The sequence below is a fragment of the Stenotrophomonas indicatrix genome (assembly GCF_050573115.1).
In the GTDB taxonomy this organism is placed as follows: Bacteria; Pseudomonadota; Gammaproteobacteria; order Xanthomonadales; family Xanthomonadaceae; genus Stenotrophomonas; species Stenotrophomonas lactitubi_A.
This window is the reverse complement of the sequence record NZ_JBNYZT010000001.1, coordinates 1-55,795: the sequence shown is the minus strand read 5'-3', so window position 1 is coordinate 55,795 and position 55,795 is coordinate 1. Positions and strand designations below refer to the sequence as shown.

The following is a 55,795-nucleotide window of genomic DNA, read 5'->3' as shown; positions in this document are numbered from 1 at the left end:
CGCATTGGTCGACCAAGGTCGACGCCTACCAACGCCACCCCGCTCCCGGCTCCGATGGTTGCCAACCTTGCCTGGCAGCCTTGCATTGGCCGGACCATGGGATTGCCGGGGCAGAGGCACTATCATGTAGAAACTGCCACGGAGGACTCGATGAGCGTGCCACCCCGACAGAGCAACGCCCTGGCCGTGGTCAGCCTGATCGCGGGCATCTGCAGCTGGACCGTGCTGCCGGGTGTCGCCGCCGTCGTCGCCATCATCACCGGGCACCTGGCCCGCGCCGAGATCCGCCGCCGCGCTGGCGAACAGGACGGCGATGGCATGGCCCTGACCGGACTGATCATGGGCTGGCTCAACATCCTCGCTGCGGTGGGCCTGGTGGCCATCCTGATCTTCGCGATGGTGGCTGCCGGTGCCGATGCCAAACCTGGACTGCGCTGGTGAAAGCACGATGACCTCCCCGGACAGCACTGAACGCTTCAGCAGCCGCGTCGCGGACTATGTCCGCTACCGCCCGGACTATCCGGCCGCGCTGATGGACTGGCTGCATGGCCCGATGGCGGTGGCAACCAGCGCGCTGGTCGCCGACATCGGCGCAGGCACCGGCATCTCCAGCCGACAGTTCCTGGCCGCCGGCCATCCATTGATCGCCGTCGAACCCAACGCGGCGATGCGCGCTGCCGCCGAACACTGGCTGGCGCCGCAGTATCCGCAGTTTTCCGCCGTCGATGGCCGCGCCGAGGCCACCGGCCTGCCCGATGCCAGCGTTGATCTGGTCAGCGCCGCGCAGGCCTTCCACTGGTTCGACACCGTGGCCGTGCGCGCCGAGTGGCAGCGCATCCTGCGCCCGGGCGGGCTGGCACTGATCTACTGGAATTCGCGCCTGCTCGATGCCAGTCCGTTCCTGGTCGGCTACGAACAACTGCTGCTGGACTACGGCACCGACTACACCGCCGTGGCCGAACGCTATCAGGACGACGCCACCATGCAGACCTGGTTCGGTTCCGGCCTGCGCGGCATGGTGCAGCTGCCGAATGTGCAGCACCTGGACCTGGACGCCCTGAGTGGTCGCCTGCTGTCTTCTTCCTACGCGCCGCAGCCCGGCCATCCGCGCCACGCGCCGATGCTGGCTGCGCTGCAGGACCTGTTCGCCGCCCACGCGGTCGACGGCCAGGTCGCTTTTGAATATCGAACCCGAGCCTTCCTCGGCACGCTGGACTGAAACCTACGCATGTATTCGCTTGCCCGCCCCTTCCTGTTCTCGCTCGACGCCGAACGCGCCCACGGTCTCGGCCTGTCCGCTCTGGACCTGGCCTATCGCACCGGCACCACGCCGCTGGTGGCCGCACGCATCGCGCCGATGCCCAGCACGGTGTTCGGGCTGACGTTCCCCAATCCGGTCGGCCTTGCTGCCGGCCTGGACAAGAATGGCGAGCACATCGATGCACTGTTCGCGCTGGGCTTCGGCTTCGTGGAGATCGGCACGATCACGCCGCGACCGCAGGCCGGCAACCCGAAGCCGCGCCTGTTCCGGCTGCCGGCGCACAACGCGATCATCAACCGCATGGGCTTCAACAACGCGGGCGTGGATGCGCTGGTGCGCAACGTCGAACGCGCGCGCAACCGGCGCGGCCTGCTCGGCATCAACATCGGCAAGAACAAGGACACCCCCAACGAACAGGCCGCCGATGACTACATCGCCTGCATGGACAAGGTGTACCCGCTGGCCGACTACATCACCGTCAACATTTCCTCGCCCAATACCGCCGGCCTGCGCGAACTGCAGGAAGAGACCGCGCTGCGGCAGCTGGTCAGCCAGCTGCGTGATCGCCAGGAATCGCTGGCCGCGCAGCATGGTCGACGTGTGCCGATGCTGGTCAAGGTCGCCCCGGACCTCAACGAGCGCGACATCGATGCCGCCGCGCGCGTGCTGGGCGAACTGCAGGTGGACGGCGTGATCGCCACCAACACCACCATCGACCACAGCCGGGTTGCCGGCGATCCGCTGGCCAATGAAGCCGGCGGCCTTTCCGGTGCACCGGTGCTGGAGCAATCCACCCTGGTGCTGCGCCGCCTGCGCGCGCGCCTGCCCGAATCGGTGCCGCTGATCGGTGTCGGCGGCATCCTGTCCGGTGCCGACGCCGTGGCCAAGATGGCCGCCGGTGCGGCGCTGGTGCAGTGCTACAGCGGCCTGATCTTCAAGGGCCCGGCGCTGGTCGCCGATTGTGTGGAGGCGATCCGGCGCCGACGCGAAGCGCCCAGCCGTGGCGCGGTGGCACCGCTATGAGTACCCCCATGGACGACACCAACAACACTGCAGCACCGCTGCGCTGGACCCTGACCCGCAACGCGCCGCTGCAGGCACTGAACACCTTCCACGTACAGGCCAGCGCCGCGCAGTTGCTGGAACTGCACGATGCCGCGCTGCTGCCGGAGGTCCTGGCCTTGCCGGACGTGGCCGATGGCCCACTGCTGGTGCTCGGCAGCGGCAGCAACGTGCTGATCGCCGACGACCTGCCCGGCACTGTGCTGGTGTTCGGCAACCGCGAAATCACTTTCCTTGAACACCGTGCGGACCATGCGGTGATCCGCGCCGGAGCGGGCGTGTCCTGGCACGGGCTGGTGATGTGGTCGCTGCAGGAAGGCCTGTCCGGGTTGGAAAACCTGGCCCTGATTCCCGGCACGGCCGGTGCATCGCCGATCCAGAACATCGGTGCCTATGGCGCACAGGTCGGCGAGTTCATCCAGACCGTGGAGGCCTGGGACTGTCAGGAAAAGACCTGGGTACGGCTGGACAACGAACAATGCGGCTTCGCCTACCGCGACAGCGTATTCAAGCAGCAGCCGGACCGCTACCTGATCACCGCCATCGAACTGAAGCTGCCACTGTTGCATGACCTGCGCATGGGCTACGCCGGCATCCGCGAAGAACTGCAGGCACAGGGCGTGGAACTGCCGAGCGCGGTGGATGTCGCCAATGCGGTGATCGCGATCCGTCGCCGCAAGCTGCCCGACCCCGACGTGCTGGGCAACGCAGGCAGCTTCTTCAAGAACCCGGTGCTGCCGCTGGAACAGGTGGAGGTGCTGCTGCAGCACTTCCCCGAGCTGCCGGTGTTCCCGGCAGACCGTGATGATCGCCGCAAGGTCTCGGCCGCATGGATGATCGAATCCTGTGGCTGGAAGGGCTTCCGCGAGGGTGATGCCGGTGTTGCGCCCAGTCACGCGCTGGTGCTGGTCAACCACGGCAACGCCAGCGGCACTGAACTGCTGGCGCTGGCGCGGCGGATCTCCGCCTCGGTGCTGGAGAAATTCGGCGTACCGATCGAACCGGAGCCCCGCCTGCTCGGCGCACAGTGGTGAGCACACCGGCCCTACCCGCCAGCGCCACCCCATTGCGGGCGGCGCTGCTGATGCTCGGCAGTACGATGGCCTTCGGCCTGATGGCGGTGGCGATCCGCTATGCCACCCGCTACGTGCCGACCCAGGAAGTGGCGTTCTTCCGCAATGCCTTCGGCCTGCTTGCGCTGCTGCCGATGCTGCTGCGGCCGGGCCACGCGCCGTTGAAGACCCAGCAGCTGCCGCGCTATTTCGTGCGCAGCGCGATCGGCCTGGGGTCGATGCTGTGCGCGTTCTGGGCGCTGGGCCACCTGCCGCTGGCGCAGGCCGTTTCGCTGTCCTACTCCACCCCGTTGTTCGTCACCATCGCTGCGGTGCTGTGGCTGGGCGAGAAGGTACGCGTGCGGCGCTGGGCGGCGGTGCTGGTGGGCTTCATCGGCGTGCTGGTGATCGTGCGGCCGGGCACCGCCGGTTTCACTTCCGGCAGCCTGATTGCCGTGGCAGCCGCCGTGCTCAGCTCGCTGGTGGCGATCCAGATCAAGCAGCTCACCCGCATCGACAGCGCCGACACCGTGGTGCTTTACACCTACGTGTTCTGGGTGCCGCTGTCACTGATTCCGGCGTTGTTCGTCTGGGTCTGGCCTGCCGGCATCGCCTGGGTCTGGCTGCTGGCCACCGGCGTGCTGGGCACCATCGGCCAGTTGCTGTGGACGCGCGCATTGCGGCTGGGCGAGGTTTCCGCGCTGACCCCGATCAGCTTCCTGCAGTTGCCGCTGGTGACCTTGTGCGGCTGGCTGCTGTTCGCCGAGACGGTTGATCGCTGGACGATCATTGGCGCCGGCATCATCCTCGCCGCCAACGCGTATATCGCCCATCGCGAAGCGGTGCTGTCACGGCGTGCAGCGAGCGTCGCCGCGAGCGCGGCTGCCAAGCCGGCAGAGTAAGGGTTCTGGCCGGGCTGCGCCCGGCACCTGCGGTAGTGCCGGCCGCTGGCCGGCAACCGAAGCAACAGCCGAAGCAACAGCAACAGCGGGCATTCCGTGAGATGGCGGAGTGGTGTCGGATTGCGGGGACGCCGTAAATACGTCCTTGTAGGCTTGGCAGCCGCATCCATGCGGCTGACACCCCGCAATCCGACACCACCCCACCTCTGACAGATCTCCGCGATCGGGTAGATCCACGCCATGCGTGGATGAATCTCCATCGAAATCGAACATTCCGACAATTGATTGAAGAGCATCCACGCATGGCGTGGATCTACGTGTCGACCAAGGTCGACACCCACCAAGAGCAAGTCATGCCATCCCAACAGATTGCGGAGATCTGTCGAAGGCGGGGTGGGTCCGGTTGCGGGGGTGTCCGCGGCATGGATGCCGCGGCCAAGCCTACAGGGACGTATTTACGGCGTCCCCCGCAACCGGACCCACCCCGCCCTCCCACGGAATGCCCGCGGTTGCTGTTGCTTCGGCGGTTGCTGTTGCTTCGGCAGTTGCTGTTGCTTCGGCTTCGGCCTCTGCAGGTGCCGGGCGCAGCCCGGCCGTAACCCCTACAGCACCCGATACGCGCGTTCGGCCGCATCGAATACATTCCCCGGCGCGAACTGCTCGCCCAGGTAATGCAGTGATTGCCGGTGCTGCTGCAGCGAGCGCTGCGCCGCGCCGGGGCCCAGCAGCATCTGCTCGAATTCGATCAGGTCCTGCAGGATGCGCCAGTGCCGATACCATGCGATCCAGCGCGGATCGCCGAGGTCGTCGCCATATCCCTCAGCGAAGCCCAGCGGATGCTCGCGCCCCCAACGCCCACCCACAGCGGCACCGACAAACATCAGGTCGCGCTCGCGCGGTGCCAGCGCCAGGCCGTCCCAGTCAATCAGGTGCAGCGCGTCGTCCTGCCCCATCAGCAGATTGCCAGCGTGCAGGTCGGTGTGGCACAGGCACAGCGCGGGCGCTTCGTCCTGCAATTCACGACGCAGCGCTTCGGCACGCTCGTGAAGTTCGGCGATGCGCGGCCGCTGCTGCTGCCACAGCGCCAGGAACGCGCTGCCGGATCGATCCTGCGCCTGCGCCAGCGTTGCGGGATCCTGCAACCACGTCCCCACCGTATCGACCGCCGCGGTCTCAAGCCGCAGCGTCGGCAAGGCCTGGCGCAGCGCTGGCGGAATCTCGGCCTCATGCAGGCGCCGCAGCACCTCGCCCAGGCGGCGCCATTGCGCACGGCTCAGCGGTGCCTCGAAGCCGGACTGCCCTTCGATATAGGGGAACAACGTGAACTGCAGGCCCCAGCGCTGCACCGAGGCACCGCCGGCCAATGCCGGCCAGGGCGCAACGATCTCTTCAATGCCCAGCGTGCCGCGCAGCCAATGCAGGCTGTCCCAGACCGCTGGCGCAACCTGGAAGTTGCGGCACTTCAACCACCAGTGGTCGTGGCGGGCATCGATGCGGAAGACGCACGCGTTGGCGTCGGCACCCACCGGACGCGGCACCACCGCTGTCGCGTTGATGTCGTAGGACTGCTGCAGGACCTCAACGATCTGCTGCGCCGAAGCGAAGGACATGGATGCAGGCGTGCTCTGGTGACGACACCTACTATCGCAGATGACCCTGCATCCGCACAGGCAAACGGGTCACAACATCGGTGTCCTGCGACAAAAGAACTAGCCGGCGACGCGCCGCATGACCGCTTCCAGCGGACCACGTGCGAACTGCCACGACCACAACCAGGCCGCTGCGGTAGCCAGCATCACGAACAGCAACGCGGACATCAACACCCACGACAGGCTGGCGCTTCCATCCAGCAGACCGAGCGATTCCAGCACGCCCATGCCAATCAGGATGTGCGCCACGTACAGGCTCAGCGTCATCCGTCCGGCCGCAGTGAACGGCTCCAGCCAATCGCCGGGATGCAGCCGCACCAGCCACAGACACGCGGCGATCAGTGCGCACGCCGCGCCTGCGCCGGTCAGCAGATAGGCCGGACCGGGCGGCATCGGCTGCGTCGCCAGCCACAGCTGCCACACAGTGCCGTCACCCCACTGCTGCAACGCCTGGCCGGCCCCCATCAGCAGCAGGCCCAGCAGCAGCAACGCACGCTGCACCCGTGGCTGCGACAGCGGCAGCCGCGCCAACAGCATGCCCAGCAGGAAGAAGCACAGCCACGGCAGGACGGGATGGAAGCCGTTGAACAGCAGGTTGCGCATCGCGCCCGGCCATTGCCATAGACCCTCGTAAGCCAGCGTCTGCCAGTTCCAGCCCTGGCTGTAGTCCCAGCGCAGCAGGGCCCAGAACGAGACCATCGCCAGAGCAACCATGCTGCCCAGCAGAACACGCGGCGAAGCGCGCAGCCACAGCACCGCCACCGCGAAGTACACCGCGTAGTAGTGCAGGATGTCGGCGGGAAACACGGTCAGGTTGAGCAGGCCGAGTACGGCCAGGAACACGGCCCGCCGCCAGGTCTGCACACTCGCCTGCCACCACGCTTGTCGCTGCATGGCCAGCATCAACCCCACCCCGGCCAGCGTCACGAAGGTGGCCGAGGCTTTGCCTTCCAGCACATGGAAAAATCCAGCAAGCAGCCCGCCACCGTCGGCCTCGACGGCCATCGCCAGACGGAAGTTGACCAGCACCATGCCGGCCAGCGCGAGGTAGCGCGCGAGGTCCAGCCCATGCAACCGTCGATCGTCACTGCTCACGAACGGCCTCCGAGCAGCGTTGTCAGCAGGCCAGGATCAAGCACGTCGGCATCCGCATCGCGCGCCTCGCCCAACCCCTGCCGCAGCGCATCGCTTTCAATCGCATCCAGCAATACCTGCGCCTGCAGCGCGGCCGTCAGTGCCGGGCGCCGGCGCTCGCGCCGAGTAACGGCTTGCAGGGCCTCGGCCAAACTTCGCTGCAACTGCGCGCGGTTGCCCGCAAATGCCGCTGCCACCGCCGGATTGCGTGCACTCTCGGCCAGCACTTCCACACTCAGCAGCGCCCATTCCGGCTGCCGGCACAAGGCGTGGAACGCCTGCAGGAACACCTGCACCTGCGCACGCTCGCCATCGCAGGCCTGCAGCCGCTGCAACAAGGGCTGCAGCTCATCCTGCTCGACCTCGGCGGTCGCCAGGATCAGCGCCTCCTTGCCGGGAAAGTGGTTGTAGAGATTACCCAGGCTGACCCCGGCCGCCTGCGCGATATCGCGCATGCTGGTCTGGTGGAAGCCTTTCACCAGGAAGCACTGCAGTGCAGCCTGCAGGATCTGCGCGGCGCGCTGCTCATTGCGGTCGGTTCGGTTCATGACGAAGACAATGAACGAACGTTCGTCCATTTTACAGACCCGCCAACGCCCTCGGCCAGTTGCCGTTCAGACCGCCGCGCTTGACCTCAACCGCAGTTGAGGGCCGATCCTGCCGCGCCGTGCAACGCCTGAAGACTTGACATGCTCCTAGAAGAATTCGTCCAGCAGGCGGTAGTAGGCCAGCCGATCTTCATCGGCACGGGTGCCATAACGGGCCAGCAGTGGAGCGACCCAACGGGTGTCGCCGTAATTGTGGACCAGGCTGCGCGCAGCCAACGCCAGGTCCTGGCAACGATCAGCCACGCCCAGCCGGCCGCAATCGATGAAGCCGCTGAAGCGGCCGTCGACCGCGATCAGATTCGGCAGGCACGCATCGCCGTGCGTTACCACCAGATCCTCATCCGCCGGACGGGTTGCCAGCAGTTCGGCATAGACCTGTTCCGCGCTCTGGCCCAGGCGCTCATCGTCGAAATCATCCGCATCGATCTGCCCCGCGGCAACGCGCGCGACTACCGCCGGCAAGCGCAATGCGAGTCGATGATCAAACGGGCAAGCGGCGACCGGCAGCGCATGCAGATCGCGCAGCGCGTCGGCCAGCAGCACGACCACCTCGGCGGGCTCCAGCGTCGGCGACGATGCCAGGTCATGGCCGGGCAACGCGCTCATCAGCAGCCAGCGCCGACCACCCTCCTCCGCCGTATCCAGCACCGTTGGCACCGGCTGTCCCTGTGCCCGCAGCCAGCGCAGACGCAGGATTTCGCCATCCAGCTCGCTGAAGGCATCGATCACTTCCGATTTCAGGAACGCGTCCGGCGACCCCTGACGTCGCACCCGCGCTACATCAGCGCGCGACACGCCGATGCCCTGCATCTCGATCTCCGCATCGCGCAAAGCGCTGCACCACTTCGACGGCAAGGGCATGACACCGCCACCGCTCGATCCTGCTTCCATCTCCATCGCTCCCGGCCAGGTCACAACCTGGATTCTCTCCGAAGCGCACACTTCACAGCAAAGGACATCGCATGAAACTCATGGTCATCGGCGCCAGCAAAGGCCTCGGCCGCGCCTTCGTGGAGGGCCTCTGCCAGCCCGGCGATACCGTCATCGGCGTGTCGCGTACACGTCCCACGCAGCTGGACTGCGGCGAGGGCGTCGACCTGCACTGGATAGAAGCAGACCTGAGCCAGCCGGCACGGGCGGCCGCCAGTATCGCAGCGCAGGCGCCGCCGGATCTCGATGTGCTCATCCACAATCTCGGCATCTGGGAGGAGACCGCATTCAGTGACCACTACGATTTCCTCCACGAAAGTGACGGCACGCTGGCGCAGCTGGTGGACGTCAACATCACCGCCACCCTGCTGCTGCTCAAGCAGCTGCTGCCGCGCGTGCTGGGCGGACGCCGCCCGCAGCTGGTGTTGACCGGCTCGACCTCGGCGCTACCGCGCAGTGGCCGCCCCGAGGTGGCCTTCGGCGCGTCCAAGTTCGCCCTCAACGGCATTGCCGATGCCCTGCGCGAAGGCTTCCGCCAGCAGCGGCTGGCCGTGACGACGCTGCAGCTGGGCTACCTCAATACCGATGATGCACTGTCGGTGCCCCTGCAGCAGGCGGCCGCACGCGGCAATGGCGAGTACGTGCCGGTGCACGACGTGGTGGCGATGGTGCGCGCCCTGCTGCAGCTGTCGCCTTCCAGTTTCGTCCGTGAGCTGGTGCTGCCTGCGATCGCCGATCCGCGTTACTGACGCTCAGCACTGGCTGGCAACCCCGGTTTGGCCGCACACGCGGCCGTGGTTTACCCTGCGGCTACTGGCAGTTGGCCGCACACAGGACCGGCTATGGCTATGGATGCGCTATCAAGGGTTTCGACCCGGATCCTGGACAGCGCCCTGCCCAGCCTGCCGCTGTACCTGCTGCAGGCCACCGCAGTGATCGGCATGATCGGCGTGTTCCTGATCGCTACCCGCCGCCAGGGTCAAGCCATCGAAGGGCGCCGCGTCTACATCGGTGCGATTCTCGGCCTGATCTATCTGTTCAATTCCTGGTTCGTGGCCGGCTACGCGCAAGGCGTGGTCAAGCTCAACCTGGGCATCGACATCCTGCTGATCAGCGGCCTGCTGGGCGGCTGGCGCGGCGGCGTGACCTGCCTGCTGGCCAGCCTGCTGGCGCGCTACCAGTTCTCCGGCGCCCAGTACTTCCTGCCCGTCAGCCTGGAATCCGCGCTGCAGATGCTTGCAGGCATCTGGCTGCGTGGGCGGATGTACCCGCGCATGCTCACCCACCTGTCGCTGCGGTTGATCCTGCAGGCCTGGGCGGTGCGCATCGCAGTGACCCTGCTTGGCCTGGCGCTCGGCGTGGCGATCATCGGCAGCGCACAGCTGCCCCTGCTGGAACTGGCCACCCAGCGGCTGCTTGCTCTGCCGGTGTCACTGCTGGTGCTGGCGGCGGTATTCGCGCTGGTCTACAACGACGCGCAGATCGATGCCCAGCGCCAACGCGAACATGCCTGGATGCGCATCGACCCGGTCAGTGGCCTGCCCAACCTGCGCGCCCTCGACGAGCGCCTGCAACGTCACTGGCGCAGCAGCGAAGACCGTGGCAATGCGTGCTTGATCGTGACCGAAATGAGCAACCTGCAGGACCTGCTGCTGCGCTATGGCCCGCTGAATGACAGTGGCCTGTGGAACCGGCACAACGCAGAAGCCGTGCATCGCACCCTGCTGCATGCACGGCCGACCGATACGATGGAGGTCTATCAGTTCGGTGACAGCGCGCTGGCGATCCTGCTGTTCGACGCCAGTCTTGCCGATCTCCGCGCGGATACCGAGCTGCCTGCGTTGGCCGACCGGTTGTCCACGGTAATCGGCGATGACTGGCCGGGCTTCCGCCCGGTGTTCCGCTGTGCAGTGGTCGAGCTGAACCCACCCACGCAGGACGACAGCTCCATCCCGTTCCGCGCGGTCACCCTGGCCTTGAACGCGATCGAGTCCGGCGTGGTGTTCTTCGACGATCCGATCCAGCGCGACAGCGAAGTGGACGCACTGATCGAGACCGCGCTGGACCATTGGCTGCGGCACGCCGATGCACCGCTGTACTACCAGCCCAAGTTCCGCCTGCATGACCGCCACCTGGTCGGTGCCGAAGCGCTGTTGCGGATGCGCGATGGCGACGGTCACCTGATTGCACCGATGCGGGTGGTTTCGCTGCTGCGCCGTCGTGGCCGCCTGGCCGAACTGGAATGGGCCACGCTGCAGGCGGCCACCGCTTTCCTTGGCCGCTGCAGGGACGATGGGCACATGCTGACGATTGCGGTGAACGTGTCCGCTGAATCGCTGCGCCAACCCGGCTTTGGCGCGCGCCTGTGCACCTTGCTGGAGCAGCAACGCATACCCGGCGCGATGCTGCGGCTGGAGATCGTCGAATGGACCGAGATCGTCGAGCGCGACGTCGTCGACGCCAACGTCGTGGTTCTGCTGGCCGCCGGCATGAGCCTGTCACTGGATGACTTCGGCGCCGGCTATTCAACCCTGATCCTGCTGTCGCAGCTGTCGGTGGCCGAGGTCAAGATCGAGCGGGCGTTGATCGCTACGCTGGCCGATGCCAAGTCGCAGTCCATCGTCCGCTTCATCGTGGAGGTGGCGCACCGCTGTGGTGCCATCGTCGTCGCCGAAGGCACCGAGACTCATGCGCAGGAGCAACTGCTGCGTGTGCTGGGGGTGGATGTCGGCCAGGGCTATCTGTATGCACACGCCCTGCCGCCGGAGCAGTTCCGGCAGCTGGCGTGAACACCTCTCAGGCAAGGCGCATCGACACTTCCACATCTTCGGCGAACGGCACCGACAGATAGCCGGCATTGCCCGAGCGCATGCGCTGCTGGTAGCGCGGGCTGTCGTCAGCATTGTCGGCCACCACCAGCGCGCCCGGACGAAGCCGCTCCTGCAGCAGGTCCAGCACATCTTCATACAGCACCTTGGCACCATCGAGCAGCACCAGATCGATCGTATCGGGCAGGTCCACTGCCAGCGTCTCCAGTGCATCGCCCACGCGGATCTCCACCAGGTCGTCCAAGCCTGCTTCACGCAGGTGGTCGGCGGCACGGCGCGCCTTCTCCGGCTCGAACTCGGTAGTGATCAGGCGGCCGCCGCCGTTGTCGCGCAATGCAGCAGCCAGATGGATGCTGGAGATGCCGAACGACGTACCGAACTCGACGATGCTACGGGCGCCACTGCTGCGTGCCAGCAGGTACAGCAGGTTGCCGGTTTCCGGCGACACCGGCAGCCACAGGTCCTTCAGCAGCTCGCCGTACAGCCGCCGGTACTCAGTGCGGCTGCCGAGCAGGCGCTGCCGCTCTTCGGCGGAAACGGCGGTCAGGGCCGGGCTGAGCGCGCTGTCGGCTTCAGTGAACAGGCGCGCCAGCAGGGGCGCGACCGGGGCGGAAATCAAGGTGGACATGGGCGGGGGTTCCTTTCGGTGGCAGGGTTAGAATGCGAATGATTCGTCGCAATCAAGAATACGGGCGATCCCCCGCTCCGCCTATTCGCATTGGAAAACCACCATGTCCGAACGTCGTCCGCCGCAGATTTCCTCGAGAAAACAGCCTCGCCAGTCACGATCGAACGATCTGGTCGCGGCCATCCTCGAAGCTGCTGCTCAGGTTTTGAAGCACGAAGGTGCCCCTCGGTTCACCACCGCGCGGGTGGCCGAACGCGCTGGCGTCAGCGTCGGTTCGCTGTACCAGTACTTTCCCAACAAGGCGGCGATCCTGTTCCGCCTGCAGCGCGACGAGTGGCAGCAGACCGGCGCGATGCTGCGCGACATCCTGCAGGACGCGCGGCAACCGCACCTGCAGCGCCTGCGCACGTTGGTGCATGCCTTCATCGTGTCGGAATGCGAGGAAGCGCAGACCCGCGGCGCGCTGAACGACGCAGCGCCGCTGTACCGCGATGCGCCGGAAGCACAAGAAGCACGCAGCGAGACCGACGATGCGATGCTCGCGTTCATGGCCGAGGTGCTGCCGCAGGCGTCGGTGGCCACGCGCCAGCTGGCGGTTGACCTGATCGACACCACGCTGGGTGCCACCGGCCGCGAATTTTCCAGCGAACCGCGCACCGCAGCGCAGATGCGCAGCTATGCCGATGCGGTGGCCGACATGTTCTGCGCTTACCTCAAGCATCTGGGCGCGAACTGATCGCGCAGCCCGAGGTCTACACCGCGTAGAAACCGAGGAACATCGCCACCGCCGACTCGGCCACGCGCTTGCGTTCGGCCGGTGCCAGCGGCGCCTGGCCCATCGTTACCTGCGGCCAGAACGCAAAGCTCTTCACCAGCCCCTGCAGCTGATGGCCGGCGAATTCCGGATCGACCTCGCGCAGCCGCCCATCGGCAATCGCCGCACGGATCCACGCGCTGACGCCACTCTCCTTCTCGCCCATGCGGCAGACGATCGCCTGCGCACGCTCGGGCGAATGGATGATCTCGGCCATCGCCACCCGCGCCAGATCGATGAAGTTGGCATCGCCCAGCAGGTCCAGCTTCTGCCGCAGCAGCTGCAGCAGCTGCATATCCAGCGGCTGGTCGGCGCGGTATGGCAGCTCGACGCTGGCCACGCTGCTGTGCCACAGCTCTTCCAGGATCAGCGCGAACAGTTCTTTCTTGCTCGGGAAGTGGTTGTAGACGGTGCGCTTGGAGACACCAGCCACCGCCGCGATGCGATCCATGCTGGTCGCCTCGTAACCGGCCGACCGGAACTCCTCCACCGCCGCGCGGACGATGGCCTCGCGTTTGCGGTCGGTAAGGCGTTGCGGGGCACGGGACATGGCGGGACCAGACAGCTGAACGGATGCCCCCATTTTACACCCGACAGTGTACTTTCCGAAAATCGGAAACTACACTGTGCAGTGTACCCTGCGGACGTCACCCATGAAGCGCCTGCTCCTTGTCCTCCTGCTCGGAATCCTCGCCGTGACCGCCTATACCTTCTGCAAATCCTGGTCCCTCCCCGACTTCCCCGATTCGCCGCAGTACCGCGAAGGCAAGTTCCGCAATGCCCTGCCGAAGCCGGCGATGGGCCTGCGCGATGGCCTGGAGATCTGGTGGACCTTCCTGTTCAACAAGCCCAAGGGCACCGTGCCCAATCACCCCATTCCGGTGCAGACGCTGGACCGCGCCACGCTGGACGCAGCGCCTGACCGCAGCCTGTTCCGGCTCGGCCATTCGACCATCCTGCTCAAGCTGCGCGGACAATACTGGCTGACCGATCCGGTGTTCTCCGAACGTGCATCGCCGGTGCAATGGATGGGCCCGGCGCGCTTCCATGCACCGCCGATCAGCATCGACGAACTGCCGCCGATTGCCGGCGTCATCCTCTCGCACAATCACTACGACCACCTCGACCACGCGGCCGTGATGAAGCTGGCCGGCAAGACCGCGCGCTTCATCGCGCCGCTGGGTGTGGGCGACCAGCTGATTGCCTGGGGCGTGGATGCGGCCAAGGTCGAACAACTGGACTGGTGGCAGTCCACCGAAGCTTCGGGCCTGCGCCTGACCGCCACGCCGGGCCAGCATTTCTCCGGCCGCGGCCTGGGTGACAGCGATCGCAGCCTGTGGGCCTCGTGGGTCATCCAGGACGGCGACTTCCGCATCTTCTTCAGCGGCGACACCGGCTACTTCGATGGCTTCAAGGCCATCGGCGATAAGTACGGTCCGTTCGACCTGACGATGATCGAAACCGGCGCCTACGATCAGCGCTGGGCGTTCGTGCACATGCAGCCCGAACAGACCCTGCAGGCGCACCTGGACCTGCGCGGCAAGTGGCTGCTGCCGATCCACAACGGCACCTTCGACCTGGCCCTGCACGAATGGCAGCAGCCGTTCGAACGCATCAGCGCATTGGCTGCGGCAAAGAACGTGCCGGTGGCCACGCCGATGATGGGCGAGGCACTGGACATGCAGGCACCGACCGCTGGAACGCGCTGGTGGGAGCGGGTGGAACTGTAACGGCCCGTCGCGCAGCGACCCTCAGCCGGGATGGCTAACCAGCCGTTCCTGCTCCTTCGCCACATTGATCTGAAGCGCCGCAGCAGCGAGCTCCGCCAGCTCGCTGCTGACCTTCTGGCTGCCGCGCGCCTGCATCCACGAAAGAATATCGGCCAGGTGCCAGATCGACGCGCTGCCTTCGTGCACCGGTGCCGGAAATGTCTGCGGGTGCGCGAGCAGCAACTTGCGCATGTTGTGCCGTGACATGCCCAGCAGATCAGCAACATCCGTCAGACCCACCAGATCGGGACTGACTTCGATCAGCTCTGCACCGGGTACGGCCCGTCGCACATCTGCCAGCGCGGAGTGAATCGCCTCGGCGGCACTGCTCGCTTCACGACAGAATTCCAGCGCCAGCCTTGCCGCGCTCCCTACGCCCAGCAATGCATCTCCACATCCAGCATCGAGCAGGCGCCGCTCGAGGGCACCTTGATCAATCGAGGTATCAGGCAAGTGGTATCTGAGGGTGAAGTTGAATTCCATCTTCAATGGACCTGCGTCTCCCTGAGTTCACTGAGGGCGGCTACAACGCGTGCCGCTGGACTGCCGAACCTACAGAATCTCCGTCGCGTTTCCAGAGGCGAATGCGCCATTCACGGTTCCAAGTGAACTCGCAACCCTGCCTCACCCTCGGCCAACTCCGGCCGCAGCTCCAGCGACGGAATCAGATAATCCCCAGCGTTCTGCCGCCGGTAAGCAATCACCGGATCGCTCGCCAGCCCATCCAGCCGCGCGCCCAATCCCTCCAGCACAGCAGGCAATGACGCCTCATTGATACGACTGCTGCGGTAGATCACATGCGCGGGCAGCACGTCAAAGCCGGGATAGAACAGGATGCCGTGCTGGATCGGGAACAGCACATCGTCGATCGGCCCATTGATACCGCGCGGACCGTAATGCGACTCCCAGCCGCCGGTGGTCACCACCAGCATCGCGCGCTTGCCAGACATCGCGCCCTCGCCATAGCGGTCGCCCCAGTGCCGATCGGAATGTTCGCCTACGCCGTACGCAAAACCATAGGCGTACACGCGGTCCACCCAACCTTTGAGGATGGCCGGCATCGAGAACCACCACAGCGGAAACTGCAGAATCACCGCGTCGGCCCAGCGCAGTTTTTCCTGCTCGGCGGCGATGTCGGCACTCTGGCGGCCGGTAGTGAACGCTTCGCGCGAATCCAGTGACGCGTGGAATGGAATCGAAGGGTCCCGCCCGACGTGATCATCGGCATCGATCTGTGCCTTCCATTGCATGGCATGCAGATCGGACACCTGCACGGTGTGGCCGGCGCGCTGCAGGCGCTCGACCGTGAAGGTCTTCAACGTGCCGTTGAGCGAGGTGGGTTCGGGGTGGGCGTAGACAAGCAGAACGTTCATGGTGGCACCAGGGAGGAGATGCCGGCCACGTTAGGCGACGCCGCGCTATAGTTGAAATGAATTCCTGCAATCCCCGGCATTGCCATGGACAATACCCTGCGTCGCATCGACCTCAACCTGCTGGTGACCCTGCAGGCGTTGCTGGAGGAGCAGAACGTCACCCGTGCGGCCGAGCGCCTGCATCTGGCCCAGCCCACCGTCAGCGTGCAGCTGGCGCGCCTGCGCCACCTGTTCGACGATCCACTGCTGCTGCCGGGGCCACGCGGCATGCGTGCCACCGCGCGGGCCGATGCGCTGCGCGAGCCGTTGGCCGAGGCACTGGCGGCACTGCAGCGCGCGGTCGCGCCGGTACAGGCGTTCGATCCCGCCCAGGCCACGCAGACCTGGCGGATCATGGCGTCGGACTTTGGCGAAACCACCATCGTCCTGCCGGCGTTGGCCGACCTGCGCCAGCGTGCACCCGGCACCCGCATTGCCGTGGTCAGCCTGGCACCGGCGCAGATGGTGGCGCAGAGTGAACGCGGCGAGATCGATCTCGCGCTCCACATCACCTCCGACGCACCTCCTTCGCTGCACCATCGCGCACTGTTCCAGGAGCGCTACGTACTGGCCGGGCGCCGCGATCATCCCCGACTCAAGCGGCGACCGACGCTGAAGCAGTTCTGCGCGCTGGACCATGTGATCGTGTCACCTGATGGCGGCGGCTTCCATGGCGGCACCGACAGTGCGTTGGCGCATGCCGGCGCGCGTCGCAACGTGGTGCTGTCGGTGCCGCACTTCCTGTTCCTGCGCAGCGTGCTGCTGCGCACGGATCTGGTGGCGATGATGCCGTCGCGCTTGGTCGCACAAGACCCGGCCTTGAAGGCCGTAGAAGCACCCCTTGATGTGCCGGGGTTCGAAATGGTGATGCTCTGGCACGAGCGAGTGCATCGCGATCCAGCGCATCGCTGGTTGCGCGAACGGATCTGTGCCCATTCATGAAACCTCGGGCTGAGGCGCGTCCGGGAAATATTGCGACGCGTCATGTAACCGGTTACATCCCTTGCTAGCGTAGGCGCGCCCGTTCCCGGGCCCTGCTGATGTGAGGCCTTCGCAATGACGTTGTGCGCCGACCGCTGGACCGCTCCCTGCCCGCCGAACCGGCGCCTTGCCCTGGCCCTGCTGCTGCCGACCCTCGCACTGGCTGCAGCCGCAAGCGCACAGAACCTGCCTCCTCGCGCGCAATGGCAGGCCAGCGCGTCATCGCAGCAGGTTCCGGCGATGGCGGTCAGCCACTTGATCGACAACGATCCGAAGACGGTGACCGGTGGCGCGTTCAGTCCCGGCCACTGGTTCCAGATCGATCTCGGCAAACCGGCGATGCTGGCCGGTACCCGCCTCACCTGGGATGTCTCCAATCCCGAGGGCTATTCACTGCAGACCTCCCTCGATGGCAAGCAGTGGCAGACGGCCTATGTCATGGGCGACTCGCTGGGCGGTATCGAGACCCTGTACTTCGCACCGCGCCAGGCCCGCTATCTGCGCCTGGCCAGCCCGCAGCGCACCTCCGACTGGGGCGTCTCCATCTTCGAAATGGAACCGCTCGACACCGCGCTCACTGCACGGGTGACCGGTCTGGATGCCGCCCAGTCCGCTGCGCTGTGGCAGGGCGGCGGCACGGTGGCCATTCCTGCGGGCAAAGCAGGCGTGCATACGCTCGACATCACCCTGCCCCGTGCGCAGCCGAGCACCGGGCTGGCGGTGGACTGGGCCAACGTGCACGGCGCTGCACGCCTGCAGGCACAGGACGCGCAAGGCCGCTGGCACGAACTGGCGCGCGATGCGCAGGCGGCCAGCCGGCAGCGGAGCTGGCTGGCGGCCGACGCACCGCTCGACCTGCAGGCACTGCGGCTGACCGTGGAAGGCGATGCACCGCAGATCAAGCGCCTCCGCCTGCTCGGCCCGAAGGCGGTGATGACGCCGATGAAGCGCTATCAGATCGCCGCCAGCGGCGCGCAGCGCGCCTTGTTCCCCGCCTCGCTGCACATGCAGCAGACCTACTGGACCGCGGTGGGTGTGCATGCCGGCCGGCAGAAATCGATCTTCGACGAATACGGCAACATCGAGGCCTACAAAGGCGCACCGCTGGTGCAGCCGATCTGGCGCAGTGCCGATGGCCGCGCGGCCGGTGCCGCCGAACAACCGGTGCAGCACGCCCTTCGCGATGGCTGGAAGCCGATGCCATCGGCCACCTGGTCACCGCAACCTGGGCTGGAACTGCGCAGCGAGGCCTTCGCCATCGAGCGCGACGGGCAACCGGTCACCTTCGTACGCCATCGCCTGCGCAACACCGGCAGCACGGCGATCGAAGGCACGCTGACCCTTGCGGTGCGACCGATGCAGATGAACCCGCCGTGGCAGAACGGCGGGCTGTCGCCGATCCGCGAAGTGGCCGTTGAGGGCAACGCCGTGCGCGTCAATGGCCGCACGCTGCTGCAGTCACTCACTGCGGTGGACGCCGCAGGCACCGCGCCCTTCGGCAACGAAGGCGACACCGAGATCACGTCGGCCATCGCCAGCGGGCAGCTGCCTGCCGCACAACAGGCACGCGACGCCGCAGGGCTGGCAGCGGCGGCGTTGAGCTATCGCGTCCGCCTGGCACCCGGTGCCAGCGATGCGGTGGTGGTGGCCTTCCCGCTCGGTATCGCCACCGCCGATGCCAATGGCGTGCTGCCGCAAGCACCGGAACTCGACCTCGCATCGCTGCCGCGCGATGGCGACAAGGCATTCGACACGTTGGCCAGCCGCGCCTCCGCCGATTGGCAGGCACGCCTGGGCCAGGTAGGCCTGCGCCTGCCCGATCCTTCGCTGGTGGACATGCTGCGCGCGCAGGCCGCGTACATGCTGATCAACCAGACCGGCCCGGCGATGCAGCCCGGCCCACGCAACTACAACCGCTCCTTCATCCGCGATGGCATGGCCACCTCGGCCGTGCTGCTGCGCATGGGCGAAGCCAAGGTCGCGCGTGACTACCTGGCCTGGTACAGCGAACATGGCGTGCACGGCAACGGCCTGGTGTCGCCCATCCTCAACGACGATGGCAGCGTCAATACCGGCTTCGGCTCTGACATCGAGTACGACAGCCAAGGCCAGTACGTCACCCTGGTGGCCGACGTCGCACGGCTGGATGGCGGCCCCGAAAGCGTGCGTGCCTATCTGCCCAAGGTGAAGGCCGCGCTGCGCTTCCTGCAGGAACTGCGCGAACGCACCCTGGTACCGGGCTATATGGCCGACCAGCCCGCACCGGAGCGCTTCGCCGGCATTCTTGCGCCGTCGATCAGCCACGAGGGCTACCCCTCACCTACCCACAGCTACTGGGACGACTACTGGGGTCTGAAGGGCTGGCATGACGGCGCGTGGCTGGCCGAATCACTGGGCGACCACGAAACCGCGAAGTGGGCGCGCGAACAGTACAAGGCGTTGTATGACGCCCTGCATGCCTCGATCCGCGCAACGATGGCATGGAAGGGCATCGACTTCATTCCGTCGTCGGCCGACCTGGGCGACGGCGACCCGACCGGTGTGTCGATCGCACTGGACCCGACCGGTGCACAGAGCGTGCTGCCCGCCGAGGCCCTGCGCACCACCTTCGCCCGTTACCTGGACGATGTGCGCAAGCGTAACCAGCCCGGTGCGCTGTATGCCTACACGCCGTATGAAATCCGCAACGTGCTGAGCTACGTGCATCTCGGCCAGCCTGAAGCGGCCGATGAGCTGCTGCAGGGCCTGCTGCACGATCGCAGGCCGCTGGAGTGGCAGGTGCTGGCCGAGGTCGTGCATTCGCGGCTGCGCTTCCCGCGCTACCTGGGCGACATGCCGCACACCTGGATCGGCGCCGAATACGGCCGCACCCTGTTCGGCATGCTGATGCGCGAGGACGATGATGCGCTGTCGCTGCTACCGGGCACGCCCCCGTCCTGGGTGGCCGGTGACGGTCTGGCCGTGGACCGCCTGCCCACTGCCTATGGCACCCTGCAGATGCAGGCGCGCCAGCGCGATGGAACGCTGCAGGTCTCGCTCGGCAAAGGACTGCGCAAGGGCACGCCGGTACGTGTGTGGTGGCCGAGCCGCACCCTGCCGAAGAACGTGCGTGTCGATGGGCGATCGGTACAGAATTTCGACAAGGACGGGGTGCTGCTCGATAGCCCGTTCCGTATGCTAGAAGCACGCTGGTAATGACGCCCCTGCGGGAACCGAAGTGATCGAACTTCTACTCAATGGCGGCCCCGTTGCCGCCACTACCGACGACCAGCTGGCCAGCGCACTGGCGCTGGCCGCATCCATGCCCCAGTTCGAGCTGTGGGCATCGGTGCCCGATGGGCCAACGCTGTGCATGCTGCGCAATGCGGAGCACGCGTGGCTGATGTACCTGCACGAGCCGGGCGACGGCGGCTTCCATTCCTGCGGAAACGAACATCGCGCCGGCAACGCCTATTTCCGGCTCGACAACGGCCAGGTGGATGGCTATCCACTGGCATGGTGCGTCGACATCGAGGCGTGCTTCGCTGCGATCCGTTTCTTTCACGGCAATGAAGGCGCCCGCCCGGACCACATCGATTGGCAGTGCTGACCCCGGTAGAGGCCGACCTTGGTCGGCATGCCCCGCCTCGCATTCCGGTGGGTGCCAACCGTTGGTTGGCACGCCCTCCGGTAGATGCCGACCTTGGTCGGCACGCCTTCCGTCGAGCAAGCTCGACGCCTTCCAAGCGGCATCGCTAGAACCCCGGCAACCCCGGCGGATTGGTCTGCGATTGCGGCACCGCTTCTTCGGCCACGTTCCAGCGCGCCAGCACCTTCGCGTAGGTACCGCTGCCGATCTGCGTGTTCAGTGCCTGGGTCACCGCATCGGCCAGCCCGCTGCCCTTGCGCGTGGTCACCGAGATCGCCGCCGCGTCCGGCCAGCCGCCCGGGAACAGGCCGACCCGGCGCACCTTGCCATCGCGTGCCGAATAGGCGCCGGTGGCATTCGGCTCGAACGACACATCGGCGCGCCCGGTGATCACCGCCAACCGCCCGATCACCGCGTCATCGAAGTACTGGTATTCCACCGGTTTCAGGCCAGCGGCGATGTTCTGCTTGTCCCATTGGCGCAGGATCTGGTCCTGGTTGGTGCTGGCGCCCACCACCACCTTCAGCCCGGCCACGTCGGCGGGCGTGGCGATCTTCTGGATCGGCCCATCGGTGCGGGTATAGATGCCCAGCAGGTCGAAACGGTAACTGGAGAAATCGAACTTCTTCTTGCGCTCTTCAGTGACCGTCACGTTCGACAGCACCGCATCGTACTTGCCCGATTCCAGCCCCAGCGGCCAATCGGCCCACGCCACCGGCACCACCACCAGCTTCAGGCCGAGGCCATCGGCGATCAATCGTGCGATATCGGGCTCCACGCCCACCACTTCCTTGCTGTCGGCACCGTAGTCGGCCAACGGCAGCTGGCCGGGATGGGTGGCGATGGTGAAGGCCCCCGGGGTGACGAAACGGTAGCCGGCCGGAATCAGCGCCTGCGCCTTCGGATCGGGCGTGCCCTTCAGTATCGCCGCGTTGCTGGCTGCAAGTGATGTCGCCGCAACGGGCACGCCATCGGGGCCCTGGCGTACGCGCGAGTAGACGATGCCGGCGATGCCGATGACCAGCACACCGACGATCAACAGGGTGCTGCGTGCGGGACGTCGCTGCGATGCTGGGCTCATGGGGTTTCTCGAAAGGGGTTACAGGGTCTTGGCCAGGAAATCGGCGGTGCGTTGCTGGCGCGGGTGTTCAAACAGCGCGTCCGGCGTGCCCTGCTCGATCACCCGGCCCTGGTCCATCATCGCCACGTGGTCGGCCACACGGCGGGCGAAGCCCAGTTCGTGGGTGACGATCACCAGCGTGGTGCCGGAACTGGCCAGCTCCTCGATCACGCTCAGCACCTCGGACACCAGCTCCGGGTCCAGCGCGGAGGTCGGCTCGTCGAACAGCAGCACTTTCGGCTGCAGCGCCAGCGCGCGGGCAATGGCCACGCGCTGCTGCTGGCCACCGGACAGCTGGCGCGGGAAGGCATCGGCCTTGTCGGCCAACCCCACCCGCTCCAGCAGCGTGCGCGCCTGCTGCTCGGCCTGGGCCCGCGAAATGCCGCGTACCGCAATGGGCGCTTCGATGATGTTCTCCAGCGCGGTCATGTGCGGGAACAGGTTGAAGCCCTGGAACACCATGCCGACTTCCGCGCGGCGACGGCGGATCTCGCCTTCCGGCAACTCGTACAGGGTGTCACCATCACGGCGATAGCCGATCAGCTGCCCGCCGACGGTGACGAAGCCACTGTCGGCACGCTCGAGATGATTGATCAGACGCAGCAGCGTCGACTTGCCAGCCCCGGACGGGCCGATCAATACGGTCACGCTGCCCGCCTTCAGTTCCAGGTGCACGTCATCCAGCACCGTCTGCTCGCCGAAGGCCTTGCCCACACCCTGCAGTGAAACGGCAGCGCCCGTGCCCGCCTCGATCGGCACGGCAAAGGCGGCGCGGCTGGGTACACGTGCGCTGGACGGCGCTGCGGGACGTGGCGGCGTCGACGGTACCCGCGACACGTTGCGCTCATGCTGCAGCTGGCCGCGGGCGAAACGCTGCTCCACCCGCCGTTGCAGCAGCGACAGCACCGTCAGGATCACCAAGTACCAGACCGTGGCCACCATCAGCAGCGGCACCACCTCCAGGTTGCGGCGGTAGATCACCTGCACCGTGTAGAACAGCTCCGGCAGCGCCAACACATAGACCACCGAGGTGCTCTTGGCCAGCCCGATCACATCGTTGAACGCCGCCGGCAGGATCGAACGCATCGCCTGTGGCAGGATGATGCGGCGCACCTGGCGACCGCGCGGCAGCCCCAGCGCTGCGGCCGCTTCGTACTGGCCGTGGTCGACCGACAGGATGCCGCCACGGATCACCTCCGCCGAAAACGCCGCCTGGTTCAAGGTGAGGCCGAGTACCGCCGCAGTGAACACGCCGATCAACTGCGTGGTCGGGTACGAGAACAGGCTGATGCCGGTGAACGGCACGCCCAGTTCGATGGTGCTGTACAGGTAGCCCAGGTTGTTCAGCAGCAGCAACAGCACCAGCAGCGGAATCGAACGAAACAGCCACACGTAGCCCCACGACACTGCCGACAGCAACGGCGAGCCGGAGACGCGGGCCAGCGCCAGCAAGGTGCCCAGCGCGAAGCCGAGGCCCGTACCGAGCGCGGTCAGCAGCAAGGTTCGTCCCAGCCCTTCCAGTACCGGGCGGGCGAAGAACCACTCAGCGAACGTGCCCCAGCCCCAGCGCGGGTTGCCCAGCACCGATTGCAGCCCGATCAGGATCAGCGCCAGTGCCAGCACCGTACCGATCACCTGCAGCGGGTGCCGCGCCGGCACGATCTTCAGCGCTGTGGCCGGCTGGCGGGGAATGCCCTCGATAGCGGTGGACGGCGTACTCATGCCACCGCTCCGTGCAGGGTAATTGCGGGCGCGACGCCCACCTGCGGCTGCGGCACCAGCTGTTTTTCGAACGGCAGATGCGCGATGGTTTCCGGGTCCGCATCCAGGTCGAACAGCGCGGTGTAGCCGTGGCTGAGGTACAGGCCGACCGCCTCCGGCTGGCGGAAGCCGGTGGTCAGGAACACGCGTCGATAGCCCTGCCGCGCAGCCTGGTCTTCCAGTTCCTGCAGCACGCGACGGGCGATGCCCTGCCGGCGCAGGCCAGGCAGCGTCCAGATGCGCTTGAACTCGGCGGTATCGTCATCGCGATGCGGCATGAACGCGCCGCCCGAAATCGCTACGCCGTCGCGCAGCAGCAGTACGAACGCACCCACCGGCGCCGCGAAGGCTGCCGCCGGGTAGCGCTGCAGTTCTTCGCGGGCGCTGCCACCAATCCGACGGCGCACGTCCGCATAGCGGTTGTCGTATTCCTGTTCCAGGCCGTCGAACAACGGCCGCGCCAACGGGTCATCCACCGCGGTGTACAGGAAGCGATCGTTGTCGTACCGCACGCTCATGCCACGTCCTCCACCAGGTAGTGCTCGGCCAGACGCGCCCACAGGCTGGCCGCGGGTGCAATGGCTGCATCGTTGAACACATAGCGCGGGCTGTGCAGCGGCGCGCTATCACCGTTGCCGACGAACACGAAACTGCCCGGCCGCGCCTGCAGCAGGAAGGCGAAGTCCTCGCTGGCGGTACGCGGTGCGAAGGCCTCCACCACCTGCCCGGTGCCGAACCCCTGCACCGCTACCTCGCGGATGTAGGCCGTCTGCTCGGGGTGGTTGATCACGCTGGGGAAGCCGCGCGGGAATTCGATCTCGGCGCGCGCACCAAACGCGGCGGCGGTCTGCTCGGCAATGTCGGTGACCCGCCGACGCAGCGTATCGCGCACCTCCGGCAGGTACGCACGCACGGTCAGCTTCAGCTCGACCACATCGGGGATGACATTGGCCGCCTGCCCACCGTGGATCGAACCGACGGTGACCACACCCATCTGCCGCGGATCGACATTGCGCGACACCACGCTCTGCAGCGCGGTGATGATGTGTGCAGCGGCCAGGATCGGGTCGACGCTGCCCTGCGGCTCGGCGCCGTGACCGCCCTTGCCGATCACCCGCAGCCGCGCCCAGTCCACCGAGGCCATCGCCGGTCCGTCGACGAAGCCGAAGTGACCCACCGGCACACCCGGCCAGTTGTGCAGGCCATAGATGGCATCGACCGGGAAGCGCTCGAACAGGCCATCGGCGATCATCTTCGAAGCACCCGACCCCGTTTCCTCGGCCGGCTGGAACACCAACTGCAACGTGCCGTCGAATCGCCCGTGATGCGCCAGGTAGTGGGCGGCCGACAGCAGGATGGCGGTGTGGCCATCGTGGCCGCAGGCGTGCATCAGGCCTTCGCGCTGGCTGGCATAGGCCAGCCCGGATTCCTCATGGATCGGCAGCGCATCGATGTCGGCGCGCAGGCCCAACCGGTGACTGCCCTGCCCGCGCTGCAGCGTACCGACCACGCCGGTGCCACCGATGCCGGTGCTGACCGCATAGCCCCATTGCTGCAGCAGTTCCGCCACGCGGGCGCTGGTGCGGTGCTCTTCGAAGGCCAGTTCCGGGTGCTGGTGCAGGTCATGGCGGATCGCGATGGCCTCGTCGGCACGTGCCGCGATCTCGGGCAGTACGCCCGTTGCCGGCGAATTCCGCCGGGCATGGCCCGGCGCTACCGAAGTGTCTCCGCTCATCGCCTTATCCCACCTTCCGCGCCGGCTCGGCGTCGGTCGCATAACGGCTCGCCTTGCGTGGCAGGCCCAGGTGGTCGCGCAGGGTCTGTCCTTCCAGCTCGCTGCGGTGGTAGCCGCGCGCCTCCAACAACGGCAGCACCAGGGTCACGAAATCATCCAGGCCTTCGCGCTGCGCGGCGAAGCCGAGGATGAAGCCATCGCTGGCGCCGGCGTCGAACCAGCGGATCAGCTCGTCGGCTACATGCTCCGGCGTTCCAATGAAATTCGGCCGCGGGCTCACTGCCTGCAGTGCCACCTGGCGCAGGCTCAGGCCCTGCTCGCGCGCGTCCTGCTTGATGCGGTCGGTGGTGGAGCGGAAAGAATTGGCACCGATATCGCCCAGCTCCGGGAACGGCGCGTCCGGGTCGTACTGGCTGAAATCGTGATGGTCGAAGAAGCGGCCGAGATACGCCAAGGCATCGTCCAGTCCGGCCAGCGCAGCAATCGCCTGGTACTTGGCCTCGGCTTCTTCCGCCGTACGGCCAACGATCGGGCCGATGCCCGGGAAGATCTTGACGTCCCCGGCGCTGCGGCCATGGGCGATCGCGGAGTTCTTCACCTTCTGGGTGAACGCACGGGTCTCCTCCAGCGATGGCGCGTGGGTGAACACCGCATCGGCGTACTTGCCGGCCAGCGCAATGCCATCGTCGGACGAACCGGCCTGGAAGATCACCGGCTGCCCCTGCGGCGAGCGCTGGATGTTGAGCGGACCTTCCACCTGGAAGAAGCGGCCCTTGTGATCGAGGCGACGGAACTTCTCCGGTGCGAAGAACGTGCCGCTGTCGCGGTCGCGAACGAATGCATCGTCATCCCACGAATCCCACAGGCCCTGCACCACCTCAAGGTACTCATCGGCAATCTGGTAGCGCAGCGCGTGTTCCGGGTGAGGGCGGCCATAGTTGCGGCCCGAACCTTCCAGCGGCGAGGTCACCACGTTCCAGCCGGCGCGGCCACCGCTAAGCAGGTCCAGCGAAGCGAACTGGCGGGCCACGGTGAACGGATCGCTGTACGAGGTGGAGAGCGTGCCGGCCAGGCCGATCTTCTTCGTTGCCGTCGCCAGTGCCGACAACAGCGAGATCGGCTCGAAGCGGTTGAGGAAATGCGGGATCGACTTCTCGTTGATGTACAGGCCGTCAGCAACGAAGCCGAAGGCGATGCCGTTGTCCTCGGCGGTACGCGCGATGTCGATGTAATAGCCCAGGTTGACGCTGGCATCGGGCGCATTGGACGGATGCTTCCAGGCATGCATGTGGCTGCCGGGGCCCTGCAGCATGATGCCGAACGGGATGGGACGCGGGGTCGTGCTCATGGGGTCGCTCCAGCAGTCAGGCCACCGCCGCGCGGGGAGCGGGCGACAGCAGTTCAAGGGACGTCAGGCGTGCGTCGAGGTCGGCCACCGGCGCGTCGAGGATGAATTCACCCACGCCGAAGCGTCGGTGCAGCGCATCCAGCTCGCTGCGTACGTGCTGCGCGTCGCCAGAGAGCACGCTGGGGCGTGTTTCTTCGACGCGGAAATCAGTCACACCCACCTGCCGTGCGTACTCGGCAGCGGCCTCGGGGCTGGGCAGGTTCACCGTCTGTCCGGGGCCCAGGTGCAGCTTGTAGACCCGCAACGCGCCGATATGGCGCGCAGCGGCCTCGCTGGTGGGCGCGGCGAAGGCCACGGTTGCCAGCAGCGGCGCGTGCGTGGACACCGCGCGATACGCCTCGAAGGCGGCTTCAATGTGCTTCGGGTCACCGTCGAAGTGCGCGGCATACACGAAGCGCCAGCCAAGTTCGGCCGCCTGCCGCGCGCTCTGCGGGCTTGCACCCAGCAGGAAGCGCTCCGGCGCCGTCTGCGGAATCGGCCGCGCCTGCGCATCAGCCTGCGCATCGGACAGATACCCTTCCAGGTCGCGCAGCTGCTGGTCGAAATCGGCGAATGCCGGGCGACCGGCGGCCAGTGCGGCAGTCGATGCCGGCAGACCGCCCGGTGCCTTGCCCACGCCCAGATCCACGCGCCCCGGCGCCAATGCGGCCAGCAGATTGAAGTTCTCGGCCACCTTGTACGGCGCGTAGTGGCGCAGCATCACCCCGCCACTGCCGATGCGGATGCGCCGGGTCTGCGCCAGCACCCACGCCGCCAGCACTTCCGGTGCGGGGCTGGCCAGCGTTGGCGCTGCGTGGTGCTCGGCAAACCAGTAGCGGTGATAGCCCAGCTGCTCGGCACGCTGCGCCAGTTGCAGGCTGTTGCGCAACGCCTGTTCCGGCGTGCTGCCGTCGGCCACCGGGCTCTTGTCCAACACGCTGGTGAGGTAGCTCATCGTCACGTCCTCGCTCAGGGATGGGCCACGGGAATGCCCAGCAGGCCGTTCAGTGCCGCCAGGATCGGCTCGGCACCGGAGATGTATTGGCGCTGCTGGTACTCACCACTGGCGTGCTCATTGACCACGCCCTGCGGCAGCACCAGCTTCGGCAGCGACTGGTCCTGCTCGCCGATCTCGGCGATCACCTCGCGGCGGGGCCGGCTGAAGCCGATGCGGCGCACATCCAGCTGCGCGTCCAGGCCGTCGATGCTCGACAGCGCCCCTTCCAGCAGCAGGCTGTGCCGGCAGAAGAAGCGTTGTCCGGGCAACTGGCCGTCCTCGAACTCGCGGTCCAGCAGGAACAGGATGGGTTTGTGGGTTGCGTCTACAGCCACGGAATCGTCCTCGTAGGGGCCGGCAATGCACTGCCGCTTCGATATCGATGCTAGAGAAGGAAGGCCGGATGCCAGCGCCAGAACTCGACAATCCACGGTCGGATCCGGCCATGCAGATGCAGGTTGGCAATAAGCAGACTGCCGGCCGTTATGGACGGTCGCGGCGTCAGGCCGCCTGTGCAGGCGCGCGCCAGCCCAGTGCCGGCGCGATGTCCTCGATCACCGTGCTGAGGATGCGCCGGTAGTCCTGCTCGGGCAGCTCATAGGGCAGCTCCACGCGAAGCTCGTCCACCTGCTGCAGCAGCGGATCGGCCTGCAACCGCGCGATGATCTGCGCGGTGCTGCCGACCACGTCGGGTGCGAACATGGTGCGACGTGGCCCTTGCGGGGCCAGAGTGCGCGCATGCCGCTGCGCACTGAAGGCCTCGATCCTCTGCCGCGTGGCCGCATCCACACCATCGGTGGGCACCAGCACCCGCCCCACCGCCACGCGGTGCGGGCTGTCCAACGGCAATGCCGCGCGATAGGCCTGCAGGTGCTGCAGCTGCGCACCGAAGAAGTCATCACTCAGCTCGGCGCGGTTGACGTTGCCCAGCAGCAGATGCAGCCCCTGCTCACCCGCCAAACGCGCCGACTGCAGAGAGCCAGCGCCATACCAGACCCGGTCCACCAGCCCCGGCGCATGCGGCTGCAGTCGCGGGCGATAGCGCGTGGCAGCATTGCCGACCTCGGCATCGGCGGCACCCAACGGCTCACCCCGCAGCGCTTCCAGCAACCGCGCCACCCGACCATGGGAAAAGTCGATGCGCGCAGGGTCGCTGTCGTACAGCAGTGGCCCAACCAGTTCCCCATGTGGCGGCGCGCCGGTACTGACGCCCACCTGCAGCCGGCCACCGGCCAGCGCGTCCAGCAACGACAGATCCTCGGCCAGACGGAACGGTGTTTCGTAGCCGAGCTGGATCACCGCACTGCCCAGCTCGATGCGCGTGGTGTGCTGGCTGGCCGCCGCCAGGAACACCGCTGCCGAGCTGATGCCCGGTTCCAGGTGACGGTGGCGCACCCACGCGCCGTCATAGCCCAGCTGTTCGGCAAACGCGATCAACGCCAGCGTCGCGTCCAGGCCCGCGCGGGGTTGTTCCGGTAGATAGCTTCCGGGCGTGAGGAACGCCAGGTGCCGCAGCTGCATCGCCACGTCCTAGGCGATCCTGCGCAGCGGCGCCGGCAGCGTTGCCGCCAAGGGCGCCACGTGTCCCGCTGCACGCTCGGCCGCCAGTTGGATGCGCGCCTGCAGTGCAGCACTGTTGATGCGGTCGCCGTCGAAGTCGGCCGGCGTGGCATACACCCCGATCGGCAGCGTATGCGCCTGCAGGAAGCTGAAGAGCGGCCGCAGCTGATGGTCGATCACCAACGCGTGGCGCTCACTGCCACCGGTAGCGGCCAGCAGCACCGGCGTATCCACCAGCGCGTCCAGTTCAATGAAGTCGATCAGGTGCTTGAACAGGCCCGGATAGGACCCGCGATACACCGGCGTGGCCGCTACCAGAAGCTGCGCCGATTCAATCGTGGCCAGCGCGCGCTCCACCTGCGGCTCCACTTCACTACGCTGCAGCGCCTGCCCCAGCAAGCGCGCGATCGGCGCCAGCTCGACCAGCTCCACGCTGATGTTGACCCGCTCGCGCAGCTCTTCCAGCAGATGCCGCACCAGCAGCAACGTGCGCGAGTTGGCCGATGTCGTCGGCGAACCAATCAACGCAACCACATTCAATGCAGATGACATGAAACGCTCCCATGTAGAGCCAAGCCACGCTCGGCTGCGTGTTGCATGAACCTCAGAACCGGTAATTGACGCGCCCGTACCAGAACGTGCCGACGTTGCTCAGCACATCACCGCTGTCCCAGGTGGTCTCGATGCTGGCCACATCAGTAGCGCTGCGTGCATATGCGGGCACCTTGCGGGTGCGCTTGTCGAACAGGTTGTTGATGCCCAGTGCCGCGCTCCAGCCCGCACCCAGTTCCACACCGCCGGACAGGTTGGTCACCAGCACCGGCGGCTGCTTGTACTCCACGCCGTTGTTCAGGCGCTTGATCGGGCCGTAGTAGGTGAAGTCCACGTTCGAGCGCCAGCGCCCGTTCTGCCAGCCCAGCCCCGCCACCTGCGTGTACGACGGCGTGCGGAAGCGCAGCGCGTACTCGCTCGACTTGGTAAGCAGGTTGATGTTCGGCAGCCCCTGCAATGCCTGCGGAATCGCGCTCACCTTCTGGATGGTGGTGCGGCCCACGTTGGCCGCGTAGCTCCAACGCAGCTTGCCCCACTGCGTTTCCTGGTTCGCTTCCAGGGTCAGCTCTACACCGCGCGTGCGGGTGTCGCCCACGTTGGTGAAATAGCTGGCGTAGAACGCATCACCGGGCAGGATGCTGATGCCGGCCGTACCCAGCAGCGCATCAATCGTGTTCTTCTGCGCGGCGGTCAGTACGGTGCCGCTGTTGTCGGTCACCCGCGCCGGATCCTGCGCGTTGTAGCCGATCTGGCTGGACTGGCCAAGCTGGCCGCGGATGTCGATCTGGTACGCATCCACCGCCAGATGGAACGCCGGGCTTGGGTCCCAGGTCACGCCGAGGCTGTAGTTGGTGGCCTTCTCCGGCTTCAGCGGCGTAGCGCCCAGCGCCACCGCTGCCGGCGAAGCGACCTGCGCCACCAGCGTGGTACCGCACGGGCAGCTACCGGTGGCCTGGTAGAACTGCGCACCCAGGCTCGGCGCGTGGAAGCCATTGCTGACCGTGGCCCGCACGCCCAGCGCATCGGTGAAGTCGAAGCGCGTGGTCAGTCGACCGGTCGACACCGTGCCGAAGTCGGAATGGTCTTCCCAGCGCGCGGCCGCATCCAGGTACCAGCGCGAGGTGATGTTGGTCGCCGCACCTGCGTACACTGCCTTGCTGTTGCGGGTGGCCTTCACCGCATCGGCGGTGGAATAGCCCACGAACGCGGCTGCACCGAAGCCGGTGTACGACTCCCACTGCCCTGCCCCGCGCTCGTACTGCTCGTGCTGGTACTCGGCACCGGCACTCACTTCCAGCGGCGATGCGAAGGCCGCCACCTCGAAGCTGCGACGCAGGTCGAGGTTGGCGATGCCCTGCTGGTAGTCCAGCTTGCCGTCGTAGAAGTCAGTGGGCGAGCCGGGGTACGGCAGCGAATAGTTCACCGAATTGCGGGTGTAGGTGCGCACCGTATTGCGGTTGCCGGTCAGGCTGACGTCGTAATCCCAGCCCGCAACCTGGCCCTTCACCCCGGCCGTGCCGGTGTACTGCTTCTCCTTGGTTTCCAGCACCGGCAGGAAGCCGTCGGGAAACACGGTCAGCACGCCCGGCGCCCGGTAGGTGGTGAATATCGTCGCCGGCAGCCGGAAATTCTGGATCGCCTGCGCGGTACGGTCACTGGCGGTCGCATTGGCGTAGAACTGCGCGTTCTCGCCCAGCCCATGGCCCACGTTCACCGCGAAGGCCTTCAACGCATACGACGGCGAGCTGAGGATGATGTTGGCCTCGGCATCGCGTCCGGCCTCGGCCGGGTTCGGCGACGCACCTGCCGGCAGCCGGTTGTTCGGCCGCAGCGCCACCAGGTTGCCGTTGCCGTCCACCGCCGGATAGCTCAGGTAGCCATCGATGTAGCGTCGCGTGCGGATTGCATGGTGCTGGCGTGTGCTCTCGCCGGACAGGTTGATGAAGCCATCCTCGCCCCAGGGCAGACCGATGTTGGCGCGCACGCTGGTGCGGCTGCCGTCACCGTCGGTGCTCTGCCCGCTCTCCACCGACACATCGCCACCGTGCGCCTGCGATTTCAGGATCACGTTGATCACCCCGGTGATCGCGTCCGAACCGTAGATGGCCGAAGCGCCGTCACGCAGTACTTCCACATGGTCGATGGCCGACACCGGAATCAGCGCCAGATCGGCCCAGGCGTGGCCCGGATAGCCGCCGCCGTTGGCGCCACTGACGTACGCACTGGCGTTGCGGCGCTTGCCGTTCACCAGCACCAGCGTGTAACCCGGCGACAGGTTACGCAGCTGGTAGCCGCGAATCAGGCTTTCCTGGTCGCTTTGATAGCCACCAATCTGGCTGAGCGACGGCAGGCTGCGCTGCAGGGCTTCAAGCAGGTTGGCCTGGCCGGTAGCCGCCAGGTCCTCGGCGGAAATCACGTCGATCGGTGTCGAGCTGTTCTTCACCGTGCGCGTACTGGTACGCGAACCGGTCACCACCACCGCATCCAGCGTGGACGCGGCAAGGTTCGCAGAAGTGGCGGTGGTCGCCGACGGCGCATCGGCATCAGCCGCATACGCCGGGGCAGCGGCCAGGGCGGCCGCAATCAGAAGGGAGAGCGTGGACAGCGCAGGAATGTGGGCAGCAGGCATGGGGGCTCGTGGGGGTGGGCCGGAGACACACCTCCATTCAAGGGCCCACGCGCAACGCGCAACAGCGGATATCGCGTCATGTGACCGTCACATCGCGCCAGCCACATGACTGCTGGTAATGACCTTACGCAGCCCGCACACACCGGGTCGGATCCCTTTCCGAAGGAAAGGGCTCTGACCCCATGCACGCTGACCCCAAGCACGCGAATCCGCAGGGTCAGAGCCCTTCCTGCGGAAAGGATCTGACCCCGGTCTCCATATACCCCGCGGGCATCACCTCATGCCCGCGCGCCACTCAGCGGCACGTGCCTGCGTCGGTAGCATCAAGCCATGCCCACCCTGCCTGCCGAACCGAACGCGCCCACCGTCGCCATCGTGGCCTGCCACGGCCAGGGTCTGTTCGAATTCGGCTGCGCGGTCGGTCTGTTCGCGCCCATCCGCCCCGAACTGGGCGTGGCCTGGTACCGCACCCAGCTCTGCGCTGGCGAGCCCGGTGCGCTGCGCATGCTCGGCAGCGCGCAGGTACAGCTGCCCTACGATCTGAGCGCCGTCGACGACGCCGACATCATCGTCATTCCCGGCTGGCGCGAACCCAGCGAGCGCCCACCGCAGGCGCTGCTCGATGCCCTCACCCGTGCCCACGCGCGCGGCGCACGCATCACGTCCATCTGCTCCGGCGCGTTCGTGCTCGCCTGGGCCGGTCTGCTCGATGGTCGCCAAGCCACCACCCACTGGCGGCTCACCGAAACGCTGGCCCGCAAATTCCCACGCATCCACGTACGCGACGACGTGCTGTATGTGGACGCCGGCAGCATCATCACCTCGGCCGGGTCGGCCACCGGCATGGACATGATGCTGCACATGGTGCGCAAGGATTACGGCGCGCGCGTAGCCAACCTGGTCGCCGAACGACTGGTGCTGGCGCCGTGGCGCGATGCCGAACGCAGCCAGCGCGTCAGCCGCGCGATCCCGCTGGGCGAGCCCACGCGGCTGGCGAAACTGATGGAATGGATGCGGCGCAATCTCCGCGAACCGCATTCGCTGGGCAGCCTCGCCGAGCAGGCCGCGCTGAGCCAGCGCACCCTGCAGCGGCAGTTCCTCGAAGCCACCGGCCTGTCCCCCATCGACTGGCTCATCCGCGAGCGCGTGGCCTACGCCCGCGAGCTGCTGGAAACCACCGACCGGCCGCTGCAATGGGTGGCCGAACAGGCGGGCTTCGGCTCGCAGGAATCGTTCCGCCGGCACTTCCGCGGCATGGTCGACGCCAGCCCCATCGAATACCGCAACCAGCATCGCAGTGGCATCAGCGCTGACCGGCTGGTGGGCTGCTGACAACCGCCCGGTCTTTCCACGCAGCCATCCACCCGGCAAGATGCAGGCACGCCCTGGCCTGCCGATGGAACGGTGATGACTGCTACCCCATACAGGAACTACCGCTTCGGTATCGGCGTTTCGCTGGTCCTGGCCAGCCTCCTCGCCGCGCTTGGCCTGATCGCGGTCTGCACCCCGAATCTCGGCTGGGGCGTAGTGGCGTTGGTCACCCTCGCGCTGTGGGTTGGCGTGCCGCTGCTGGTGCTGCTCCTGCTGGCCTGGATTCGCTACATGGTGCGCGAGCGCGGGCATGTGCCGGGCCGTGTGCATGCCGTGATGTTCCTGCCCACTGTCCTCGCCCTGCTCATCGTTCCCCTGGGGCAAGCGCTGCACAGTACCGTGGACACCGCCACCGGTGGCTCACGCGCAGCCATCGCAGAAACGCACATCAACCTCAGTGGCAATGCACTGTGGCTGGACACCTCACCCTACGCCTCCACCTACTCCGGTGCCGGGCCCGACCTGCCCATGAATGGGCAGACACCCGAGCGCTTCGTTGCCTTCCATCGCTACCCGAACGCACAGTCCGATGCAGACAGCGCCTTCCCCTACGACAACGCACGACTGAAACCAGGCATCGAGCACTACCATTACGGCGCCCCGCCCGGGGGCACCGGCACCCGCCTGCCCCTGCGTCGCCAGTCCTATCCGGAGACCACAGCGCTCACCCGCGTGTGGGGTACATCGGGGGGGCCGGGCATCGTGCACCTCTACTACCACTATGCCGACCACGTCGAGGTTGCCCCCGCGCTGGCGCGTCTGGCCGGCGCTACCGAATACGAGCTCGAGCGCAGCCGCGTGGAAGGGCTGGTGCAGTTCAGGACGCACAACTACGGCGCGGCGCCGATCGTGCGCCTGGAAATCAACGGCGCGACGCTGGACATCGGCGACGACGCCATCGCGCCCATTGCTGCGCCCCCCGCTGCGTGCACGGCGTCCAACCACACCACCGGTGTCGCGCTGTTGAATCTCGACCAGCCGTTGCAGGTTCGCTGGCAGACTGCCGCCGCACCGCAGGAATGGCATCGCGCGCGCGTGCAGGTTCCTGCATTCCGCCAGCCACAGCCATTGGACGGCCAATCCACCCTGCAACGCGTGCTGCTTTACGTTCTGCCCGACGGCACGCTGGCAGCAGAGCGCTACGTGGAAGTGTCCAACGTCGATTCGCGGCGTGCCATCAAGGCCACCGGCCTGCCTGCCAGCGCGGCGGCGTACGCGACGTGCGGCAGCGCCAACGCCACCTATGGCGAAGACGCACCAGTCCCGCTGGCGGACTGATCACCCGGACGGTCCCGCGCAGCGTCAGCCGCGTGCGCGTGCGTTGCGCGCATGTATCCGCCAGCACTGCGCCACGAAGCCGATCGCAAACACCGCCGCACACCCCAGCAACGTCTGCAGGATCACCGGTGCCAGGGGCGCGGCCGCAATCGGATGCGCCACCGGCAGTCGCGTCAGCGTTTCATTCACGCCCGGCACCAACGACAGCAGGAAGCTGAAAGACAGCGCGAACGTGGACAGATAGGGCGCCAACCGGCCAAGGAACCGCAGCCGCGCCGCCAGCACGCCACCGAATGCAATCAGCAGGATCACCACGCCAAACGCATGACCAGGGTTGAGACCCCCGGTGCTGGAGACGGTGAACGACGTCGCCACCGACAACACCAATCCCAGCAGATAGAGCTTGCCCGTGCGCGTAGCTGGATCAATGGCGCGATGGCGGATGAATCCGTAAACGCCGCCGACAATGGGAATCAGGCTGATCGCGGTGTGTACGACGCCCAAGGGAGAAAGCGGATGACTCATGGCAACCTCTGCTGGAGTTATGAACCTACTAGTAGGTAGATTCGATGGACAAAAAGAAGACCCGCTTCGCGCAGGCCTTCCGGGAAACACTCAGGCCGCCGCGCTCACCCGGGCAATCGACAACCGTGCCAGCGCCGCGAACGTCGCTGCATCACCAAAACCGCGCGCCGCCAGCATCGCGCCATGCACCGACGCCATGAAGGCCTTCGCCTCGTCGGCAGGCGTGCCCTGCAGGCGCAGCTGGCCTCGGGCCACGCCCTTCTCCAGCGTCGCGGTCAGCCAGCTGGTCAGATCCTCGAAGTGCCCGCGCACTTCGTCGGCAACCTCCAGCGGAATCATCGGCATCTCGGCGGCCAGCATCGCGCAGATGCAGAACGACGCCGTGCCACCGGCAATGCAGGCCGACCAGTAGTCCACGTAGGCGTTGAGCTCCTGCAACGGGTCCCCCAGCTGCCGATCCAGCAGCGCCAGGCCCTCGCGTGCCTCCGCCCGGTACAGCTCCACCACCGTGCGCACCAGGTCGGCCTTGCTGGGGAAATGGTGGTGGATGCTCGCCTTGCTGATGTTCACCCGCGCGGACACGTCGGCATAGCTGAAACCGTTGTAGCCACCGGCTTCCAGCAGCGAACGGGCATGCGCCAGGATCTCGTGCGCCTTGGGGGAGAGTGACTCTTTCATGGATGCAACCCTACTAGTAGGTAGACGACCTGTCAACCGCATCGTTCGCCCGGCATGCCCGGCGAGCGTAGCGGTCAATGCGAAGACACATACACCGCATCGGCCGACGCCGGCGGCAACGCAAAACTTCGCCGCATGCGCGCCACCTCGGCCGCCGGGGGCAACCCGAACAGGCGCTTGAACTCCCGGTTGAACTGCGACGGACTGGCGTACCCCACCGCCAGCGATGCCGCCTCAGCCGTCATGCCCTGCCGCAGCATCAGCAGCCGCGCCTGGTGCAGCCGCGTGGACTTCACGTACTGCATCGGCGAGGTGCCGGTAATGCTGCGGAAGTGATCATGAAACGTGGCCACGCTCATCTGCGCCTGCGCTGCCAGTGCATCAACATCCAGCGCCGTCGGATAGGCCGCATGGATATGCCGCAGCACCTTGCCGATGCGGCCGAAGCGCCCGCGCATGGCCAGCGCCTCGCGCATCGCCCCTCCCTGTGCGCCGGTCAGCACCCGGAAATACAGCTCGCGCACCAGCGAGGGCCCCAGCACATCTGCCTCCAACGGATCGGCCAGCGCTTCCAGCAAGCGCAGCACGGTGGCCTGCATCGCGCCCTGCATCGGGCTGGACATCATGCTCTGTGCCGGCACTTCGGTGCTGGCGGCGCGCTCGCCCAGTTCGATCAGCAGATCCGCCGCCAGCTGCAGGTCCAGATGCAGGTAGATCGCCAGCAGCGGCGCCTCCGCCGTGGCCTCGGTTTCCATGATGAATGGCACCGGCACCGACACCGCCAGGTAGTGCTGCGCGTCGTACTGGTAGACCTGCCCGCCCAGATAGCCGCGCTTCACGCCTTGGCAGACGATCACGATGCCCGGGTCGTACAGCACCGGCGTGCGCTCCAGTGGCCGGTTCGAGCGCAGCAGCCGCACACCGGGCACTGCCGTCAGCGTGTAGCCCTCGTCCACGGCCAGCGCCTGCAACAGGCCGACCATGCGCGCCTGCGCCGGATGCTGCAGCGGGTCATCGGTCAATCGCATCGGGTGCCCCATAGGAATAGGCAAGAACGACCGAAGCTTAGGCCTGGGCTGCCCCGCACTCAACCACTAACGTGCAAGACCCCAGCTACGAGCCCTCGTCCATGACCATATCCCGCCTCCTCCTCATCACCGGCGTCAGCAGCGGCTTCGGCCGCGCCCTGGCCCAGCAGGCGCTGCTGGCCGGCCATCGCGTGGTCGGCACCGTGCGCAGCGAAACCGCCCGTCAGGATTTCGAAGCCCTCGCGCCGGGTCACGCCTTCGGCCGTCTGCTGGACGTCACCGACGATGCCGCCATCGATGCACTGGTGGCCACCGTCGAAGCCGACATCGGCGCCATCGACGTGCTGGTCAACAACGCCGGCTACGGCCACGAAGGCATCCTCGAAGAATCCACGCTGGACGAACTGCGCCATCAGTTCGAAGTGAACGTCTTCGGCCCCGCCGCGCTGATCAAGGCCGTGCTGCCGCACATGCGCGCGCGCCGCCGCGGCCACATCCTCAACATCACCTCCATGGGCGGCTTCATCACCCTGCCCGGCATCGCCTGGTACTGCGGCAGCAAGTTCGCGCTGGAAGGCATCAGCGAAGTGCTGGGCAAGGAAATGGCGTCATTCGGCATCCACGTGACCGCTGTCGCGCCGGGTTCGTTCCGCACCGATTGGGCCGGTCGTTCGATGGTGCGGGCCTCGCGCAGCATCGGCGACTACGACGCGCTGTTCGACCCGATTCGCCGCGCACGCGAGGCCAAGAGCGGACACCAGCTGGGCGATCCGGTGAAGGCTGCGCAGGCCATGCTGCAGGTCATCGAAAGCGATGCGCCGCCCAGCCATCTGCTGCTGGGCAGTGACGCCGTGCAACTGGTGCGGGCGAAGCTGGCATCGATGGCTGACAGCATCGATACCTGGGAATACCTCAGCCGCTCAACCGATGGCGCAGCGTTGCGGTAGCGCCGCGCCATGCCCGGCGAGCGACGCGGCCCACTCGGTGGAAACCGCCGGGCAGGGCCCGGCGCTACCTACACCGCGCTCGCTCAGTCGTCCTGCACCAGCTTGAACTCCCGCAACAGCCCACCGATCTGGGTCTTGTCCAGCTTGTTCATCAGCAGGTTGCGCAGGAACGCCGGCCCCGGAATGTCCAGCTCCTTGCCATCGCGCAGGCGGCCGGTCGCCGCCAGCAGCGTGCGCACGTCGTAGGTGGAATTGAACACCTCCGGCACGCCGCGCTCGATGCCCAGCAGCGTGTACACCGCTTCCATCGGCGTGCGCACCGAATACTCAGTGGTGAAGATGCAGTCGCGCTGCTTCGATTCGGCAAACTGGCCGATGAAGGCGAAGTTCACCGCGCCCTCCGGCACCACGTCCGGGCGGTCACCGGCTTGGCGCGGCATGAAGAACGCGGTGATGTACGGCATCATCACCGGCACCGTCTTCGCGCCGGTCGCCGCCAGCTCGTCAATCTCCTCCACCGGCACGCCCAGGTGGTACAGCCACTCGCGGGTGATCTCCTCGCCCGTGCAGTCCTGCATCGGCTTGTTCACGTAATCGCCCGGCGTATCCACGAACAGCGAGTACACCCACACCACGATCTGGTCCTTCGGCTGGTTCTTGAAGTGCGGCTGGCGGTTCACCGTCCAGCTCATCAGCCAGCGCGAATCGCGCACGCTCACGATGCCGCCGGTCACCACCCTGCCGCTGAACGGATCGCGCTTGGCAATCTTCTCGATGTACGCCGGAATGCGCGCGTCCAGCGTGGTCACCGTCGCCGATTCCCATTTGGTTTCCGGTATATGCGCACCGAACACATCCGGGCGTCCGAACGCCGCATCCTTGGCCGCGAGGCGTCGCCACAGGTCCCACGCCGGTGCCGGGCCTTCATTCAAGCGCGCAGCAGTATGGTGGTCGCCGTTGTCGGAATTCTCGGTGAGCGAACCGATCGTCATGAACAGCAGATCGTCCGCGCCCAGATCGACGCCACCGGCCTCGCCGTTCCGCGTCCAGTGGATGCGCGTGGCCTGCTTGCGCCCTTCCTGCAGCGCGAAGTCCACATCGGTCACCTCGGTGCCGTACTGGAACCGCACGCCGCGCTCCTGCAGCCACTTCACCAGCGGCAGCACCAGCGATTCGTACTGGTTGTACTTGGTGAACTTCAGCGCAGAGAAGTCCGGCAGCCCGCCGATATGGTGGATGAAGCGATGCAGGTACAGCTTCATCTCCAGCGCCGAATGCCATTCCTCGAACGCGAACATAGTGCGCCAGTACAGCCAGAAATTGCTGTCCAGGAAATCGCGGCCCAGCACTTCGTTGATGCGCTTGTTCTCCATCTCCTGCCGGGTGGCCAGGAACAGCGCGATGATGTCCTTCTGCGCCTGCTCGCTCAGGGTGAACAAGCCATCGGTATGCGCGTCCTCGCCCCGGTTGACGGTGGCACGCTGCAGCGAATAGTTCCGGTCGTCCTTGTTCAGCCAGTAGAACTCGTCCAGCACGCTGGCATCGTCGATTTCCAGCGACGGAATCGAGCGGAACAGGTCCCACAGGCACTCGAAGTGGTCTTCCATCTCGCGGCCGCCACGGATCACGAAACCCTTCTCCGGCACCTTCAGGCCATCCAGCGCGCCACCGGCAATCTGCTGCTGCTCCAGAATGGTAATGCGCTCGCCGGGCATGCGCCCATCGCGCACCAGGAACGCCGCACCGGCCAACGAGGCCAGGCCCGAACCCACGAACCACGCCGTTTTGTTGTCCACGCCCGCCGGCTTGCGCGGGCGCGCGAAGGCCTCGTAGTTGCCACTGCTGTAATACATGCGCGTCTCCTTCCTGGATGGGTATGCCCACTCTAGCGCTGAACCGATGTACCGCATCCTGCAGAGAGGCTGCGACGCAGTGACGCATGCCCGATGCAAGCGCTCTCAACCGCCGTCAGCAGTTGCTTCGGTAGTGAACCAACCTTGGAACCCCTGGATGGCATCTGGCATCAGCGCGCTGGCGCGCTCGCAGACCACCGCTTCGGCCTGGCGGATGGCACTCACTGCGTCCGGCTGCGCGCACAACGCCATCGCCACATCCGAGGCATCCAGCATCGCCAGGTTCACGCCCACGCCTACCGGCGGCATCAGATGGGCTGCATCGCCGATCAGCGTCACACCATTGCGCGGTGTCCAGCGGAAATCCGCCGGCAGGCTGTAGATCGGCCGCCGCACGAAGTCGGTGCACGCGTCCAGAATATGGCGAAGGTTCGGCGCCCAGCCGGTGTAGCTGCCTGCCACCAGCGCGCGCATACCGTGCTGCGCGATCTGCGCATCGAGCCAATCAGAAGGGCGCTTCAGCGCCGCATACACGCAGAACCGATCACCGCTGTTGCGCTGCACGAACAGCGCCTCCTCGCCGCCAAAGCAGAACAGGCTGCCCTGCCCCACCATGGCCCCGATATCCACCGCAGGCTGCGTGATCCATCCTTCAAAGAAGGTAATACCGGTCGGCAGCGGCTGGCAGGCACTCAAGGCAGCACGCACTTTCGACCACGCACCATCGGCACCGATCACGATGTCCGCCTCGGCCTGCACGCCGTTGGCAAAGCGCAGGCTGTGTTGGCCTGCATCTGCGGGTTCCAGCGCGGTCAGGCCATGGCCCCACTGCACCGTGTCGGCCGGAAGCGCATCCAGCATCAGCTGGCGCAGGTCACCGCGGTCGATCTCCGGTTTGTCCATGCTCCCCTCCGGCCCGAATCCACCGGCGGTAATCGCCCCGGACCACGGGTTACCCACCCGCGCCTCCTGGCCTTCGTGGCGTGCCACCGCGCGGAACGCCTCCAGTAGACCGGCGCGCTGCAGCGCCACCTGGCCGGAATCCTCGTGCAGATCCAGCGTGCCACCCTGGGTGCGCTGCTGCCCCGACGACTCGCCCTCGTACACGCTCACGCGGTGGCCGCCGCGATGCAGGATGAGGGCGGCGGTCAGGCCGGCGGGGCCTCCGCCGATGATGGCGATACGTGGAGGGTGCGGCATGAGGCGGCCCATAGAATGGTTGATATATCAACCGTAGAACGTTCTGGTTGACACGTCAACCGAACACGGGCAACGTGGGCTCATGACCTCACCCACCATCACTCCCGACGAGTGGGCCGCCTGGCGCGGCTTCCGGCGCATGGCCGAGATCACCTCCGGCCGCATCGTCCACGACATCACCCGCAGCACCGGGCTCTCCAGTGCCGACTTCGTCGTGCTGATGGAACTGAGCAAGGCCAAGGACCGCTGCCGCCGACAGCGCGAACTGCTGGACTACCTGGAATGGGACAAGACCCGGCTCTCGCACCAGCTCACCCGCATGGCCGGCCGTGGCCTGATCGAGCGCGACACCGACAGTGACAACGTGGTGGTGATCCGCATGACCGCAGAAGGCCGCACCCAGCTTGGCGCAGCACGGCCGGTTCATGTCACCAGCGTGCGCCGTAATTTCCTCGACCACCTCTCAGCCGACGACCTGGCCGCGCTGCAGCAGATCACCGACAAACTGCATGCGGCGCTGCAGGACGCAGAGAACTGAGACGCCGTCAGTTCACAGACGACGGCCCAACACCTGTCCCGGCCAGCCATCCACGTTGAAGGTCGACAGCCGCTCGTAACCGCACGATTCGTAGAAGCGCACCAGCTCGCCACTGCCACCGCCATAGCAATCCACGCGCAGGTAATCCAAGCCCGCCGCGCGTGCCTGCTCGTCGGCGAACGCCATCAAGCGACGGCCGATACCCCGCACCCGCGCATCGCGTGAAGCAATCAGCACGCGCACGTACAACTCGGGTTCGGTTGCCGCAGGCACATACGGCATGGCCTCACCCAATGCCAGGAACGCACGCACCTCGCCCTGAGTGGTTTCCGCCACCCACGCACCGGGCAGCGCGCAGGCGTCGGTCACCTGGGTGATGCGGCGCGGAATGGACGACCAGGCCTCAGTGCCCCACTGCTGCGGATTGCCGATGGCCACGAACCACGCAATCACTTCATCGAACAACCCCAGCACCGCAGGCGCATCGGCCACGCTGGCGCGACGAATCGTCAGCGCCTCTTTTCCTGCATCACTCACGCGTAGTACTCCTTTCATTCAACGAACCCGAACGGCTGCAATCGCCCGGCTCCGCCCAGAATGCCGCCGCGCACCAGGCATCACCACGGCCAAAAGTCCATTGCGCGCCGCTGACCGGTAGTGCCGGCCGCTGGCCGGCAACTGCAATCACTCACCTTCCCCTGGCTGCCGGCCAGCGGCCGGCACTACCACGGCGAAAATCCATGGCGCCGCATCCACCGGCCTAGGCTCCACGGCGGCGGAGTTGACATGCAGGCATTTACCTGCCTATTGTGATCCCACGGACGGCACCCCGCCGCCCACCGTGGAGCCGCAGTCATGGTGGATATCGCACACAGAGTCGGCATCAACGCCCCATCGGCCCAGGTCTACCAGGCCCTGGCCACTCCCGAAGGCATCGCCGCCTGGTGGACCGAAGACACCACCGGTGACCGCCACCCCGGCGGCACCGTCACCGCCCGCTTCACCGCCAAAGGCCAGGAAATCGGCGCCATGCAGATGAAGCTGCTGCAACTGCAGCCGAACGAGCGGGTGCTGTGGGAATTCATCGACGGCCCGCCGGAATGGATCGGAACAACCGCGCGTTTCGCCCTGCACCAGGACGGCGACTACTGCATCGTGCTGTTCAGCCACGAAGGCTGGAAGGAACGCGTGGAGTTCATGCACCACTGCAGCACCAAGTGGGCCATCTTCCTGATGAGCCTGAAATCCCTGCTGGAAACCGGCCACGGCCAGCCCAGCCCGCACGACATCAAGATCGACAACTGGAACTGAAGGCCCCCATGGATGCAGACAAGGTGTTCAAGGCACTGGCCGACCCCACGCGCCGCACGCTGCTGGACCTGCTGTGCGAGCGCAACGGGCAAACCTTGGGGCAACTCTGCGAGCACCTGCAGATGGCCCGGCAATCGGTCACCCAGCACCTGGGCCTGCTGGAAGACGCCAACCTGATCAGCACCGTCAGGCGCGGCCGCGAGAAGCTGCACTTCATCAACCCGGTGCCGCTGCACGACGTCTATACGCGCTGGGTAAGCAAGTTCGAGCAGCAGCGCCTGAGCCTGCTGCATGACCTCAAACAGGAACTGGAAGGAGAATGACGATGAGCGCTGAATCCACCCGTTTCATCCACGTGATCTATATCGCCTCCACACCGCAGAAGGTGTTCGAGGCCATCACCCGGCCGGAGATTGCCCGCACCTACTGGGGCCATGAAAACGTATCGGACTGGACACCCGGTTCGCGCTGGCAGCATGTGCGCGCCAATGACGAACGCAAGGTCGAACTGATCGGCGACGTGGTGGAAAACACCCCACCCTCGCGGCTGGTGATCACCTGGGCGGCCGCCTCGCAGGCGGACAACCCGAAGGCCTACAGCCGGGTGACGTTCGAGATCGTGCCGTATGAGGACATGGTCAAGCTGACGGTGACTCATGACGAGCTGGAACCGGGCAGCGGCATGGATACCGGTATTCGCCAGGGCTGGCCGATCGTGCTGTCGAGCCTGAAGTCGTTGCTGGAAACCGGCAAAGGCCTGGACGTCTTCGCCAAACCCCAGTAGTGCCAGCCCATGGCTGGCAACTCGCGCCCCGGCCCAAGCCAACCCGTGAAGGCGCCTTGATTCCGCTGAACGACGCATGCAACACGTGTTGGCCGCTCACCCGTCAGGCACGCGTTACACCACGTCGACACGGCATCATTGCGACGCAGTCTAAATACCCTTCCACAGGTTCCTCTTGCAGCCCTCTTCCCCTTCGGCCGGTGAACCGGCCCCGTCGTCGCCGGCCTTCATTGAAGTTGTTGTTGTGCGGGCCGGTACCCACCTGTTTGCCATCGATGTTGAAGCCGCGATTGAAATCCGCGGGCCTGAAACCTTTGATCGCCCCGGCAGTAGCGCGCGCCCGCATCTCACCGTGCGCGGCCACGCCCTGCCGGTGGTCGATCTGCGCCAGGCCACTGGCTTGGCCGCATTCGCCCACGGCTGCCCGGCCATGCTGCTGATGCAGGCCGGCGGGGAGACCCTCGCTCTGGCCGTCGACGAGGTGCGGGAGATCGAAAGCGTGCCACGCCCTCAAGTGCAGCCCACCGCGGAGTTCCCGTTCGGGTTCTGCAACCATCACGTCACGCTGGACGCCCTCGGCGAGATTCCCCTGATTGATCCAATGCGGCTTCGGTAACGCGGGTCACCGCACACAGTAGCGCCGGGCCATGCCCGGCGAGCACAGCGGCCAGAATCGCCGTCGTGGCGCGAGGCTGCCATGCTTGCTGTGTTCATACTCGGGAGGCAGTCTGCAAGATGAAATTCTTCACAAGTGCACTAGTATTTTCAGCCGCAATGCTCTCCTCCAGCGTTTCGGCCTCCGAGCCAAAGGCGAGTCCAGAGGCACAGCAGAAGTTCTGGACCCTGACAGAGAGAATTGCCATTGCGTTACCGGGTGATGGGCGTGATCTGCAGAAGCTCATCCCCCCCTCCATTGCGCGCACAGATATCTCCAGCTCAAATGCAGCGCAAGCACGGCGCGCGGAGATTGGTCAGTCACTGTTTGCCGATGACGTCGCTGTTGTGATGGGCAAGAACAATCGTGCCGATGCCGTTTCATTCGATCTTTCAGGCAGCTGCATACCGTTTTCTTCGATCCGCAAACGGTATCCCAGCATTCTGGTGATAAATCACGCCGCGAGTGATCTTGAATGGAATACTCTCGGAACCCAAGTGGGAGATTCAGTCATCGCATTCTGGTTCAAGGGCACGAAGTTCGGTTGCGTGCGCAGGGTTGAGATCACCCCGGCTGCTGGGACATTATCGCGACTTAACTTGGACTAAAAGAGGGCCTCAGGATCGCTTGCGATCCTGAGGCTTCTCCGCTCCGATGGCGGGACAACCCCTGCTTGGCTGATGCACTGGCCGCCGGCTGAATGCTGTCCTCGCACTCACTCACGCCGAACCCGATTCCGACCGCCCTCCGACGGCGCCCATCACAGCATCGCCTGCAGACATTCCAGACAACTCTCGATGAGCGCTTCAAACGCAGACTCCCTGCACAGCAAAGTGGCGGCGGTCACCCTCGGCTTCTGGGTGATGAAGATTGCCGCCACCACACTGGGCGAGACCGCCGGCGACCTGCTATCGATGACGCTCAATCTGGGCTACGTCGCCAGCTCGGCCATCCTGGTGACCATCTTCGCTGGCTTGCTGGCCGTGCAAATGTCCGCACGGCACTTCCACCCGCTGCTGTTCTGGTCGGTGGTGTTGGCTACCAGCACCGCCGGCACCACGATGTCCGACCTGATCGACCGCACGCTGGGGCTGGGCTACGCCACCGGGGCAACGCTGTTGGCGGCTTGCCTAGCACTGGTCTTGCTGGCGTGGCGGCTATCGGAAAAGTCGATCTCGGTCAGCCACATCGCATCGCGCCGCGCCGAAGGCTTCTACTGGACCGCCGTGCTGTTTTCCAACACGCTCGGCACCGCGTTGGGCGATTTCCTCGCCGATGATTCCGGGCTGGGCTTCACCGGCGGCGCACTGCTGATCGGCAGCCTCATCGCGCTGACCGCGCTGGCCACCCGCATCAAGGGCATGAACCGGGTGGTGCTGTTCTGGATCGCCTTCGTGCTCACGCGTCCGTTCGGAGCGACCTTCGGCGACCTGCTCACCAAGCCGATGGAAAAAGGCGGCCTCGGCTTCGGTACCGTGGGTTCTTCGCTGGTGTTGTTCACCATCCTGGTAACGCTGGTTGCGGTGCCGATGCTGCAGCGGCGCGCGCAGCCGGCGAGCTAGCGCGCCGTCCAGCCGCCATCCACCGGCAGCGCCGTACCGGTGATCTGCGCCGCGGCATCCGAGGCCAGGAACACCACCATCTCCCCCAGCTGCTCAGGCGTCACGAACTGCAACGAAGGCTGTTTCTCGGCCAGCAGAGCGCGCGCCGCGGACTCCTGATCCGTGCCGTCCTTCTTGGCCAATGCCGTGATCTGCTGCTCGACCAGCGCCGTTCGCACCCACCCCGGGCAGATGGCGTTGGCGGTGATGCCGGTACCCGCGTTCTCCAACGCCGTTACCTTGGTGAACCCCACCACACCATGCTTGGCCGCCACATAGGCAGACTTGTTCACCGAGCCAACCAGCCCATGCACCGACGCGATGTTGATGATGCGACCGGATCCCTGCTGCTTCATGTAGGGCAAGGCCGCCGCCGTTGAGTGGAACACCGCCGAGAGATTCAGCGCGAGGATCGCATCCCACTTCGCTACGGGAAACTCCTCGATCGATGCGGTGTGCTGGATGCCCGCGTTGTTCACCAGGATGTCGATGCGTCCCATCTTCGCAACGGCGTTGGCGATCATATCCCGCACCGCCTCACCACGGGACAGGTCGGCTCCATCATGCGCCACCCGTACACCGAACTCGGCTTCCAAGCTGGAACGTATGCGTTCGATCTCCGCCGCATCGCCAAATCCATTCAACACAATGTCGGCGCCTTGCCGCGCCAGCGCGGTGGCAATGCCAAGACCGATACCGCTGGTAGAGCCGGTGACCACCGCAACTTTTCCATTGAACATGGGCGAGCTTCCATCGGGCGTAGGCAGCCAGTGTAGCTCCGTAGATCCACGCCATGCAGCTGCCTTCCCTAAACTCACCCCGCAGCCTCACTAGATCCACGCCATGCGTGGATGCCCCTCAATTCAAGGCGTCCTCTGTTCCAATGATCCGGCTCTAGGAACCCGCACCTGGCACCACACCCACTATGCTTGGACCCAGGCTTTCCTTCCCTCCGGCCGGAATACGCTCGCCCCCCGACTTATAGCCAAGGTGGCCTCCGATCACCTCAAAGCACAAGCAAGTTAAGCCGGCGCGAGCATCGTGCAAAAAGAGCTGGAGAAGCAGAAATGAGTTCCATGATGAAAGGCCTTGTGGGTACACAGCTTCTTGCTGCCCTATTTGGTCTCGCGTACTTCACCCTTCTCACCAATCGCCACCATCCGGACGATCTCAGCATCGGCCTGCGGATATGGGGATATTTCGCAGCCATCTTCCTGCTGCTTCATTTGTTCCTTGCATTGAAGCAGTGGTGGCAGAATTCGCGCAGGAGTTAGTGTCAGCACACTCAATCGTGCTGCCGACCCGCCTCGCGGTAAGATGGCTGTGACAGAAAAAAACACGGGCGCCACCACGGCGTACTTGCTGCTTACCGATTTCCACAGGTAAGCCCCATCACTTCCAATGATCCGGCCCCAAAAACGGCAGGCTCAACACAAACACCGGCACTGCCACAGGCACCAACGCCGCGCCCAGGACCTTCCCGGCCGTCGCCCCAACCCCTGGCTTGTCCGTATCGTCCGGCCGGATCCGCTCAGCCCGCGCAGTAATCGACTGCGGCAACTTCGCCTTCGCGGACAGCGCAGCAGCGTTCGGCAACTTCACCCGCTCGCCATCACTCTCGAACAGCGCGCTGTAATAGCTGCCGCCCTGCCTGGAAAGATTGCAGTCCGGGTTGGCCGCCAGCTCGTAGCGGCTCCGGGCTTCAAGGATGTACGGCTGGCGCGTCAACGCAGCGATGGCCTTGGCCACCCGCGGGCTGATCTCCAACCGCTCCAGCTTGAACTGCGTGGCCTGTTCCGGCGTCACCTGCTCCGGCCGCAGCAGCAGCGCGTAGCTGCCATGCACCTTGCTCCTGTCGGCCGGAACGCGCCAGTCCTCACGGAAGTACAGCTGCGCGCAGACCACGGCCTCGCGCAGCGGGCTGTCCATCAGGGCGCGGTAATCACGGAACGGCGTGGCGTCGAAGCGCATCGGCTCGTCATAGACCGGCAACAGGTACAGCTTGCCGTCGTCGGCCACGAACGCGCCGGTAATCTCGCGACTGGAATGGTGGTAATCCGGCCCACTGGCGCAGCCAGACAGCAGGCCAAGGCACAGGGCGGAGAGAATGAAGAGGATGGACGTTCGCATGTCGTGTTGAATGGCTTCCCTGAAAAACCGACCTCGCCCAAAAGGACGAAGCCAGTCCACCATGGTGCCATGGCGCAGCATGCGATGAAGAAACCGACTTACTTCAACCGCTCCACCAACCGCTGCCCCACCTCCAACGCCGAAGCCGGGTTCTGCCCGGTAATCAGCTCACGATCCACCACCACATGCCCGGTCCACGGCGTGGTGTTGCTGCTGAACCACGCACCCGCCCGCTGCAACGCGGTCTGCGGGTAGAACTTCATCTCACCGCCGCCCAGCAGCGGCTTGGCCTGCTCTTCTTCCTGATTACTGATCACCGTCATCTGGTAACCGCTGTAGATCCACTTCGGCGTAGCCGGCATCGCACCGGCTTCCAGCGTCGCCACGAAACCACCCGCATCCGGCAGCGTGGACAGCAGCGCGATCGGCCCGTGGCAGACCAGCACAGTGGTCTTGTTGCGCTGGTGGAAGTCGGCCAGCAACCGGCCCAGCGCCGGGTTCTTCAGCAGGTCCTGCATCGGTGCGTGGCCACCGGGAATGTAGACCGCATCGAAACGCGCGTAGCCCTGCTGCTCGACACGCGCCAGGCTGACCACCGGCGAGGCGGTCGGCGAGGTCAGCGCCAGCTTCTCCAGCAGGTCCTTGTGCACCTTCAACTGCGCGGCATCGTTGCCGAAGTACGCCGGCGTCACCGAGGACGCATCCACCGTCGGCGCCCGCCCCTGCGGCGTGGCGAAGGTCACTTCGTGGCCCGCGTCCAGCAGCAGCTTGACCGGCTGCATCAACTCGTTGAGATAGAAGCCGGTGGACAGCACCTTGCCGTCCTTCAGGTCCAGATGGTTTTCGTCGGACAGCACCACCAGCACGTTGGCGGCATGGGCGCCGGTAGCGGCCAGGGTCAGGGCCAGCGCTGCCGCCAGCCGGGTCATCAGGTTCATGGGGAGCTCCTATCGGGGAATGGCCGCCACTTTATTCATCGCCCCAGCGGCGATAAATTGGCCCCATCGCAAAACATCTGTTCCCCGGAGAGCCAAATGAGCCGCAAGTTCGACTACTTGGGCGACGTGGAGGTGTTCCTGGCGGTGGTCGAGCACGGCTCGTTCACGGCCGGCGCGGTGGCGCTGTCCACCACGCCCTCGGTGCTGAGCCGCGCGGTCACCCGTCTGGAAGCGCGGCTGGGCCGGCAGCTGCTGCAGCGGACCACCCGCCGCGTGGGCCTGACCGACGCCGGACGGCTCTACCGGGAACAGGTGCGCACCGCCTTCGGCCTGCTGGACGACGCCGAGCGCGACGTACTGGCCCAGGACGGTGCGCTGGCCGGCCGCGTGCGCCTGAGCGTGCCGACCACCTATGGCCACTACCGGCTGCCGCCCGTGCTGGCGCGCTTTGCGCAGCAGTACCCGCAGGTGCAGGTGGAACTGAACATCACCAACCGCAACGTGGACCTGGTGGCCGAAGGCTTCGACCTGGCCATCCGCTTGGGCCAGCTGCCGGACAGCGGGCTGGTGGGGCGCACGCTGGAAGACGCCCCGCTGCTACTGGTGGCCGCGCCGGACTACCTGCAGCGCCGCGGCACGCCGCAGACGCTGGACGACCTGCAGCAGCACCTGTGCCTGCCCTTCGTGATGCCGCGCACCGGGCGGCTGGCGCCGTGGATCTTCCGCGACGGCGGGCGCGACGTGGACTGGCTGCCGCGTTCGTCCATCGAGACCTCCGACGATGTGTTGGGCGTGGTGTCGCTGGCCGAACAGGGCATAGGCATCTGCCAGAGCTATGAGTTCATCGTGCGTGAGCGGCTGCAGCGTGGGGAGCTGGTGGAAGTGCTGCCGCAGCTGCGTGGGAGATCGCGGCCGTTTTCGGTGATCTATGCGCCGCATCGGCGGCAGTCGGCGGCGGCGCGGGCGATGATTGAGCTGCTGGTGGGGAATGCGGCGGCCGTCGAGGAAGGCGTTGGTTGAGGTATCTGATCCTCCCTAGCGGTGTCGGGTTTGAACCGATTTTCGGACCACGCGGCTGATGCGGCGCAGCTCCCTGCCAAGGCCGACTAAGAACTGTTGCAAAGAAGGCCATCGCACTATTCGCTTGTGGCACGGGCGATTGCGCCACTTTGATTCGCAATCAACATAGCGGCTGCGCGAATGCGTCTCGTGGCGTCGCGTGCTGCACGAAGGGCGCGTGTAACAATAGTTCTTCGCTCTCGAATCGCGCGATTTCTTCGCGAGTTCCAATTTGCATTCGAAGCGACCGCGTAAACACCATGGCGTGCCACCGACAACGGGTGGCACCGGGTCTGCAAACCCGCGATGAGAAAAGCACCAGTTGTTTGCGCTTGCCCGTCGGCACCGTCCTTAACCGGTGCCGGCGGGCAATCCGTCGGCCTTTATGGCGGGCGGTGCGTGGGGGTCTTCGGGCCCACCGGTCTATGGTGCTATCTCATCCCGGTTTGCAGCCACGCATCGTCCGCCACCCCGCTTACGCGGTGGCGCTGTTAAGCACAGCCAAGGAAACCGACGCCATGAACGAATCCGAGACCTTCTCTTCGTACACCGTTGTTGAGCCCATCAACGACGACACTCCCCTGCCCGACCTGAACTCCCTACTCGGCATCCTCAAGCGCATTCGCGACTGCGAGGGTGCAGATGGACTGCCCTGGCCGGAGAACGACGTTTCACCCGGCCGCCGAGTGAGCCTGGCACGCAGCGAACGCGCGATGGTGGGAGCGCTGACGGTGTTGGAGGTGCTGCATGCGGCGGACCGCTGCCGGGTGGCGGCGGACCCGGAGCGGCATTTGGATGAGGGGGTGGTGGACGGGTTGTTTCTGGCTTGCCGGGGGCTGGTTGAGTGGGCTTGTCGGGAGGTTAGGCCGGGGTGATTGAGTCCAAGCGAGCACACGAGCAGCTGGTTTGATCGAGCGAAGTATCGGCCAACGTCCGCTTCCGGCCAGAAGCGGACGCCCACGCGGCACAGCCCTAGCCAGCGCTTGCCCCAACCGCTTGCTACTTCATCGCTACACACTACGCGGGCCACGCCTCGCCGATCACGCCCAGCACGGATTTCAGGAACAGCAGCGCGATCACCGCGCCTGCTGCGATGTCCGGCCAACCGCTTCCGGTCAGCGCTACGCCACCCTCTTGTCCGCCGTGGCCCCGGCCAATGCGCATGAACAGCCCGCCGCGCACGACGACCACCACGATTAGGCCGTGGAGCTTGATGCGGTGACCCTTTGTCCGGACAACTCCTTGCTGAAAAGCTTGGGTCAGATTTTGCTGCTTTCCTGAAATGGCGCGCCAGCCTCGTCGCGTTGGTAGCCTTCAAGTTGGCAGAGGGTGCCATTCCGGGAATTGAGGCCATACTGATCGAAGGCTGCAACTGAGGTAGTGGGCTGGGCGTGGGCCGCTCGAATGGGTGCAGGCTGACCCTCGACGCGAGTGAATGGTGGGGGACACCAGCGGTGTGGAATAGCGGCCTGGGGACGAGAGAGTCAGACAGCTCATCGAGCGCTAGCCGTAATCCGGAGATAGCTCTGTCGGGCGAGGCAACCTGTGAACACCCCTTCTGCCCCGTGACCTCCCTGGCCCCTGATAGCGAACACTAGCCGGGGCGGGGACTGACTACGGCCCCCAATCAAATCATGCATCTCCATATTCGGCAGGGAAATGGGACCTGCTGGCTAGAAGAACAATGCTCGATTCGCTATTCTCTACAGCTGGGGTTGCAGGAAGATTTGGTTGCCGCTGTATCGCGGCATTAGAAACAATTGCAAGGTGGATTTGCCGGGTGGCGCAGAGTGCAGCTCTACGCTCGCCATGCGTGCAAGAGAGTTCCTGCAACCCCTTTTCTCCCATCACGGTATGGATGAGGCATGAGCAAGCTGCTAGCGCTAAAGGGATGCACCAGTGCAAGCGACGTCGCGCATCTCATTGACTTCCAACCCAAGGCGCTTGGCTACGTATCCTGGGGAACCAAGGGGCGCTATAGCGCGTTTGATATTCCTAAGCGCTCAGGTGGAAGGAGAACCATCCACGCTCCGATACCACAGCTAAAGCTGGCGCAGCGTAAGCTATCCGATCTCCTGCAAGAGTGTGAGCAGGAGATCGAGGCATCTCTAGGTGTGAGGCGACGATTGTCGCACGGCTTCCGAAAAGGCCATTCCATAATGACGAATGCCGACGTACACAGAAATCAGAAGTACGTATTGAACTTCGACCTGGAGGATTTCTTTGGCACTATTAACTTTGGCCGAGTGCGTGGATTTTTCATCACCAACAAGCACTTCAGCTTAGCGCCGGATGTTGCGACGCTCATCGCTCAAATAGCTTGCCACAACAGCAAACTCCCGCAGGGTGCACCCACCTCACCCGTTATTTCCAATCTGATCGGGAACATCCTTGACATGAGGTTGGTCAAGCTGGCGAGAGCTCACGGTTGCTCGTATTCTCGATACGCTGACGATATTACGTTCTCGACCTCGACGCCCGAATTTCCGCCTGCAATCGCAGGTGAAGCAGCTCCGAATGACTGGATGCTGTCGAAAGATGTGCTTCATGCCGTTCACGCATCGGGCTTCACGATTAATCCGTCAAAGACCCGCATGGCCTACCGTAGGTCGCGTCAAGAAGTCACGGGAATCGTCGTCAACAAGGTCGTAAACGTCAACGCGGACTATCGCCGTCGCGTGCGTGTGATGGTGCACCATCTCTGCAGCACTGGCGACTTTCATCGTGCCAACGCCACTATTAGTGCGACTGGGGTTACAAGTGTTTTCAAAGAGACGGGCACTCGGCCACAGCTTCAAGGAATGATCAGCTTCCTCCAACAAGCGGAGGCGTTCCGCCGGGGTGCCTCACCGTTGCCCCTAAAGTTGAGCGCCATAGAGAAGCTTAACCGTCGATTCTTATTCTACACGCGCTTTGCTTCTCCTGACATGCCGATGCTCGTCTTTGAAGGCAAGACGGATTCAGTGTATCTAAACGCGGCGATTAGAAACCTTGCGCCTGCATACCCCGCCCTTGCGAACAAGGCCGGGCTGCTTGTTCAGCTGCTGCGGCAGACAAAAACCATTGAGCGCTTGTTCGGCCTCAGTGGTGGCGCCAAGCCATTGATCAACTTCATCAAGGAATACCACGACGAGTATCGCCATATCCAAGGCCCGAAGGGAAGCCGGCCAATCATTGCCATATTCGATAACGACAGCGTAGCTCCTGGTGTCATGAACATGATTAGCGGCATCAAGAAGACCGCGCCGGTCGCTGGAACTCAGGTAGTACGCGTCTTTGATAACCTCTACGTCATGCTCACCACGCCGCTGGGCCATCCAAGTCACTGTATCGAAGACTGCTTTGATCCAGCTTTCGTGACGTCAGCCCTGGGCGGAAAAACCATCAATTTTACTAGCAATGCTAACAAGGCGAATGAAGTAAGCAAATCGTACTTCGCCGAACAGATCGTTCGACCAAACTGGAAGACGATCGATTTTTCTGGATTTAAGCCACTCCTGGATCAGATCGTCAAAGTGATTGATGCGCACACTGCATAGCTGCGGCACACTTCCAGTCCCCTGACGTGCGCAGACACTGTCCGGTGCAAATTTGGATAGAGAATGAGCGGGGCGTGGCAATTTTCAACCAACGCAGCTGCTCGTTTGAATTGTTCACTGAGCTTCCCGTGCGGGCACCCTACCCGGTTGTGGGGTGTTGCACTTGGAAGTTGAGTCTAAGGAGTCCGGTACCAACAGCGCTTGATCTACTGCCGTTCGACTTGATTGAAAGTCGGGTTAGAATTGCAATCATTGCTTGCAAAATTTGATCACATGGAACGCTATCTGCTCGATCGAGCGAAACTGCAGCCTGGCGATATCGTCCTTCAAGCCGGCATCATGCCGCACAGCAAGGCCATCATGCTTGCCACCGGGGGCAGGTACTCCCACGCCCTCCTCTACGACAGCAACTCAATGATTGAGGCGACATTGAGTGGAGGTGTTTTTAGCAAAAACCCCCAGCGAGTTCTGGTGAGAAATCCGGCGCACTTGGCGGTGTACAGGATGCGGTCGCCTCTGAATACCGAGTTGCTCCACACTGTCATGTCCACAGCCCGTCAGAAGACTGCTGCTCCGTACGCGACGATTGAGGCAATCGGGGCAGCATTTCGTAGCAGGCATTCCCGCAGTGGTGCCAGCAGCGGCCAGTTCTGCTCTCGCTTGGTCGCTCAAAGCTTTTCGGCAGCTGGCATACAGCTTGTGCCCAATGCTGATTTCTGCTCCCCCCACGACCTGACTCAATCGCCACTCCTTGAGCAGATACACGATGTGGTTCGGCTGGCGACCCCGGAAGATCTCAAGATCTACGATTCGGTCGACATCAATCTCCGAAATCAAAGAGCCACGCTTCGCTGGGTAAGACGTGCTCGAGTGCTTGCAGCCAAAGAGAATCAGGAGATTGCTGGGCAGTCTGACGTTCTCAAGTTCCTAATAGACCACCCTGAGCACGATGATGCTGTGGTTGAGTGCATCCGAAGCACCACGTATCTAAGCAACTTCAATCACGACCGCGCGGCCAATGCTTACCGGTATAACGAGGACGCCTTTGTAAGGCGTCTAGTGGAGAAAGGCCGCGATAAGGAAAGCTTTCTCCGCGATGAGATCGGCAAGGAGCTATCACTTATACCGAGGTATGGCCGTAACTTGGCAGCGATGCGACAGCATGCACATCACTGCCTATCCTACGTTGAGGAACATATTCTTCTCTATGTTTCGCTTCTAGCCCAGATAGAGGAACGCCTGAAAGTCATTCTTCGTGTACTAAGTAGAATTGGTTCCGAGGAGCCTGGGCATGCGGAGCTCGCATCGCGCCTTTTGCAGGACGTGCAAGCGGCGAGATTACAGATCGAGTTGCCCGACGCACCTAATCCTACGCGAGACGCCGCGAGGACGAAACGCGACAACTCAAAGTAGTTGAGTCTGACCGATGGCAGTACACCGCTGAAATCTTCCACAATGGCGCGGGATAGCTCGATCGCGTGCTCGCAGATAAGGTGAGCGAGGCCGATCGCGATGTGCACCATTACGTGCAGCGGGACGTCACCATCTGCGATGGATGTACCGACCCACGCCGGTGAATGCGTCAGCCCCCCCCCCCCCCCCCCCCCCCCCCCCCCCCCCCCACCCCCCCCCCCCCCCCCCCCCCCCCCCCCCCCCCCCCCCCCCCCCCCCCCCCCCCCCCCCCCCCCCCCCCCCACCCCCCCCCCCCCCCCCCCCACCCCCCCCCCCCCCCCCCCCCCCCCCCCCCCCCCCCCCCCCCCCCCCCCCCCCCCCCCCCCCCCCCCCGCCCCCCCCCCCCCCCCCCCCCCCCACCCCCCCCCCCCCCCCCCCCCCCCCCCCCCCCCCCCCCCCCCCACCCCCCCCCCCCCCCCCCCCCTCCCCCCCCCCCCCCCCCCCCCCCCCCTCCCCCCCCCCCCCCCCCCCCCCCCCCGCCCCCCCCCCCCCCCCCCCCCCCTCCCCCC

General features: G+C 65.5%; 55 protein-coding genes. 27 read left to right on the top strand and 28 right to left on the bottom strand.

Features of this window, described 5'->3' with window-relative positions:
- Positions 1-150 precede the first annotated feature (150 nt).
- From ACQ5SA_RS00275 to ACQ5SA_RS00255, 5 genes are read left to right on the top strand one after another with little or no spacing between them, the layout of a single operon-like run.
- Positions 151-441 (top strand): DUF4190 domain-containing protein, encoded by a 291-nt coding sequence (locus tag ACQ5SA_RS00275; protein WP_499311936.1) that lies wholly within the window; start codon positions 151-153, stop codon positions 439-441.
- Positions 442-448: 7 nt separating this feature from the next.
- Positions 449-1,219, top strand: coding sequence for a class I SAM-dependent methyltransferase (locus tag ACQ5SA_RS00270; RefSeq protein WP_499311935.1), 771 nt, complete (start codon positions 449-451; stop codon positions 1,217-1,219).
- 9 nt (positions 1,220-1,228) lie between these two features.
- A complete protein-coding gene (locus ACQ5SA_RS00265; protein ID WP_499311932.1) occupies positions 1,229-2,284 on the top strand; it encodes a quinone-dependent dihydroorotate dehydrogenase in 1,056 nt (351 codons plus the stop codon).
- Between the two features lie 8 nt (positions 2,285-2,292).
- Positions 2,293-3,357: a UDP-N-acetylmuramate dehydrogenase gene (murB, locus tag ACQ5SA_RS00260; RefSeq protein ID WP_230111810.1), complete on the top strand. Its 1,065-nt coding sequence runs from the start codon at positions 2,293-2,295 to the stop codon at positions 3,355-3,357.
- 32 nt (positions 3,358-3,389) lie between these two features.
- A complete protein-coding gene (locus ACQ5SA_RS00255; RefSeq protein WP_499313243.1) occupies positions 3,390-4,277 on the top strand; it encodes a DMT family transporter in 888 nt (295 codons plus the stop codon).
- 602 nt (positions 4,278-4,879) lie between these two features.
- Here ACQ5SA_RS00255 and ACQ5SA_RS00250 read toward each other — a convergent pair.
- From ACQ5SA_RS00250 to ACQ5SA_RS00235, 4 genes are all read right to left on the bottom strand, one after another.
- Complete coding sequence (locus ACQ5SA_RS00250) at positions 4,880-5,887, bottom strand: phosphotransferase (RefSeq protein WP_353099037.1); 1,008 nt, start codon at positions 5,885-5,887, stop codon at positions 4,880-4,882.
- A gap of 99 nt (positions 5,888-5,986) precedes the next feature.
- Positions 5,987-7,021 carry a DUF418 domain-containing protein gene (locus ACQ5SA_RS00245; RefSeq protein ID WP_499311924.1) on the bottom strand — a complete coding sequence of 345 codons (1,035 nt, stop codon included), beginning with the start codon at positions 7,019-7,021 and terminating at the stop codon, positions 5,987-5,989.
- The gene (locus tag ACQ5SA_RS00240) at positions 7,018-7,608 is read right to left on the bottom strand and encodes a TetR/AcrR family transcriptional regulator (protein ID WP_499311922.1); all 591 of its coding nucleotides are present in this window, start codon (positions 7,606-7,608) and stop codon (positions 7,018-7,020) included. The genes ACQ5SA_RS00245 and ACQ5SA_RS00240 overlap by 4 nt, the downstream gene beginning before the upstream one ends.
- Before the next feature lie 147 nt (positions 7,609-7,755).
- Positions 7,756-8,529, bottom strand: coding sequence for an APH(3')-II family aminoglycoside O-phosphotransferase (locus tag ACQ5SA_RS00235; RefSeq protein ID WP_499313239.1), 774 nt, complete (start codon positions 8,527-8,529; stop codon positions 7,756-7,758).
- A gap of 101 nt (positions 8,530-8,630) precedes the next feature.
- Between ACQ5SA_RS00235 and ACQ5SA_RS00230 the strand changes: the two genes are divergently transcribed.
- Both ACQ5SA_RS00230 and ACQ5SA_RS00225 read left to right on the top strand, forming a co-directional pair.
- Positions 8,631-9,347 carry an SDR family NAD(P)-dependent oxidoreductase gene (locus tag ACQ5SA_RS00230; RefSeq protein ID WP_499311918.1) on the top strand — a complete coding sequence of 239 codons (717 nt, stop codon included), beginning with the start codon at positions 8,631-8,633 and terminating at the stop codon, positions 9,345-9,347.
- 99 nt (positions 9,348-9,446) lie between these two features.
- Entirely contained in the window at positions 9,447-11,387 is a 1,941-nt protein-coding gene (locus tag ACQ5SA_RS00225) for an EAL domain-containing protein (RefSeq protein ID WP_499313236.1), read from the top strand.
- A gap of 7 nt (positions 11,388-11,394) precedes the next feature.
- Here ACQ5SA_RS00225 and ACQ5SA_RS00220 read toward each other — a convergent pair whose 3' ends face one another.
- Entirely contained in the window at positions 11,395-12,054 is a 660-nt protein-coding gene (locus ACQ5SA_RS00220) for an O-methyltransferase (protein ID WP_499311913.1), read from the bottom strand.
- 103 nt (positions 12,055-12,157) lie between these two features.
- On the opposite strand from ACQ5SA_RS00220, the gene ACQ5SA_RS00215 reads away from it, so the two are divergent.
- On the top strand, positions 12,158-12,790 hold the full coding sequence (locus ACQ5SA_RS00215) for a TetR/AcrR family transcriptional regulator (protein WP_499311911.1): 633 nt from the start codon (positions 12,158-12,160) through the stop codon (positions 12,788-12,790).
- Between the two features lie 16 nt (positions 12,791-12,806).
- On the opposite strand, the gene ACQ5SA_RS00210 is transcribed toward ACQ5SA_RS00215, so the two are convergent.
- On the bottom strand, positions 12,807-13,418 hold the full coding sequence (locus ACQ5SA_RS00210; RefSeq protein ID WP_499311907.1) for a TetR/AcrR family transcriptional regulator: 612 nt from the start codon (positions 13,416-13,418) through the stop codon (positions 12,807-12,809).
- Between the two features lie 103 nt (positions 13,419-13,521).
- On the opposite strand from ACQ5SA_RS00210, the gene ACQ5SA_RS00205 reads away from it, so the two are divergent.
- Positions 13,522-14,598, top strand: a complete 1,077-nt coding sequence (locus tag ACQ5SA_RS00205) for an MBL fold metallo-hydrolase (protein ID WP_499311903.1) — start codon at positions 13,522-13,524, stop codon at positions 14,596-14,598.
- A gap of 21 nt (positions 14,599-14,619) precedes the next feature.
- Here ACQ5SA_RS00205 and ACQ5SA_RS00200 read toward each other — a convergent pair whose 3' ends face one another.
- Together ACQ5SA_RS00200 and ACQ5SA_RS00195 are read right to left on the bottom strand one after the other, a co-directional pair.
- The gene (locus ACQ5SA_RS00200; RefSeq protein ID WP_108266032.1) at positions 14,620-15,120 is read right to left on the bottom strand and encodes a helix-turn-helix transcriptional regulator; all 501 of its coding nucleotides are present in this window, start codon (positions 15,118-15,120) and stop codon (positions 14,620-14,622) included.
- A 110-nt stretch (positions 15,121-15,230) separates the two neighbouring features.
- The gene (locus ACQ5SA_RS00195; RefSeq protein ID WP_499311895.1) at positions 15,231-16,010 is read right to left on the bottom strand and encodes an NAD(P)H-dependent oxidoreductase; all 780 of its coding nucleotides are present in this window, start codon (positions 16,008-16,010) and stop codon (positions 15,231-15,233) included.
- Positions 16,011-16,094: 84 nt separating this feature from the next.
- On the opposite strand from ACQ5SA_RS00195, the gene ACQ5SA_RS00190 reads away from it, so the two are divergent.
- The 3 genes from ACQ5SA_RS00190 (at position 16,095) to ACQ5SA_RS00180 (ending at position 20,619) form a co-directional block, all read left to right on the top strand.
- A complete protein-coding gene (locus ACQ5SA_RS00190) occupies positions 16,095-16,991 on the top strand; it encodes a LysR family transcriptional regulator (protein WP_499311892.1) in 897 nt (298 codons plus the stop codon).
- Between the two features lie 114 nt (positions 16,992-17,105).
- Positions 17,106-20,225, top strand: coding sequence for a discoidin domain-containing protein (locus tag ACQ5SA_RS00185; protein WP_499311888.1), 3,120 nt, complete (start codon positions 17,106-17,108; stop codon positions 20,223-20,225).
- A gap of 22 nt (positions 20,226-20,247) precedes the next feature.
- Positions 20,248-20,619 carry an Imm1 family immunity protein gene (locus ACQ5SA_RS00180; protein WP_229979660.1) on the top strand — a complete coding sequence of 124 codons (372 nt, stop codon included), beginning with the start codon at positions 20,248-20,250 and terminating at the stop codon, positions 20,617-20,619.
- Between the two features lie 145 nt (positions 20,620-20,764).
- Here ACQ5SA_RS00180 and ACQ5SA_RS00175 read toward each other — a convergent pair whose 3' ends face one another.
- The 10 genes from ACQ5SA_RS00175 to ACQ5SA_RS00130 form a co-directional block, all read right to left on the bottom strand.
- Complete coding sequence (locus ACQ5SA_RS00175) at positions 20,765-21,739, bottom strand: ABC transporter substrate-binding protein (RefSeq protein ID WP_499311883.1); 975 nt, start codon at positions 21,737-21,739, stop codon at positions 20,765-20,767.
- 18 nt (positions 21,740-21,757) lie between these two features.
- A complete protein-coding gene (locus ACQ5SA_RS00170; protein WP_499311881.1) occupies positions 21,758-23,500 on the bottom strand; it encodes an amino acid ABC transporter permease/ATP-binding protein in 1,743 nt (580 codons plus the stop codon).
- Positions 23,497-24,057, bottom strand: coding sequence for a GNAT family N-acetyltransferase (locus tag ACQ5SA_RS00165; protein WP_499311877.1), 561 nt, complete (start codon positions 24,055-24,057; stop codon positions 23,497-23,499). Before ACQ5SA_RS00165 ends, ACQ5SA_RS00170 begins: the two co-directional genes overlap by 4 nt.
- The gene (locus tag ACQ5SA_RS00160) at positions 24,054-25,274 is read right to left on the bottom strand and encodes a M20 aminoacylase family protein (protein WP_499311875.1); all 1,221 of its coding nucleotides are present in this window, start codon (positions 25,272-25,274) and stop codon (positions 24,054-24,056) included. The genes ACQ5SA_RS00165 and ACQ5SA_RS00160 overlap by 4 nt, the downstream gene beginning before the upstream one ends.
- Before the next feature lie 4 nt (positions 25,275-25,278).
- A complete protein-coding gene (locus ACQ5SA_RS00155) occupies positions 25,279-26,622 on the bottom strand; it encodes an LLM class flavin-dependent oxidoreductase (protein ID WP_447934623.1) in 1,344 nt (447 codons plus the stop codon).
- Between the two features lie 16 nt (positions 26,623-26,638).
- The gene (locus ACQ5SA_RS00150) at positions 26,639-27,616 is read right to left on the bottom strand and encodes an LLM class flavin-dependent oxidoreductase (RefSeq protein ID WP_251477910.1); all 978 of its coding nucleotides are present in this window, start codon (positions 27,614-27,616) and stop codon (positions 26,639-26,641) included.
- Positions 27,617-27,630: 14 nt separating this feature from the next.
- Entirely contained in the window at positions 27,631-27,993 is a 363-nt protein-coding gene (locus tag ACQ5SA_RS00145; RefSeq protein ID WP_089240600.1) for a DUF3088 family protein, read from the bottom strand.
- 166 nt (positions 27,994-28,159) lie between these two features.
- Positions 28,160-29,179 (bottom strand): LLM class flavin-dependent oxidoreductase, encoded by a 1,020-nt coding sequence (locus ACQ5SA_RS00140; protein WP_499311874.1) that lies wholly within the window; start codon positions 29,177-29,179, stop codon positions 28,160-28,162.
- 9 nt (positions 29,180-29,188) lie between these two features.
- Complete coding sequence (gene msuE, locus ACQ5SA_RS00135; protein WP_499311873.1) at positions 29,189-29,770, bottom strand: FMN reductase; 582 nt, start codon at positions 29,768-29,770, stop codon at positions 29,189-29,191.
- A gap of 52 nt (positions 29,771-29,822) precedes the next feature.
- Positions 29,823-32,399: a TonB-dependent receptor plug domain-containing protein gene (locus tag ACQ5SA_RS00130; protein ID WP_353099015.1), complete on the bottom strand. Its 2,577-nt coding sequence runs from the start codon at positions 32,397-32,399 to the stop codon at positions 29,823-29,825.
- Positions 32,400-32,729: 330 nt separating this feature from the next.
- Between ACQ5SA_RS00130 and ftrA the strand changes: the two genes are divergently transcribed.
- Positions 32,730-33,731 (top strand): transcriptional regulator FtrA, encoded by a 1,002-nt coding sequence (ftrA, locus tag ACQ5SA_RS00125; protein WP_353099014.1) that lies wholly within the window; start codon positions 32,730-32,732, stop codon positions 33,729-33,731.
- Positions 33,732-33,806: 75 nt separating this feature from the next.
- Positions 33,807-35,048 carry a hypothetical protein gene (locus ACQ5SA_RS00120; RefSeq protein ID WP_353099013.1) on the top strand — a complete coding sequence of 414 codons (1,242 nt, stop codon included), beginning with the start codon at positions 33,807-33,809 and terminating at the stop codon, positions 35,046-35,048.
- A 24-nt stretch (positions 35,049-35,072) separates the two neighbouring features.
- On the opposite strand, the gene ACQ5SA_RS00115 is transcribed toward ACQ5SA_RS00120, so the two are convergent.
- From ACQ5SA_RS00115 to ACQ5SA_RS00105, 3 genes are all read right to left on the bottom strand, one after another.
- Positions 35,073-35,573, bottom strand: coding sequence for a hypothetical protein (locus tag ACQ5SA_RS00115; protein ID WP_353099012.1), 501 nt, complete (start codon positions 35,571-35,573; stop codon positions 35,073-35,075).
- 90 nt (positions 35,574-35,663) lie between these two features.
- The gene (locus ACQ5SA_RS00110; RefSeq protein ID WP_353099011.1) at positions 35,664-36,251 is read right to left on the bottom strand and encodes a TetR/AcrR family transcriptional regulator; all 588 of its coding nucleotides are present in this window, start codon (positions 36,249-36,251) and stop codon (positions 35,664-35,666) included.
- 74 nt (positions 36,252-36,325) lie between these two features.
- Positions 36,326-37,279, bottom strand: a complete 954-nt coding sequence (locus tag ACQ5SA_RS00105; RefSeq protein WP_353099010.1) for an AraC family transcriptional regulator — start codon at positions 37,277-37,279, stop codon at positions 36,326-36,328.
- A gap of 101 nt (positions 37,280-37,380) precedes the next feature.
- Here ACQ5SA_RS00105 and ACQ5SA_RS00100 point away from each other — a divergent pair, with 101 nt between their 5' ends.
- The gene (locus ACQ5SA_RS00100; protein ID WP_499311871.1) at positions 37,381-38,226 is read left to right on the top strand and encodes an oxidoreductase; all 846 of its coding nucleotides are present in this window, start codon (positions 37,381-37,383) and stop codon (positions 38,224-38,226) included.
- A gap of 83 nt (positions 38,227-38,309) precedes the next feature.
- Here ACQ5SA_RS00100 and ACQ5SA_RS00095 read toward each other — a convergent pair whose 3' ends face one another.
- Together ACQ5SA_RS00095 and ACQ5SA_RS00090 are read right to left on the bottom strand one after the other, a co-directional pair.
- Positions 38,310-40,079 (bottom strand): oleate hydratase, encoded by a 1,770-nt coding sequence (locus tag ACQ5SA_RS00095; protein WP_499311869.1) that lies wholly within the window; start codon positions 40,077-40,079, stop codon positions 38,310-38,312.
- 105 nt (positions 40,080-40,184) lie between these two features.
- Positions 40,185-41,279 carry an FAD-dependent oxidoreductase gene (locus ACQ5SA_RS00090; RefSeq protein ID WP_499311867.1) on the bottom strand — a complete coding sequence of 365 codons (1,095 nt, stop codon included), beginning with the start codon at positions 41,277-41,279 and terminating at the stop codon, positions 40,185-40,187.
- 82 nt (positions 41,280-41,361) lie between these two features.
- Here ACQ5SA_RS00090 and ACQ5SA_RS00085 point away from each other — a divergent pair, with 82 nt between their 5' ends.
- Entirely contained in the window at positions 41,362-41,817 is a 456-nt protein-coding gene (locus ACQ5SA_RS00085; RefSeq protein ID WP_099821289.1) for a MarR family winged helix-turn-helix transcriptional regulator, read from the top strand.
- Positions 41,818-41,829: 12 nt separating this feature from the next.
- Here ACQ5SA_RS00085 and ACQ5SA_RS00080 read toward each other — a convergent pair whose 3' ends face one another.
- Complete coding sequence (locus ACQ5SA_RS00080; RefSeq protein WP_499311865.1) at positions 41,830-42,354, bottom strand: GNAT family N-acetyltransferase; 525 nt, start codon at positions 42,352-42,354, stop codon at positions 41,830-41,832.
- Positions 42,355-42,672: 318 nt separating this feature from the next.
- On the opposite strand from ACQ5SA_RS00080, the gene ACQ5SA_RS00075 reads away from it, so the two are divergent.
- The 6 genes from ACQ5SA_RS00075 (at position 42,673) to ACQ5SA_RS00050 (ending at position 46,129) form a co-directional block, all read left to right on the top strand.
- Positions 42,673-43,128 (top strand): SRPBCC family protein, encoded by a 456-nt coding sequence (locus ACQ5SA_RS00075; protein ID WP_499311864.1) that lies wholly within the window; start codon positions 42,673-42,675, stop codon positions 43,126-43,128.
- 8 nt (positions 43,129-43,136) lie between these two features.
- Positions 43,137-43,451 carry an ArsR/SmtB family transcription factor gene (locus ACQ5SA_RS00070; protein WP_100436164.1) on the top strand — a complete coding sequence of 105 codons (315 nt, stop codon included), beginning with the start codon at positions 43,137-43,139 and terminating at the stop codon, positions 43,449-43,451.
- Between the two features lie 2 nt (positions 43,452-43,453).
- Positions 43,454-43,912, top strand: a complete 459-nt coding sequence (locus ACQ5SA_RS00065; RefSeq protein ID WP_499311862.1) for an SRPBCC family protein — start codon at positions 43,454-43,456, stop codon at positions 43,910-43,912.
- Between the two features lie 175 nt (positions 43,913-44,087).
- Entirely contained in the window at positions 44,088-44,528 is a 441-nt protein-coding gene (locus ACQ5SA_RS00060; protein ID WP_499311860.1) for a chemotaxis protein CheW, read from the top strand.
- 119 nt (positions 44,529-44,647) lie between these two features.
- Positions 44,648-45,175 (top strand): hypothetical protein, encoded by a 528-nt coding sequence (locus ACQ5SA_RS00055; RefSeq protein ID WP_499311858.1) that lies wholly within the window; start codon positions 44,648-44,650, stop codon positions 45,173-45,175.
- Between the two features lie 189 nt (positions 45,176-45,364).
- Positions 45,365-46,129, top strand: a complete 765-nt coding sequence (locus ACQ5SA_RS00050) for a COG4705 family protein (protein WP_499311857.1) — start codon at positions 45,365-45,367, stop codon at positions 46,127-46,129.
- Here the strand turns inward: ACQ5SA_RS00050 and ACQ5SA_RS00045 are convergent.
- Positions 46,126-46,908, bottom strand: a complete 783-nt coding sequence (locus ACQ5SA_RS00045; protein ID WP_499311855.1) for a 3-hydroxybutyrate dehydrogenase — start codon at positions 46,906-46,908, stop codon at positions 46,126-46,128. The two genes, ACQ5SA_RS00050 and ACQ5SA_RS00045, sit on opposite strands and share 4 nt — an antisense overlap.
- Positions 46,909-47,235: 327 nt before the next feature.
- On the opposite strand from ACQ5SA_RS00045, the gene ACQ5SA_RS00040 reads away from it, so the two are divergent.
- Entirely contained in the window at positions 47,236-47,442 is a 207-nt protein-coding gene (locus ACQ5SA_RS00040; RefSeq protein ID WP_499311853.1) for a hypothetical protein, read from the top strand.
- Positions 47,443-47,560: 118 nt separating this feature from the next.
- Here the strand turns inward: ACQ5SA_RS00040 and ACQ5SA_RS00035 are convergent, their stop codons facing one another.
- Both ACQ5SA_RS00035 and ACQ5SA_RS00030 read right to left on the bottom strand, forming a co-directional pair.
- Positions 47,561-48,298 carry a hypothetical protein gene (locus ACQ5SA_RS00035; RefSeq protein WP_499313234.1) on the bottom strand — a complete coding sequence of 246 codons (738 nt, stop codon included), beginning with the start codon at positions 48,296-48,298 and terminating at the stop codon, positions 47,561-47,563.
- Positions 48,299-48,396: 98 nt separating this feature from the next.
- On the bottom strand, positions 48,397-49,236 hold the full coding sequence (locus ACQ5SA_RS00030; RefSeq protein ID WP_499311851.1) for a type 1 glutamine amidotransferase domain-containing protein: 840 nt from the start codon (positions 49,234-49,236) through the stop codon (positions 48,397-48,399).
- A gap of 96 nt (positions 49,237-49,332) precedes the next feature.
- On the opposite strand from ACQ5SA_RS00030, the gene ACQ5SA_RS00025 reads away from it, so the two are divergent.
- The gene (locus ACQ5SA_RS00025) at positions 49,333-50,256 is read left to right on the top strand and encodes a LysR family transcriptional regulator (protein WP_499311849.1); all 924 of its coding nucleotides are present in this window, start codon (positions 49,333-49,335) and stop codon (positions 50,254-50,256) included.
- Between the two features lie 557 nt (positions 50,257-50,813).
- A complete protein-coding gene (locus tag ACQ5SA_RS00020) occupies positions 50,814-51,170 on the top strand; it encodes a hypothetical protein (RefSeq protein ID WP_499311848.1) in 357 nt (118 codons plus the stop codon).
- 142 nt (positions 51,171-51,312) lie between these two features.
- Here the strand turns inward: ACQ5SA_RS00020 and ACQ5SA_RS00015 are convergent, their stop codons facing one another.
- Complete coding sequence (locus tag ACQ5SA_RS00015; RefSeq protein ID WP_499311846.1) at positions 51,313-51,489, bottom strand: hypothetical protein; 177 nt, start codon at positions 51,487-51,489, stop codon at positions 51,313-51,315.
- A gap of 671 nt (positions 51,490-52,160) precedes the next feature.
- On the opposite strand from ACQ5SA_RS00015, the gene ACQ5SA_RS00010 reads away from it, so the two are divergent.
- Positions 52,161-53,834: a retron Ec67 family RNA-directed DNA polymerase/endonuclease gene (locus ACQ5SA_RS00010; RefSeq protein ID WP_499311844.1), complete on the top strand. Its 1,674-nt coding sequence runs from the start codon at positions 52,161-52,163 to the stop codon at positions 53,832-53,834.
- A gap of 273 nt (positions 53,835-54,107) precedes the next feature.
- Complete coding sequence (locus ACQ5SA_RS00005) at positions 54,108-55,247, top strand: hypothetical protein (RefSeq protein ID WP_499311842.1); 1,140 nt, start codon at positions 54,108-54,110, stop codon at positions 55,245-55,247.
- Positions 55,248-55,795 lie beyond the last annotated feature (548 nt).

Coding starts and splice junctions, on each gene's coding strand:
- ACQ5SA_RS00155 (WP_447934623.1), bottom strand. CDS start 26,622: ATGAGCACGACCCCGCGTCCCATCCCGTTCGGCATCATGCTGCAGGGC.
- ACQ5SA_RS00240 (WP_499311922.1), bottom strand. CDS start 7,608: ATGAACCGAACCGACCGCAATGAGCAGCGCGCCGCGCAGATCCTGCAG.
- ACQ5SA_RS00150 (WP_251477910.1), bottom strand. CDS start 27,616: ATGAGCTACCTCACCAGCGTGTTGGACAAGAGCCCGGTGGCCGACGGC.
- ACQ5SA_RS00110 (WP_353099011.1), bottom strand. CDS start 36,251: ATGAAAGAGTCACTCTCCCCCAAGGCGCACGAGATCCTGGCGCATGCC.
- ACQ5SA_RS00200 (WP_108266032.1), bottom strand. CDS start 15,120: ATGGAATTCAACTTCACCCTCAGATACCACTTGCCTGATACCTCGATT.
- ACQ5SA_RS00065 (WP_499311862.1), top strand. CDS start 43,454: ATGAGCGCTGAATCCACCCGTTTCATCCACGTGATCTATATCGCCTCC.
- ACQ5SA_RS00120 (WP_353099013.1), top strand. CDS start 33,807: ATGACTGCTACCCCATACAGGAACTACCGCTTCGGTATCGGCGTTTCG.
- ACQ5SA_RS00190 (WP_499311892.1), top strand. CDS start 16,095: ATGGACAATACCCTGCGTCGCATCGACCTCAACCTGCTGGTGACCCTG.
- ACQ5SA_RS00095 (WP_499311869.1), bottom strand. CDS start 40,079: ATGTATTACAGCAGTGGCAACTACGAGGCCTTCGCGCGCCCGCGCAAG.
- ACQ5SA_RS00070 (WP_100436164.1), top strand. CDS start 43,137: ATGGATGCAGACAAGGTGTTCAAGGCACTGGCCGACCCCACGCGCCGC.
- ACQ5SA_RS00105 (WP_353099010.1), bottom strand. CDS start 37,279: ATGCGATTGACCGATGACCCGCTGCAGCATCCGGCGCAGGCGCGCATG.
- ACQ5SA_RS00215 (WP_499311911.1), top strand. CDS start 12,158: ATGTCCGAACGTCGTCCGCCGCAGATTTCCTCGAGAAAACAGCCTCGC.
- ACQ5SA_RS00035 (WP_499313234.1), bottom strand. CDS start 48,298: ATGCGAACGTCCATCCTCTTCATTCTCTCCGCCCTGTGCCTTGGCCTG.
- ACQ5SA_RS00010 (WP_499311844.1), top strand. CDS start 52,161: ATGAGCAAGCTGCTAGCGCTAAAGGGATGCACCAGTGCAAGCGACGTC.
- ACQ5SA_RS00210 (WP_499311907.1), bottom strand. CDS start 13,418: ATGTCCCGTGCCCCGCAACGCCTTACCGACCGCAAACGCGAGGCCATC.
- ACQ5SA_RS00020 (WP_499311848.1), top strand. CDS start 50,814: ATGAACGAATCCGAGACCTTCTCTTCGTACACCGTTGTTGAGCCCATC.
- ACQ5SA_RS00005 (WP_499311842.1), top strand. CDS start 54,108: ATGGAACGCTATCTGCTCGATCGAGCGAAACTGCAGCCTGGCGATATC.
- ACQ5SA_RS00030 (WP_499311851.1), bottom strand. CDS start 49,236: ATGAACCTGATGACCCGGCTGGCGGCAGCGCTGGCCCTGACCCTGGCC.
- ACQ5SA_RS00235 (WP_499313239.1), bottom strand. CDS start 8,529: ATGCCCTTGCCGTCGAAGTGGTGCAGCGCTTTGCGCGATGCGGAGATC.
- ACQ5SA_RS00250 (WP_353099037.1), bottom strand. CDS start 5,887: ATGTCCTTCGCTTCGGCGCAGCAGATCGTTGAGGTCCTGCAGCAGTCC.
- ACQ5SA_RS00265 (WP_499311932.1), top strand. CDS start 1,229: ATGTATTCGCTTGCCCGCCCCTTCCTGTTCTCGCTCGACGCCGAACGC.
- ACQ5SA_RS00130 (WP_353099015.1), bottom strand. CDS start 32,399: ATGCCTGCTGCCCACATTCCTGCGCTGTCCACGCTCTCCCTTCTGATT.
- ACQ5SA_RS00050 (WP_499311857.1), top strand. CDS start 45,365: ATGAGCGCTTCAAACGCAGACTCCCTGCACAGCAAAGTGGCGGCGGTC.
- ACQ5SA_RS00085 (WP_099821289.1), top strand. CDS start 41,362: ATGACCTCACCCACCATCACTCCCGACGAGTGGGCCGCCTGGCGCGGC.
- ACQ5SA_RS00115 (WP_353099012.1), bottom strand. CDS start 35,573: ATGAGTCATCCGCTTTCTCCCTTGGGCGTCGTACACACCGCGATCAGC.
- ACQ5SA_RS00275 (WP_499311936.1), top strand. CDS start 151: ATGAGCGTGCCACCCCGACAGAGCAACGCCCTGGCCGTGGTCAGCCTG.
- ACQ5SA_RS00270 (WP_499311935.1), top strand. CDS start 449: ATGACCTCCCCGGACAGCACTGAACGCTTCAGCAGCCGCGTCGCGGAC.
- ACQ5SA_RS00160 (WP_499311875.1), bottom strand. CDS start 25,274: ATGAGCGGAGACACTTCGGTAGCGCCGGGCCATGCCCGGCGGAATTCG.
- ACQ5SA_RS00045 (WP_499311855.1), bottom strand. CDS start 46,908: ATGTTCAATGGAAAAGTTGCGGTGGTCACCGGCTCTACCAGCGGTATC.
- ftrA (WP_353099014.1), top strand. CDS start 32,730: ATGCCCACCCTGCCTGCCGAACCGAACGCGCCCACCGTCGCCATCGTG.
- ACQ5SA_RS00230 (WP_499311918.1), top strand. CDS start 8,631: ATGAAACTCATGGTCATCGGCGCCAGCAAAGGCCTCGGCCGCGCCTTC.
- ACQ5SA_RS00040 (WP_499311853.1), top strand. CDS start 47,236: ATGAGTTCCATGATGAAAGGCCTTGTGGGTACACAGCTTCTTGCTGCC.
- ACQ5SA_RS00075 (WP_499311864.1), top strand. CDS start 42,673: ATGGTGGATATCGCACACAGAGTCGGCATCAACGCCCCATCGGCCCAG.
- ACQ5SA_RS00205 (WP_499311903.1), top strand. CDS start 13,522: ATGAAGCGCCTGCTCCTTGTCCTCCTGCTCGGAATCCTCGCCGTGACC.
- ACQ5SA_RS00165 (WP_499311877.1), bottom strand. CDS start 24,057: ATGAGCGTGCGGTACGACAACGATCGCTTCCTGTACACCGCGGTGGAT.
- ACQ5SA_RS00220 (WP_499311913.1), bottom strand. CDS start 12,054: ATGTCCACCTTGATTTCCGCCCCGGTCGCGCCCCTGCTGGCGCGCCTG.
- ACQ5SA_RS00175 (WP_499311883.1), bottom strand. CDS start 21,739: ATGAGCCCAGCATCGCAGCGACGTCCCGCACGCAGCACCCTGTTGATC.
- ACQ5SA_RS00090 (WP_499311867.1), bottom strand. CDS start 41,279: ATGCCGCACCCTCCACGTATCGCCATCATCGGCGGAGGCCCCGCCGGC.
- ACQ5SA_RS00025 (WP_499311849.1), top strand. CDS start 49,333: ATGAGCCGCAAGTTCGACTACTTGGGCGACGTGGAGGTGTTCCTGGCG.
- msuE (WP_499311873.1), bottom strand. CDS start 29,770: ATGTCATCTGCATTGAATGTGGTTGCGTTGATTGGTTCGCCGACGACA.
- ACQ5SA_RS00225 (WP_499313236.1), top strand. CDS start 9,447: ATGGATGCGCTATCAAGGGTTTCGACCCGGATCCTGGACAGCGCCCTG.
- ACQ5SA_RS00100 (WP_499311871.1), top strand. CDS start 37,381: ATGACCATATCCCGCCTCCTCCTCATCACCGGCGTCAGCAGCGGCTTC.
- ACQ5SA_RS00185 (WP_499311888.1), top strand. CDS start 17,106: ATGACGTTGTGCGCCGACCGCTGGACCGCTCCCTGCCCGCCGAACCGG.
- ACQ5SA_RS00140 (WP_499311874.1), bottom strand. CDS start 29,179: ATGCAGCTGCGGCACCTGGCGTTCCTCACGCCCGGAAGCTATCTACCG.
- ACQ5SA_RS00170 (WP_499311881.1), bottom strand. CDS start 23,500: ATGAGTACGCCGTCCACCGCTATCGAGGGCATTCCCCGCCAGCCGGCC.
- ACQ5SA_RS00055 (WP_499311858.1), top strand. CDS start 44,648: ATGAAATTCTTCACAAGTGCACTAGTATTTTCAGCCGCAATGCTCTCC.
- murB (WP_230111810.1), top strand. CDS start 2,293: ATGGACGACACCAACAACACTGCAGCACCGCTGCGCTGGACCCTGACC.
- ACQ5SA_RS00195 (WP_499311895.1), bottom strand. CDS start 16,010: ATGAACGTTCTGCTTGTCTACGCCCACCCCGAACCCACCTCGCTCAAC.